Source organism: Methylobacterium sp. DB0501 (genome assembly GCF_011043735.1).
GTDB classification, from domain to species: domain Bacteria; phylum Pseudomonadota; class Alphaproteobacteria; order Rhizobiales; family Beijerinckiaceae; genus Methylobacterium; species Methylobacterium alsaeris.
Genome location: NZ_JAAKGV010000031.1, coordinates 1 through 55,832, shown reverse-complemented (window position 1 = coordinate 55,832; position 55,832 = coordinate 1). Strand labels below are relative to the sequence as shown.

Below are 55,832 nucleotides of genomic sequence, written 5' to 3'. Positions count from 1 at the left end.
CTTGCGCCTCGGCGGTCGGCCAGGGCTCCAGCAGGGCGCCGGGATCCGCATCGAGGCGATCCGGCTTGCCGAAGACCCGGACGGCCTCGACTTGCGAGAATCCTGCCAGCCGCGTCGCCTCCAGGTAGGCGCTGAGGCGGTCGGCGCGCTTGATCAGCCGCTGCATCGCGGCCGTCGGCGCCGGCGTGAGGCCGAAGCGCAGGCGGATCGCCGCGAGCAGCCGGTTCTCCACCGCCTTGTAGGAATGGCCGATCGCCGCCTTGAACGGCGAGATGATGTCGCCGATCACGTATTCGGGCGCGTCGTGCAGCAGCAATTCGAGCCGCCCGGCGCTGCCGAGGCCGGGCTCGAACGCGCCACCGATCGCCTCGACGAGCAGCGAATGCTGCGCCACCGAGAAGACGTGCGGGCCGGCGGTCTGGCCGTTCCAGCGCGCGACGCGGGCGAGCCCATGGGCGATGTCGACGATCTCGACGTCGAGCGGCGACGGGTCGAGGAGGTCGAGACGCCGCCCCGACAGCATCCGCTGCCAGGCCCGGGGCTGGCCGCTCATCGCGGCCCCCCGAGGCCGCCAGGCTCCCGCGGGGACGTGCAAGGCCCCGGCAGGGACGTGCAAGGCCCCGGCAGGGCGGCACACGCGTCGTGGCGGCAGCAGCCGACGAGGTGGTCGTTGATCATGCCGACCGCCTGCATGAAGGCGTAGACGATGGTCGGGCCGCAGAAGCCGAAGCCTTTCGCCTTCAACGCCTTCGACATCGCCCGCGAGGCCGCGCTCTCGGTCGGGATGTTGGCGCGGGTCTCCGCACGCGGCTGGAGCGGGCGCCCGTCGACGAAATCCCACAGGAAGGCCGAGAAGCCGGGTCCCTGCTCCTGGATGGCCAGCCAGGCGCGCGCGCTGCGGATCGTCGCCTCGATCTTGGCGCGGTTGCGGATGATGCCGGCATCCTGCATCAGCGCCTCGACCTCCGCCGGCCCGAACCGCGCGATCGCCTCGGGCGCGAAGCCCGCGAAGGCCCGCCGAAACCCCTCGCGCCGGCGCAGGATGGTGATCCAGGACAAGCCGGCCTGGAACCCGTCGAGGATCAGCTTCTCGTAGAGCGCGCGGTCGTCGTGCTCCGGCACGCCCCACTCGGTGTCGTGGTAGGCGACATAGAGCGGGTCGGTGCCCGGCCACCAGCAGCGCTGGCAACCGTCATCGTGCAGGATCAAGCCGGTGGACATCCGGTGTCGTGTAGCGAGGACCGCCCGGAACGCAACCTACTCGACGAACTCCGCCGCCGCGAAGCCCTGGAGATAGAGGAGCGCGGTCAGGTCGCCGTGGTCGATCCGGGCCTGCGCCGCTGCCGCAACCGCGGGCTTGGCGCGGAACGCGACCCCGAGACCCGCCTCCTCCAGCATCGCCAGGTCGTTGGCGCCGTCGCCGACCGCCAGGGTCTCGGCGGGGTCGAAGTTGAAGCGGGTGCGCAGCTCGATCAGCGCCGCGCGCTTGGCGTCGCGCCCGACGATCGGCTCGGCGACGGTGCCGGCGAGGGTGTCGCCCTCGATCTCGAGACGGTTCGAGCGGTGCTCGTCGAAGCCGATCCTCTCCGCCACGGGCCCGGTGAACAGCGTGAAGCCGCCCGAGACCAGGGCCGTGTAGGCGCCGTGGGCCTTGAGGGTGCGCACGAGCGTGCGCCCGCCCGGCATCAGGGTGATGCGCTCGGCGATCACGTCATCGACCGCTTTGACGGGCATGCCCTTGAGCAGGGCGACGCGCTCGCGCAGGGCCGGCTCGAAGGCGATCTCGCCCCGCATCGCCCGCTCGGTGATCGCCGCGACGTGATCCTTGAGGCCGACCTGGTCGGCGAGCTCGTCGATGCATTCCTGGCCGATCATGGTCGAATCCATGTCGGCGAGGAACAGGCGCTTGCGCCGATGAGGGCCCGCCACCTGGACCGCGACGTCGATCGGCTCATCCTGGAATGCGGTGCGCAGGCGCTCGGCGAGGGCCGAGGCGGAGGCCGGCGCGCCCTCGGCCAGGATCTCGGCCGCGACCTCGCCGTGCAGGATACGGGGCTGGTGCCGGGTCGCCAGCAGCGCCCTCGCCTCAGCCAGCACCGCGTCGGTGATGGCGGGGCGCTCCGGGTTTGCTATCAGGGTGGCGACCAGGGTCATCGGGGTTCTCGGGCTCGTCGTGACGCGGCGCGTCCCGCCCGCGCGCGTGGGAGGGGCAGGCATGGACGGGCGGGTTCGGGCAATCCTCATTGCAGGGCCGACCGCCTCGGGCAAGTCGGCGCTCGCGCTGGCCCTGGCCCGCCGGCATGGCGGCGTGGTGATCAACGCCGATTCGATGCAGGTCTACCGCGACCTGCATCGGCTGACGGCGCGGCCGAGCGCCGAGGAGGAACTGCTGGCCCCCCACCGTCTCTACGGGACGATCGACGGCGCGGTGAATTTCTCCGTCGGCCATTACCTGACGGAGGCCGGCGCCGCGTTGCGTGCGGCCTGGGCGGCGGACAGGCTGCCGATCGTCGTCGGAGGCACCGGGCTCTACTTCATGGGCCTGACCGAGGGCCTGTCGGAGATCCCGCCCGTGCCGGATGCGGTGCGGGCGGAGGTGCGGGCCCGGGCCGAGGGGAGCGAGACGCCGGACCTCCACGCCGCCCTCGCCGGCCGCGATCCGGACGGCGCCGCCCGCCTCGATCCCAACGACCGCCTGCGGGTACTGCGCGCCCTCGAAGTGCTGGAAGCGACGGGCCGGCCGATCGCCGCCTTCCAGGCTGCCCGCCGGCCGGGTCCGCTCACCGGCCGGTCCTGCGCGAAGCTGTTCCTCACGCCGGACCGGGAGGTTTTGCGGGCGCGGATCGATGCCCGCTTCCTCGCCATGATGGCGGCGGGTGCCCTCGACGAAGTGCGGGCGCTCGCCGCCCGCGACCTCGACCCGATGCTGCCGGTGATGCGCGCCCACGGCGTACCGGGGCTGATCGCGCATTTGCGCGGGGCGCTGTCGTACGACGAGGCGGTCGCGCGGGGTCAGGCGGATACGCGGCGCTACGCCAAGCGGCAGGTGACGTGGTTCCGGCACCAGGCAGGGGCGGACTGGACGTGGGTCGCACCGGACGCGGCAATGGCCGGAGTCGAGACCGGGATGTGGGACCGGACGGACTGACGGCGAAGCCGGCGGGGCGGACGGATGGACCACCCCCCGCGTCTCAAGAGCGGGCGGTCGAGGAAAGCGGGCATCCGCCCATCCGGGACCGCCGCGTGGCCGCGTCACGGGCCGTTTCCGAACTCCACGAGTTTTCTTCCGACGTTGCAGCGGGTTGGTGACGTTTCCTGATCGCCTCGTTCAAGCGATGGGAGCAAAGAGAGAAGCCGGCAATCAGCATGAGCGGAATACGGCAAGTCCTTGTCGACCCAGCCTGATCGTCCCTCACACCCGCCCGCGCCGCCCCTCCACCAGCCACATCGCCAGCACCGCCGCCGCGAGAGCCGCCAGCGCCGCGAGGCCGAGCCCCAGCGGGTAGACCGAGACGCCCCGCACCACGGCGCTGTCGCTGGGGCGGAAGCCGATCCAGTCGGAGCCGGAAAGCCGGCCGGAGCGGGCGATCTGCAGCCGCGGGATGGCGAGCCCGCCGCCGGCTTCGGCGAGGCGGCGCACCGAACCGCCGGTCGCCTCGGCGAGAGGGCGCAGGCGCTCGGTGTCGCTGAACACGTCGATCAGCTCGCGCGGGTTGGCCGGGCCGACGCTCACGAAGGCGACGAGGTTTCCGGCCCGCAGGGTGTGCAGCCCGAGCTCGTCGGCCTCGAAGGTGGCGGCGAACAGGCCCGGCTTGTCGGGATCGAGCACCACGGTGCGGGTCTTGCCGCTCGGTGCCGTCACGGTGACCGGCTCGGCGGTGTCGCCCATGGTCTGGCGCTCGATCCGGACCTCGCGACCGTGGCCGGTGGCGTTCGCCCGCAGCGCCTCCTCCTCGAGGGCCGGCTCCTTCATCAGCCAGTGTCCGAGGCGGCGCAGCAGGTCGAGATGCGGTCCGCCCTCCTGGTAGCCCCGGGCCCAGAGCCAGGCATGATCGGAGAGGAGGAGCGCCACCCGGCCCTTCTCCTCGCGGGACAACGCCAGCAGCGGCAGCGAATCGGCGCCCGCCATGATCGGGGTGACGCCGGGCCGGACCTCGGCACCGATCAGGCGCAGCCAGTCGCCCCAGGCCGGGGGTGAGGCCTCGGAGCCCGGCAGGTCGCGGGTAACCGGATGGCGCTGGCCGCTATTGGTCAGCGCCGCCTTGTAGGGCCGCTCGACGACCCGGCCGTTCGGCTCGCCCGGCAGGATCGCGGCGAGCCGCGTGCGGGCGAGGCTGGCAGCCGACGCGAATTCCGGCCCTGCGGCGATCAGGAGCGCCCCGCCCTCGCGCACGTAGCGGACGATGTTGTCGAAGTAGCTCGACGGCAGCACGCTCTGGTTGGCGTAGCGGTCGAAGATGATGAGGTCGAAGTCCTTGATCTTCTGCTGGAACAGCTCGCGGGTCGGGAAGGCGATCAGCGACAGCTCGGAGATCGGGGTGCCGTCCTGCTTCTCCGGCGGGCGCAGGATGGTGAAGTGGACGAGGTCGACATTGGCGTCGGATTTCAGCAGGTTGCGCCAGGTGCGCTCGCCGGCATGGGGCTCGCCGGAGACGAGCAATACCCTGAGCTTCTCGCGGATGCCCTCGATCGGCAGCACCGCACGGTTGTTGGCGGTGGTCAGCTCGCCGGGCAGCGCCTCGGCCTCGATCTCGACGACGTTGGGACCGCCGTGCTCGACCCGCAGCGTCAGGTTGAAGGGCTGGCCGGTGCGGACGGTCTGGCGCACCACCTCCTCGCCGTCGCGGCGCACGGTCACCACCGCCGAGCCGGTGCCGCCGCGCTCCATCACCTCGGCCCGGATGGTCTGGTCGCGCCCGACGATGCCGAAGCGCGGCGCCTCGATCAGGCGGATCTGGCGGTCGCGCTCGTCGGGCCGGCCGGTGACCAGCACGTGCAGCGGCGCCTTGAAGCTCAGGGAGGCGAGGTTCGCCGGGATGTCGTGGACGACGCCGTCGGTCAGCATCACCACGCCGGCGAGGCGGTCCGGCGGCACGTCGGCGAGCGCGCTCGACAGGGCGGTGAACAGCCGCGTGCCCTCGTCGCCGCCGGCCTCCGGCACCTCGACGAAGCGCGGCTCGATCTCGTTGAGCGTCCCGAGGCGCCGCTGCAGCTCGGCCCGCACCTTGTCGGTCATCGCCGGCCGGTCGCCGAGGCCCTGCGAGCCCGAGCGGTCGACCACGACGGCGACCACGTCCTTGACCGGCTCGCGCTCCTCCTGGACCAGCGAGGGGTTGGCGAGCGCCAGCAGCACCAGGGCGAGGACGAGGACGCGCAGCAGCGCCACCGGTCCGCGGGCGAGGAACGCGACGACGGCGAGAATCGCGGTGAGACCGCCCAAGGCCCAGAGGACAGGCACGGGGACGAGGGGGGCGAGGCTGAAGCTCAGCATGTCCGGTACCGTTGAATGATGCGACGCCTCACTGCCCCAACCGCTCCAGCAGGGCCGGCACGTGCACCTGATCGGCCTTGTAGTTGCCGGTGAGCGCGTACATCACGAGGTTGACGCCGCCGCGGAAGGCCATCTCGCGCTGGCGCGGATCGCCGCCGACGAGGGGATAGAGCGCCTCGCCGCGCCGGCCGATCGCCCAGGCCGAGGCGAGGTCGTTGCCCGTGATGACGATCGGCGAGACGCCGTCGCCGGCCCGGGCCGGACGGCGTTCGGCTCCATCGCTGGCCGGCGGCAGGGCCTCGACCCAGGTCTGGCCGGTGGCGTAGCGGCCGGGAAAGCCGTCGACGAGGTAGAACGCCTTCGTGAGCACGTGGTCGCGGGGCACCGGCTCGAGCTCCGGCACCTCGAGCGTCGCGAGCATGCGCTGGAGATAGAGCGCCTCGGGCGTCGGCGGGCCGCCCGGGCGGGCCGTCATCGCGTCGCGGGTGTCGAAGATCACCGTGCCGCCATTCTTCATGAAGGCGTCGATGCGCCGGATCGCGTCGGCGCTCGGCAGCGGCCGGCTCGGCACGATCGGCCAGTAGATCAGCGGATAGAAGGCGAGCTCGTCCCGGGCCGGGTCGATGCCGGCCGGCTCGCCGGGTTCGAGCGCCGTGCGGCTCGCCAGCATCTGGGTCAGGCCGGCGAGGCCCGCCCGGCTGGTCTCGTCGACGGTGGCATCCCCGGTGACCACGTAGGCGATGCGGGTGACGAGGGCCGATTCGATGCCGTTCGGCCGGTTGGCGGCGGGCTCGACGGCGCGCGCGGTCTCGGGCGCGGCCCCGAGCACCAGGAGGCCGAGGACCAGCGCCGCCGCCGCCGGCCGGCGGCGCAGGCGCGACGCCATCCGTCCGAGGAAGCCGCCGAGCCACAGGCTCGCCAGGGTGTCGAGGGCCAGCAGCAGCAGGGCGGCGAGGAAGAACGGCCCGCGCAGGTCGCGGGTGCGCGCCTCCTCCAGGCCGCCGAAGCGGGCGCCGGTGAGGCTTGAGAGGTCGAGGGGCGTCAGGCGGTCCTCCGCGGTGAGCGCGTTGACGGCGAGCCCGCCATCGGCCGGGCCGTAATAGCCCGGCGGGTGTTCGAGGGTCGCACGTTCGGTCCAGGTCGCCGGCACCGCCCGGGCGGTGGCCGGGGGCGTCTTGAGGGCGCCGAAGCCGTCGAGGGTCAGGCGCGGGGCGAGCACCGGCGGCGGGCTCCCGGCGCTGGCGCCGGTCGTCGGCGGGGTGGTGCCGGCGAGCGCCACGACCCGGCGCAGCATGGTCACGAACAGCCCCGAGAGCGGCAGGTTCGACCAGGTGGTGTCGGCGGTGACGTGAACCAGGACCACCATGCCCTCCCCGCGCTTCGCGGCCGTGACGATCGGCGTGCCGTCCTGAAGGGCGGCCCAGGTGCGCCGGGCGAGGTCGCCGTCCGGCTCGGCCAGGATCTGGCGCCGCACGCCGATATCGGCGGGCGGGGTCAGGCCCGCGAAGGGGCTCTCGGGCGCGAAGGGCGCCAGCGTGCGCGGGCTGTCCCACGACAGGGTGCCGCCGAGCGTCCGCCCGCCGCGGCGCAAGCGCACCGGCACGAGGTCGTCGCTGCCGGCGGCGAGCCGCGGCCCGGCGAAGCGCAGCAGCAGGCCGCCCTTCTCGACGAAGGCGGAGACCCGCTCCAGGGTCGCCGGATCGAGGGCGCCGACATCGGCGAGCACCAGGACGGAGACCTGGGAATCGAGCATCTGGCCGATCGATTCGGCGACCCCGCGCCCCGCCCGGGGCTCCTGCACGTCGGCGAAGGGGGTCAGGGCGCGGGAGAGGTAATAGGTCGGCGAGAGCAGCGGCTGGGCCTGGTCGCTGGTGCCGCCGAAAACGAGGCCGACCCGGCGGCGGCGGCCGCGCTCGTCGGCGAGCACCACCGCGCCCGCGGAATGCTCGCCCGCGATCTCGAACCGCGCGATGGCGTTGCGCAGCTCGACCGGCAGGTCGAAGCGGATCTCGGCCGCGTCGGCATTCGCCCCGAACGCGAAGTTCGTCTCGGCGAGCGGCAGGCCCTTGGCGTCGAGGGCGCGCACGGTGCCGGAATCGCGCCCGTTCGGAGCCGCCCGCACCACGCGGACGCCGAGCTGACCACCCGACGAATCCGGCCCGGCGAGCGCGAGGGCCGGCGGGCGCTCGGCCTTGAGCACGGTAATCGCGGCGCCGGTGCGGGCGGCGACCTGGGCCAGGCTCTTCGGAAAGGCGTCGCCGCCCGGCCCGGCCACGCCGTCGTGGATCCAGACCACGGCGCTGCCCGGGTTGCGATCCAGAAAGGCGGTCAGCGCCGGGGATTGCGCGGCGCGGTCGGCGAGATGCGGCAGCGGCTCGATGGCGCGCAGGCGCTCCAGGGCGGGGCCGGGGCCGGTCGCCTCCAGCCCTGCCGGGGCCGAGGCGGTCGCCAGCAGGGCGACCGGCCGTCCGGCGCGGGAGGCCGCCTCGACCTCGGCGGTGGCGACGCGGACCCGGTCGCGCCAGTCCTGCGCGGCGGTGACGCCGTTATCGAGGACGAGAACCAGGGGCGTACGCCCGTCGCCGCTCCCTTGCGGGGTCGGGTTCCAGACCGGCCCCGACACCGCCAGGATCAGGCAGGCGGCGGCCATCAGGCGCAGGGCCAGAAGCCAGGGCGGCGTGCGGGCCGGCGTCTCGCGCTCCGGCAACAGGTCGGCGAGGATGCGAAGCGGCGGGAAGTCGATGCGGCGCGGCCGCGGCGGCGTCACCCGCAGCAGGTACCAGAGCGCCGGCAGGGCGACGAGGGCCGCGAGGGCGGCGGGAGCGGCGAAGCTGAGGGGCAGTCCGAACATGAGGCGTCCTCAGCCCGCGCTGCGGGCGGCGGCGACCAGGGTGACGAGACGGAACGCCGCCTCGCTCGCCGGCCGGTCGGTGCGGTGCAGCGTGAAGGTCCAGCCCTGAGCCCGGGCGATCTCGGCCAATGCGTCGCGATGGGCGCGGATCCGCCGGCGATAGGCCTCGCCCCAGGCGGCCGCGTCGCCGACCCGCAGCGACAGGCCGGCCTCGAGGTCGTGCAATTCGGCCTGGCCGGAGAACGGGAACGTCTCCTCGACCGGATCGACCACCATCACCAGGTGGCCGCGGCTGCCGCCGGCCGCGATGGCCGAGACGGCCGCCCGGACCTGCTCGGGGAGCGAGAGGAAGTCGCCGACCAGCACCACCTCGTCGAAGCGGCCGACGGGCGCGCGCGGCGGCAAGTCCTCGTCGAGGCCGGACGGATCGGCGGCCAGCGTCTCAGCCATCCGTTCGACGACGGTGCGGGTGGCGAGCGGCCGCGACAGGCCGAGCAGCCCGACCCGCTCGCCGGCCTCCACGAAGGTGTCGCCGAGCGCCAAGGCCAGGACGAGCGCCCGCTCGATCTTCGGCGCCTGGGCGAGGTCGGAGCCGAAACCCATCGAGGCGGAGCGGTCGACCCAGATCCAGACGGTGTGAGCCGCCTCCCATTCGCGCTCGCGGACGTAGAGCCGGTCGTCCCGAGCCGAGCGGCGCCAGTCGATCCGGCTCGCCGCCTCGCCGGCGACGAAGGGGCGGAACTGCCAGAAGCTCTCGCCCGGTCCGGCCCGGCGGCGGCCGTGCAGGCCGTGCGCCAGGGTCGCGGCGACCCGGCGGGCCTCCAGGATCAGGCGCGGCATCCGCTCGGCGAGCGTGAGGGCGGTCTCGGTCTCCCGCCGGCCGGGCGCGCGGGCGGCCGCGTCGAGGACGCGCGTCGGGGCCACCGGGTCAGAGCCGCCCGACGAGGCGGCCGATCAGGCCGGGGATCGTCTCGCCGTCGGCGCGGGCCGGATAGGTGAGCGCCATGCGGTGCTTCAGCACCGGCTCGGCGAGCGCCGCGACGTCGTCGACGGAGGGCGCGACCCGGCCCTCGATCAGCGCACGGGCGCGCACCGCCAGCATCAGGGCCTGGCTGGCACGGGGGCCGGGCCCCCAGAGCAGCTTGTCGGCCACGGCCGCGTCGCCCCCGACCGGGCGGGCCGAGCGCACGAGGTCGAGGATCGCGTCGACGACGGCCTCGCCGACGGGAAGCCGCCGCACAAGGCGCTGGGCCGAGAGCAGCGCGTCGGTGTCCATCACCGCCTGCGGCCGGTGTTCCTCGGCGCCGGTGGTTTCGAGCAGGATGCGGCGCTCGGCGGCCCGGTCGGGATAGCCGACGTCGATCTCGAGCAGGAAGCGGTCGAGCTGGGCCTCGGGGAGCGGGTAGGTGCCCTCCTGCTCGATCGGGTTCTGGGTCGCCAGGACGTGGAAGGGCCGCGGCAGGTCGTGGCGTGCGCCGGCCACGGAGACGAAGTGCTCCTGCATCGCCTGCAGCAGGGCCGACTGGGTGCGGGGGCTGGCGCGGTTGATCTCGTCGGCCATCAGCAGCTGGGTGAAGATCGGCCCGCGCACGAAGCGGAACGAGCGGTGCCGGTCCTGGTCCTCGTCGAGGATCTCGCTGCCGAGGATGTCGGAGGGCATCAGGTCGGGGGTGAACTGCACCCGGCGCGCGTCGAGCCCGAGCACGGTGCCGAGGGTCTCGACGAGCTTGGTCTTGGCCAGGCCCGGCAGGCCGACGAGCAGCCCGTGGCCGCCCGCCAGGATCGTGACCAGCGCGAGGTCGACCACCTGCTCCTGACCGAAGATGACCCCGTGGATCGCCTCCCGGGCGCGCCCGACGCTGGCGAGGCAGGCCTCCGCCGCGGCGACGATGCCGTCATCCATCGGGGTCGCGGCGGCCGGCGCGCTGGCTTCCATCATGCGGTGTCCTCGTCATCGTCCGAGAGGGCTTCGAGGAGGGCTACGAGCCCCTGTCGGGATCCGCGAGTGTGGATCCCTTCCGCACCGCAAGGCAAGGTCGGCGCGACGCCGCAGGGCGGTGGGGCATGCGCCGAGTCCGAGCGGTTTGTGCGCTCATCCTCCGTCCTCGCGAGCATAAACCGGTCAGGAGCAAGAAGAGGCGTGGGTTTCTCCCCTCCCCGCGGGCGGTGAGAGGAGAAACCCACGCCGCCTCGTCGCGCAGGATTGATCGGCGGATCGACGCGCCTCACGGCGCCTTGCAGGAAAAACTCTCCGCCTCGTCCGCCTCGCCGCCCTGGTACCGCGCCTCCCGCGGGAAGGGGCAGAGCGGCCGGGTGCGGCCCGGGAAGGCGGTGCCGCGGGCGAGCATCCGGTCTGGCGCCCGGCCGCCTTCGACCCAGGCCTCGATGGCCGACAGGGGATCGAAATCGTCGAGCGCGGGGCCGCCGCCGCAATGGGTCATGCCCGGCACCAGGAACAGCCGCGCCCGCTCCGAAAACGCCGGCGCGCCGCCGTTGTGGCGGGCCAGCTCCTGCCAGTGCCCGACGAGGTCGCGCGCGGAGAAGACCGGGTCGGCGACGCCCTGGTAGACGAGGAGCCGGCCGCCGCGGGCGGTGAAGGTCGACAGGAAGGTGCCGGTCGGATCGTTGATCGTGGCGGTCTCGGCAATGCGCGGCGTGTCGCGGTCGAAGTCGAAGCGGAGCGCGTCGAAGCCCGGATCCGGCGGAGTGAGGAAGTAGTTCGCGATCGCGGCCGGCCCGAGCGTCGCGTTGCGGGCGTTCGGTACCGCAGTCTTCGAGGTGCCGAGCTTCCAGGCCCGCCAGCCCGGCGCTGCGAGGCCCGGATCCCACGGCCAGGAGGCGTAGACCGGACGTCCCTGCGAATCGTGGGCACCGCCGAAGCTCCGTCGCAGCGCTTCCACCTGCGGTCGGCTGAGGCAGGCCGCGCCCTTGTCGCCCGGGCAGGCGAGGCTCGCGGGGTCGAAGCGGCAGGAGGCGACCGCCTCCACCGCCCCGTCCATAAGACCGTCGGCGGCGTCGCAGGTCTTGAGCACCGCACCGGCGACGAGGGCGAGGTCGGCCTCGCTGAGCGCCTCGGCGAGAACCGGCCTGCCCTCCTGGTCCTTCGGGGCGGCGGAAAGGAAGGCCTGCGTGTCCCAGACCTGGCCGAGCGCCGCGCGGGTGAGCCGGAAGGCCGGGGCGCCGGCCACGATCCCGTCGAAGGCGGCGGGGAAGCGGGTCGCCGCCATCAGCGCGGAGCGGCCGCCGTTGGAGCAGCCCATGAAATAGGCATGCGCCGGGGCGCGGCCGTAGCGGGCGGCGATCAGGCCCTTCGCCTCCCGTGCGACGGTGCCGACCGCGCCGTAGGCGAAATCGATCCGCGCCTGCTGGTCGAGGCCGAACGAGGCGTCGGCATTGTCGCGGCCGCGATGGCCGGAATCGGTCGAGGCGACGGCGTAGCCTCGCAGCAGGGCCGGCGGCGCCGTCGCGCCCGAGACCGGGATCGCGCCGAGCGCCTCGCCGACCACGCCGTCGAGCCCGCCGCCGCCCTGGAACAGGAAGCGGCCGTTCCACGCCTCCGGCAGGCGGAGCTGGAAGCCGATGCCGTATTCGACGCCCCCTGCCCCGACGCGGGGGTCGATTATGCCCTCGACGAGGCAATGGGCCGGCAGGGCCGCCTTCGCCCGAGCGGCCCCGGTGAGCGCGGCGCGGCCCGGGTTGTCGGCCGGCAGGGTGCCGGCGGGGATCGCCTCGGCGCGGGTGATGCGCAGGTCCGGCCGGACGAGCCGCGCAAGGTCGCCGCAGGCGAGCGGGCCGCCCAAGGCCGGCGAGAGGAAAACCGGCGAGAAGAGAAGAGGCAGGGAGAGGCCGGTCAGGCCGAGGACGACCGGACGGAAGCGCCCCACCCTTCCCGTCCCGCTCCTCCGGGTCGCGCCGCGCAGCATGATCGCTCCTCCCCCAGGGTTTCGCCGCCACTCGGCCGCGGCCGGGGCGGCCCGTCAAGCGACCCCAGGGAATTCGACCTGAAAAACGCTGCGGCAGTGCGTCCGCTGCCCTGTCGCTGCTTCTCGCCCGAGCGCATGATCGCTCGACGACGACAGACAGGGAGGATCCCGATGGCCGACCGAGACGTTCCGCATCCCGACCGGCGCACCCTGCTCCTTGCCGGCGCCAGCCTCGCCGTGGCGGGGCCCGCTTTTGCGGCGGAGACCTCCGCTCCGCTCACCGACCGGCCTCTGGTGATGCCGAGGACGGAATTCGTCTACGAGGCCGTGGTCGAGATCGCTCCGCTGGTGCCGCTGGGCGATTCGCCGCTCGGCGAGCGCCGCATCGTCCCGATCACCGGCGGGCGCTTCCAGGGGCCGCGGCTCCGCGGCACGGTCCTGCCTGGCGGCGCCGACCGGCAACTCGTGCGCAAGGACGGCGTGCGGCGCCTCGATGCCCTCTACGAGATGAGGACAGAGGACGGCGCGATCCTGACCGTGCGCAACCAGGTGACGATCGATCCGGGCCGCGACGGCGCGCCGGATACTCGCTTCTCGACCATCGACGTCACGGCGCCCGAGGGGCCGCATGCCTGGCTCAACCGGCTGGTCCTGGTCGGCACGCTTGCCAGCCTGCGACCGGCGCAGGAGGCGGTGCTGGTCCGGGCGTTCCGGTTGGCGTGACCCATGGCCGGAGGCGGGCGGAGACAACGGGAGCGCCCGCCATGCGTGCCGCCGAGCCACGCGATGCTCCGACGGCTTCCTCTCTTTCCTCAAGGAAGGGCCGGAGGGAGAGTGCTGGAAACTGGACGACGGGGTGCCGCTGAAGACCCCGCGGCCGACGCGGCGGCACGACGGGATCCCGGCCACTTTCCTCGAGGTCCTGCGCCAGCACCGGGCCGGCACGCCAGCCCCTGGCGCCCGTCCGGCCCGAGCCGTGTGCCGGTCCCGGGCGCGGATCGTCGCGCCCGACGTCATCGTGGCGATTCGACGATGGACGGGATGGATGGCCTTTGCATCACGTCCGCGCCGCTGGTGGTGGTCGAGGTGCTGTCGCCGAGCGACAGGTCCCGGCGCCGGGCCTCCGGCTCGCGACCTACGCCGCCGATCCGTCGAGCGTGGGCGTCGTGCTGGTGGGGCAGGATCGGCGTTCGGTGACGAGGCATCGCCGCGATCCGGAAGGCGGCCTTTCGCCCAGCATCCGCGCCGACGCCGTCGATCTGCCGGAGATCGGCGGGACGCCGAGTCTCAAGACGATCTACGACGACTTGCCGCTCACCCGAGCTGTTTTCACCCCAGCTCCGCCGACAGAAACTCCCTTACCGCTCCCGCGTCGATCCCCGGGGCGATGAAGCTCTGGCCGATCCCCCGCGCCAGGATGAAGGTGAGCGCGCCGTCGCGGACCTTCTTGTCCTGGCGCATCGCGTCGAGGAGCTGGTCGGCGTCGCCGCAGCCGCCCGGGACCTGGGCGAGCGTGGTCGGCAGCCCGGCGAGCGCCAGGTGGTTGGCGACGCGGCCGGCATCCTGGCCCGGGCACAAGCCCAGCCGGGCCGAGAAGCGGAAGGCGAGGCAGAGCCCGATCGCCACCGCCTCGCCGTGGACGAGGCGGGCGGAATCGTAGGCCGTCAGGCGCTCGAGCGCATGCGCGAAGGTGTGGCCGAGATTGAGCAGCGCCCGCTCGCCGTCCTCGCGCTCGTCGCGAACCACCACCCCGGCCTTGGCGCGGCAGCAGGACGCCACCGCTTCCTCGCGGGCCGGGCCGCCGGCGAAGATCTCGGCGAGGTTCGCCTCGCACCAGGCGAAGAAGGCGGGATCGTCGATCAGCCCGTACTTCGCCACCTCGGCATAGCCCGCGCGCATCTCGCGCATCGACAGGGTGTCGAGGGAGGCGGTGTCGGCCAGCACCAGGCTCGGCTGGTGGAAGGCGCCGACGAGGTTCTTGCCGTGGGGCGAGTTGATCCCGGTCTTGCCGCCGACCGAGGAATCGACTTGCGCGAGCAGCGTGGTCGGCGCCTGGACGAAGCGCACGCCCCGGCGGAGCGACGCGGCGGCAAAGCCCGCCAGATCCCCGACGACGCCGCCGCCGAGCGCGAGCACGAGGTCGCCCCGCTCGATCCGGTGGGCGATCAGCCCGTCGCAGACCTGGGCGAAGCCGGCATAGCTCTTCGAGCCCTCGCCCGGCACCACCGCGATCAGGGCGGTGCGCTGGCCGGCTTCCGCCAGCGAGGCGGTGACGGCCTCCCCGTAAAGCCCCGCCACGGTCTCGTCGCTCACCACCGCGACGGCGCGGGCCTTCAGCGCCGCGACGCGGGGGCCGATCTCGGCGAGGAGCCCCCGCCCGACCAGGATGTCGTAGGCCCGGCCGCCGTCGAGGGGCACGTGAACGGTCTGGCTTTGCACGGGTCTCACATCCGGTCGTCGGGGTCGTTCGGGGCGAAGGCGGCTATTGCGCGGCGAGGGCCTGGCCGGCGGGTTCCGGCTGGCCGGCGGATTCCGCACCGTCGGCATCCGACCGGTCTCCCGGCACCTCGCCCGGCAGGGCTCCCGCCGCATCGCCCGCGATGTAGGCGTCGAGGGCTTCGAGCACGTCCTGCACCACCCGGTCGTGCGAGACGTCGCGCGACAGCACCATCACGTCGGCCCCGCCATAGACGGGGTAGCGGATGTCCATCAGGCGGCGCATCGTGCCCTCGGGATCCTCGTTCTGCAGCAGCGGCCGGCCGGGACGCTTGCGCACCCGGCGCATCAGCACGTCGAGATCCGCCTTGAGCCAGACCGAGACGCCGGCCTCGGCGATGCGGGCCTGGGTCTCGGGCCGCATGAAGGCGCCGCCCCCCGTGGCGAGCACCATCGGGCCCTCGCGCAGCAGGCGGGTGATCACCCGCTCCTCGCCGTCGCGAAAGCTCGGCTCGCCGTAGATGGCGAAGATGTCCGGGATGGTCAGGCCGGCCGCCGCCTCGATCTCGTGGTCGGCATCCTTGAAGATCAGGCCGAGGCGCCCCGCCAGGCGCTTGCCGACGGTGCTCTTGCCCGCGCCCATGAGCCCGACCAGCACGATCGAGCGCAGGCCGAGGCCCCGGCGCACGCGCGACTCGATCGACTGCTCATGGAGGGGACGCTGGTTCATGCGGCGTTCTTTAGCCTGTTTTTCGCGCAGGGCGAAACGGCGGAAACGGAAAATCCCGCCTCTGGATGCCGGCCCGCCGGCCCGGCCGCGGAGGCGCCCGCGCAACAGCCGCCGGCATTCCGCCGGAGGGGGCGCCGGCGACCTTGCCTCCGGGGGCCGCGCGTGGTCGAACCGACGGCCAAGGCGGCCGGCGCGGGGCGTCCGCGCCGCTCGTTGTCACGCGTAGCTCCGGGGACCCCTCCGACGTGCCGACTCTCTTCCGCTTCCTGGCCGTGGTGGCGATCCTGGCCGGGCTCGCCTTCGCGGCGATGTTCGCGCTCGCCACCTTCGTCGAGCCGACGCCGCGCGAGATCACCGTCACCATTCCCAACGCGAAGCTGCAGCCGAAATGAGCGCCCCGGCCCCCCAGGGCCTGATGCACGCCTATCTCGACATGCTGGCCGCCGAACGGGGTGCGGCCGCCAACACCCTCGCGGCCTACCGGCGCGACCTCGACGACTACCTCGCCCATCTCCAGGGCAAGCGCCTCGCGCCGGGCGAGGTCGAGGCGTCGGGAATCCGCGCCTACCTCGCCGAGCTGGAGGCGCGGGGCCTCAAGAGCACCTCGGCGGCGCGCCGGCTCTCCTGCGTGCGCGGCTTCCACCGCTTCCTCTACGCGGAGGGGCTGACGGAGAGCGACCCCACCGCACCGGTCTCCGGGCCGAAGCGCGGCCGCGGCCTGCCCAAGGTGCTCTCGGTCGCCGAGGTCGACCGGCTGCTCACCGTCGCCCAGGAGGCGATTGAGCGGGCACCCACGCCCGGTGAAGCGGCCCGGGCCGGGCGGATGCACTGCCTGATCGAGCTCCTCTACGCCACGGGCCTGCGCGTCTCGGAACTGGTCGCCCTGCCCCGCGCCGCCGGCGCCACCAAGGAGCGGTTCCTGGTGGTGCGCGGCAAGGGCGGGCGCGAGCGGCTGGTGCCGCTGACCGACATCGCCCGCAAGGCCATGGCGGCCCATCTCGCGACCCTGGCCGCGCCGGGCCCGTGGCTGTTTCCCGCCGACAGCGAGGCCGGCCACCTGACCCGCCAGGCCTTCGCCCGCGACCTGAAGGCCGTGGCCGCCGCCGCCGGCATCCGCACCGACCGGATCAGCCCGCACGTCCTGCGCCACGCCTTCGCCAGCCACCTGCTGCAGAACGGTGCCGACCTGCGGGTGGTGCAGGAACTCCTCGGCCATGCCGACATCTCGACGACGCAGATCTACACCCACGTCCTCGACGAGCGGCTGAAGCAGATGGTGCGCGACCTCCATCCCCTGGCGAGCGCCTGACGGCCGGGTGGCGCCGGGCGAGGCGCCGACCTATCTCGCTCCCCGGAGGCGGCGCCAGGCCGCCGCGGGGAAAGCAGCGTGCCGGTCTCGACTCTGTCCATCGTCGCGCAGGCCCTGGCCGCGCTCCTCATCGTCGCAACGCTGCTGCCGTTCTGGCGCAGCCGCGCCGGCCTGGTGCGCACCTTCGACTTCCCGCGCTTCCAGGTTGCGACCGCGATCCTGCCGGTCCTGCTCCTCCTGGTGGTGGCCGGGCACGATCCTGTGTCGCTCGCCCTCGGGATCGGGCTGCTCGCGGCGCTCGGACTGCAATTGCGGCACATCCTGCCCTTCACCCGCCTGACCCGCCCGACGGCCGCGGCGGCGCCGGCCGATGCGGATCCGGGAACGTGCGTGTCGATCCTGATCGTCAACGTGCTGCAGTCGAACCGGGCCTACGACCGCCTGCTGCGGCTGGTGGAGCGACGCGATCCGGACATGATCCTGGCGCTCGAGACCGATGCGGGCTGGCGCGACGCGCTCCGCCCCTTGCGGGCGCGCTATCCCCACGGGGTCGACCAGGCGCAGGGCAACACCTACGGGCTGATGCTCTATTCGCGCCTGCCGCTCGACGACCTGCAGGTGCGCTTCCTCGTCGAGGACGACGTTCCGTCGGTGCGCGCCCGCGTCACACTTCCCTCCGGCGAGCGCTTCACCTTCCACGGCGTGCATCCGCGCCCGCCGCATCCGGGCAACAGCAGCGCGACGCGGGACGGCGAGCTGGTGCTGGTCGCCCGGGAGGTCGAGCGGGAGGGCGGTCCCACGATCGTCGCGGGCGACCTCAACGACGTCGCGTGGTCGCGCACGACGCGCCTGTTCCAGGCGATCGGCGGCCTCCTCGACCCACGGGTCGGGCGCGGCGCCTATCCGACCTTCCACGCCCGCTGGCCGATGCTGCGCTGGCCGCTCGACCACGTCTTCTTCTCCGAGCACTTCCTGGTCGCCCGGCTGGAGCGGCTGGAGACCGTCGGCTCCGACCATTTCCCGATCCTGATCCGGTTGTGCCGCCACCATGCCGCCGAGACGGCGCAGGAACCGCCGGCAGCCGATGCCGAGGACCGGCGGGAAGGCGCCGAGGCGGTGGCGGAGGCGCGGGAAGCGGCCCAGTCCTGATCGTGCAGCGACCGTAGAAGCCAACCGGCAAAAGTCAGACAGTATGACTATTCAGCGGGGCGGCGGCGTGGTGTAAGGGTCCGGCCGGCGCCGCGGGGCGCCTCGTCCCGGCGGATTCCCAGCACCGATGCGCGCACCCCTCGCTCCATCCCACGCCCGGGCAGCGGCCGGCCTCGTGGTGATCCCGTCGGGGCGGACGCGGTCGAACCACGCCGAGGTGGCGCGCAGCCTCGGCACCGCGATCATCGCCGGCCGCTACGCGGCGGGTGCCAAGCTGCCGGGGGACGGCGAGTTGCTGGCGGCCTTCCGGGTGTCGCGGCCGGTCCTGCGCGAGAGCGTCAAGACGCTGGTGGCCAAGGGGCTCCTTACCACCAAGGCCCGGGTCGGCACGGTGGTGCGCGACCGCGCGGCCTGGAACATGTTCGATGCCGACGTGCTCGCCTGGCATCTCGAGGCCGGGATCGACCGGTCCTTCCTGCGCGACCTGGCCGAGATCCGCCTCGCCGTCGAGCCGGCGGCGGCGGCGCTGGCGGCCGAGCGCCGGACCGCCGACGACCTCGCCGCCCTGGAGGCGGGCCTGGCGCGGATGCGGGCCGAGCCGTCCGATTCCGACGGATTCGCCGAGGGCGACCTCGCGCTCCACGTCGCGATCGCGGTCGCTTCCGGCAATCCGTTCATGCGCTCGATCGGCGGGGTGATCGAGGTGGCCTTGCGGGCCTCGTTCCAGCTCAGCGCCCCGGTCGCGACCGCCGAGCGCGAGACGACGCTGGCGGCGCATGCCGCCATCGTGGCGGCCATCGCGGCGCGCGACCCGGCGGGCGCGGCCGAGGCCGTCCGCCACGTCATCCACAACGGCCTGCGCCGCCACGGCGCCGCGGCTTGACCTACGGAGGACCAGCCATGATCACCGACACGAGGGCGACGGCGCCCCGCCCCTATCGCGGCGTCTTCCCGGTCGCCCCCACGGTGTTTCACGAGGACGGCACCCTCGACCTCGACGGCCAGCGCCGGGCGATCGACTTCATGATCGAGGCCGGCTCGCACGGCCTGTGCATCCTCGCCAACTTCTCCGAGCAGTTCGTCCTCACCGATGCCGAGCGCGAGGAGGTGATGACGGCCGTATTGGAGCACGTCGCCGGCCGCGTGCCGGTGATCGTCACCACGACCCACTTCGCCACCCATATCTGCGCCGCGCGCTCGCGCCGGGCGCAGGACCTGGGCGCCGCCATGGTGATGATCATGCCGCCCTATCACGGGGCGACGATCCGGGTGACCGAGGCCGGCATCGAGCGGTTCTTCCAACAGGTCTCCGACGCGATCTCGATCCCGATCATGATCCAGGACGCCCCGGTCTCCGGCACCTCCCTCTCGGCGTCCTTCCTGGCGCGGCTCGCCCGCGAGGTCGAGAACGTGTCGTATTTCAAGATCGAGACCGCGCAGGCGGCAGCCAAGCTGCGCACGCTGCTGGAACTCGGCGGCGAGGCGATCGAGGGCCCGTGGGACGGCGAGGAGGCGATCACCCTGCTCGCCGATCTCGATGCCGGCGCCACCGGTGCCATGACCGGCGGCGGCTACCCGGACGGCATCCGCCAGATCCTCGACCCCTATGTCGGCGGGCGGCGCGACGAGGCGGTGCAGGCCTATGGCCGCTGGCTGCCGCTGATCAACTACGAGAACCGCCAGACCGGGCTCGCCGCAGCCAAGATCCTGATGAAGGAGGGCGGAATCATCCGCTCGGATGCCGTTCGCGCACCGCTGGAGTTGCCGCATCCGGCGACCCGGGCCGGGCTGATCGAGATCGCCCGGAGCCTGGATGCCGCCGTGTTGCGCTGGGGGCGGTGAACACTCTCCGCCCTCCCGGAATCCAAGGTTCCGGCCCCCGGGAGGGCGGGATGCGGTGAGGTCGAGCATTTTCCGACGTAGCGGATACCGATTCGTCGCAGAAAATGCAGCAAAATCAAAAACCAGGAGAGCTGCCCGATTGCAGCGCGATCGGGCGGTGCTCTAGAGCCGCGCCCTCACCTCATCCACCACCCGCTCCGGCGTGAAGCCGAAATGGCGTGCGAGGTCGGCCTCCGCTCCCGAGGCGCCGAAGCCGCTCATACCAACGAAGCCGCCCGCCTCGCCGAGGTAGCGGTCCCAGCCGAGACGCACCGCTGCCTCGATCCCGACCCGGACGGTGCCGGGCCCCAGGATCTCGCGGCGATAGGCGGCCTCCTGGCGCTCGAACAGCTCCCAGGACGGCATCGAGACCACCGCCGTCGGGATGCCCTCCTCCTCGAGCCGGCGACGCGCCTCGACGGCGAGCGCCACCTCGGAGCCGGTGGCGAGCAGCGTGACCCGGCGAGGACCCGAGGCCTCTTCGAGCACGTAGGCGCCGCGGGCGGACAGATTCTCGCCCGCGCCGTCGCGGCGCAGGGCCGGCAGCGCCTGCCGGGCGAAGATCAGCGAGGACGGGCCGGTGCGGTTCTGAAGCGCGATCTCCCAGCATTCCGCCGCCTCGACCGCGTCGGCCGGGCGCAGGACCAGCATGTTGGGGATGGCGCGCAGGGACACCAGGATTTCGACCGGCTGGTGGGTCGGCCCGTTGCGGCCGATGCCGATCGAATCGTGGCTGAACACGAACGGCACCGGCAGGCCCATCATGGCGGCGAGGCGCAAGACCGGGCGCAGGTAGTCGGAGAAGACCAGGTAGGTCACGCCGACCGGCACCACGCCGCCATGGGCGGCCATGCCGTTCATCATCGCCCCCATCGCGTGCTCGCGGATGCCGTAATGGACGTAGCGCCCGCCCTGATCCTCGGCGGTGAAGGCTCTCAGGCCGCGCTTGTGCTGGGTCGCGCCCTCCAGGTCCGGCGCGCCGGAGAGGAGTTCGGGGATCGCCTCGGCGAGGCGGTCGACCAGTTCGCCCGAGAGCGCAATGCCGGATTGCGCCTTGCCCGACCGGGCGGCCTCGTATCGGAACGCACGCAGCGGCGCCTCCCAGCCCTGCGGCAGCTTGCCCTCACGCAGGCGGTCGAGGAGGCGGCGGCGCTCCGGCGGCAGCGTGGCGACGCGGCGGGTCCAGGCCTCGAAGGCCGGAGCGTTGCGCTCACCCGCCGCGCGCCAGGCGGCGCGGATCTCGTTCGGGATCTCGAAGGCGGGGTGCGGCCAGTTCAGGGCCTTGCGGGCGGCCTCGCTCAAGGATGCCGGGATGCGGGCGGAGTGGGCTGCCCGGGTGCCCTCGACGCCGGGCAGGCCGCGGCCGATCACCGTGGTGCAGCGGATCATCGAGGGGCGCGGATCGGCCTTGGCGAGGAGGAGTGCCGCCGAGACCGCCTCGCTATCGTGACCGTCGACCTCCTGGACGTGCCAATGGCTCAAGCGGAATCGCGCCGCCATGTCGTCGCTCAGCGCGAGGTCGATCGCACCGTCATCGGTCATCCGGTTGTCGTCCCAGAGGAAGGTGAGCTTGCCGAGGCCCAGGTGGCCGGCGAGCGAGATCACCTCCTGGCCGACCCCCTCCTGCAGGCAGCCGTCGCCGACGAGGGCGTAAGTGCGGTGGTCGATGATGTCCGGCCCGAGCCAGCGGTTCAGGTAGGCTTCCGCCAGCGCCATGCCGGCGGCGTTGGCGATGCCCTGGCCGAGCGGCCCGGTGGTGGTCTCGATGCCGTGGGCCGGTGCGTATTCCGGATGGCCCTCGCAGGGCGAGCCGAGCTCGCGGAAGCGCTTGATGTCGTCGAGCCCGATCGCCTCGTAGCCCGAGAGATGCAGCAGCGCATAGAGCAGCATCGAGCCGTGGCCGTTCGACGCGACGAAGCGGTCGCGGTCGAACCACAGCGGCTCGCGGGCTAGGAACTTCAGGTGGCGGGTGAAGAGCGCCGTCACCGTGTCGGCGGCGCCGAGCGGCGTGCCCGGATGTCCCTCGCCCACCCGCTCGATGGCGTCGATGGACAGGAAGCGGATCGCATCCGCGAGCGCGCGCGGCTCGGTGCCGGTCATCGGGGTTCCTCCCGGGGATTGTCGGGTGCTCTTGAGGCGCGATCACCCAACAATCGCCCGGGGCGGAACTCAAACGAGTTTTATCCGCGCCGAGATGAGCGGGATTCATCTCCCGCCCGGTCGTGCCTCAAGCGGCGATCAGCCCGCCCATCCGGGCGACCCGACCGAGATGGTGGTCGGCATCGCCGAACAGCTGGTCGATCATCGTGACCCGCTTGAAGTAGTGGCCGACGCTGTACTCCATGGTGACGCCGACGCCGCCATGGAGCTGCACCGCGCCCTGGCCGACGATGCGGCCGGAGCGGCCGATCTGCACCTTGGCCCCGGCGATGGCGCGGGCGCGCTCTTGCGGGTCGTCCTCGCCCGCCATCATGGTGGCGAGGAAGGCCATCGAGCGGGCCTGCTCCAGGGCGATGAACATCTCGGCGGCCCGGTGCTGGAGCACCTGGAACGACCCGATCGTCACCCCGAACTGCTTGCGGGTCTTGAGGTACTCGACCGTCAGCGTGTGCATCCGGTCCATGGCGCCGACCGCCTCGGCGCAGAGCGCGGCGATCGCCTCGTCGGTGACCCGCTCGATCACCGGGAGCGCGCCAGTGGGATCGCCGATCACCGCATCGGCCCCGACCCGGACCGAGGACAGCGAGACTTCCGCGGCCCGCATCCCGTCCTGGGTCGGGTAGCCGCGGCGCGAGACGCCCTCGGCATTGGCCTCGACCAGGAACAGGCCGATGCCGTCGCGGTCGCGGCGCGACCCGCCGGTGCGGGCCGAGACGATCAGCCGGTCGGCGCTGTCGCCGTGCAGGACCAGCGACTTCTCCCCCTCCAGCACCCAGCCGTCGCCGTCGCGGCGCGCGGTGACGCCGACGTCGTTGAGATCGTAGCGGGCCTGGCGCTCGGAATGGGCGAAGGCGTAGCGGGTCTCGCCGGCGATGAGGCCGGGGAGCCATTCGGCGCGCTGCTCGGGGCTCGCGGCGTGGCGCAGCACGCCGCCGGCAAGCACCACCGTGGCGAGGTAGGGCTCGAGCGCCAGCGCGCCGCCGAACGCCTCCATGACGATCATGGTCTCGACCGGCCCGCCGCCGATGCCGCCATCCTCCTCGGAGAACGGCACCGCGAGCAGGCCCTGCTCGGCGTAAGCCGCCCACATCGCCTTGGAGAAGCCCTCGGGCTCGCGGCCGTGGCGCCTGCGTGCCTCGAAATCGTAGCGGTCGGCGAGGAGCCGCTCCACGCTGTCCTTGAGGAGGCGCTGCTCCTCGCTCAGATCGAAATCCATCGGGTCGTATCCGTTCGCCGGTGCCGAGAAGCGGCTTAGTTCGTTCGTCCCGCCCTCGACCTCGTCCTGTGAGGTCGAGGGCGGGCAGTCAGAGCCCCAGGATCGCTTTCGCGATGATGTTCTTCTGGATCTCGTTCGACCCGCCGTAGATCGAGATCTTGCGCCAGTTGAAGTAGGTGGGCGCGGCGGGGCCCGCCCAGTCGGGCCCGACCGGCGGCTCGTTGCTCAGATGCTCGTCGCCCTCGTCTTCCGGCACGTAGGGCAGGGCGTAGGGGCCGACCACTTCCAGCAGCAATTCGGTCGTGGCCTGCTGGATCTCCGAGCCCTTGATCTTGAGGATCGAGGAGGCCGGGTCGGGCTTGCCCTTCTCGCGGGTACGCTCGGCGGCGACGACGCGCAGCTGGGTCATCTCCAGCGCCTTCAGCTCGATCTCGAGCGCCGCCAGCTTCTCGCGGAAGCGCGGGTTCTCCAGAATCGGCGTGTCGCCGACCCGCTCCAGCGCCGCCAGTTCCTTCAGGCGCCGGATGCGCTGCTTCGAGACGCCGACGCGGGCGATGTTGGTGCGCTCGTTGCCGAGCAGGAACTTGGCATAGTCCCAGCCCTTGTTCTCCTGGCCGACGAGGTTCTCGACCGGCACCTTGACGTCGTCGAAGAAGACCTCGTTGACCTCGTGCCCGCCGTCGATGGTCTGGATCGGCCGCACGGTGATGCCCGGCGTCTTCATGTCGATGAGGAGGAAGCTGATGCCCTCCTGCTTCTTCACGGTGGCGTCGGTGCGCACCAGGCAGAAGATCCAGTCGGCGTGCTGGCCGAGCGTCGTCCAGGTCTTCTGGCCGTTCACCACGTAGTGGTCGCCCTCGCGCACGGCCTTGGTCTTGAGCGAGGCGAGGTCGGAGCCGGAGCCGGGCTCGGAGAAGCCCTGGCACCACCAGTCGTCGATGTTGGCGATGCGGGGCAGGAAGTGCTTCTTCTGCTCCTCGTTGCCGAACTGCGCGATCACCGGACCGACCATGTAGACGCCGAATTGCAGCGGCGACGGCGCCGGGAAGCTCTGGAGCTCATCGAGGAAGATGTACTGGCGCACCGGATCCCAGCCGGTGCCGCCCCATTCGACGGGCCAGTTCGGCACCGCCCAGCCCTTCTTGTTGAGGATCTTCTGCCAGGTGACGATGTCGTCCTTCGATGGATGACGGCCGTCGATCAGCTTCTGGCGGATCTCCTGCGGGAGGTTCTCTTGGAAGAACGTACGGACTTCCTGACGGAAGGCGCGCTCCTCGGGGGTGAAGCGAAGGTCCATGGGTGCCTCCTCGGGAGGTGAATTGTTCTCGATATTGGCTGAACGCCCAACCCTCCCCCCTCTGCGGGGGAGGGTTCACCTGCGTCGCGCCTTACAGGTCCTTGAAGCCCTTGCCCTCGGCGGCAAGCCGCTCCAGCAAAGCCGACGGCTTGAACGCGTCGCCGTACTCGGCCTGATAGGCACGCAGGCGCTCCAGCACCTTGGGCAGCCCGATCGTGTCGGCCCAGAACATCGGCCCGCCGCGATAGACCGGCCAGCCGTAGCCGTTGATCCACACGATATCGATGTCCGAGGCCCGGATCGCCTTGCCCTCTTCGAGGATCTTCGCGCCCTCGTTGACCATCGGGTAGAGGCAGCGTTCCAGGATCTCCTGGTCGGTCGCGTCCTTCCGCTTCACGCCCTGGCGCTCGGCGACCTTCGCGATGATCTCCTCGGTGACCTTGGAGGGCGTGGCCTTGCGCCTGGCGTCGTAGTCGTAGAAGCCGGCGCCTGTCTTCTGGCCGCGGCGGTCCTGCTCGCAGAGCAGGTCGCGCACGCTCTCCGACTTGTTGGTCTCCCGGCTCCAGCCGATGTCGAGACCCGCGAGGTCGCTCATCGTGAACGGGCCCATCGGCAGGCCGAAATCGTAGATCACCCGGTCGACGTCCCAGGGGGTGACGCCCTCCAGGATCAGGCGGTTGGCCTCGCGCTGGCGCTCGGCCAGCATGCGGTTGCCGACGAAGCCGTGGCAGACCCCGACCAGCACCGGGATCTTGCCGACCTTCCGGCCGATCTGCATCGCGGTGGCGATCACGTCCTTGGCGGTCTTCTCGCCGCGCACGACTTCCAGCAGGCGCATGACGTTGGCCGGCGAGAAGAAGTGCATGCCGATCACGTCGGCCGGCCGGCTGGTCATCGCGGCGATCGCGTCGATGTCGAGATAGGAGGTGTTCGAGGCGAGGATCGCGCCGGGCTTGGCGATCTTATCGAGCTTGGAGAAGATCTCCTTCTTGATGCCCATGTCCTCGAACACGGCCTCGATGATGAGGTCGCACTCGGCGAGCTTTTCCAGCTCCAGGGTGTCGGAGAGGAGCCCCATCCGGGTCTCGACATCCTCCGGCTTCAGCCGGCCCTTCTTGGCGGTGTTCTCGTAATTGGTGCGAATGGTCTTGAGGCCGCGGTCGAGCGCCTCGCGCTTCGTCTCGACGATCGTCACCGGGATGCCGGCGTTGAGGAAGTTCATCGAGATGCCGCCGCCCATCGTGCCGGCGCCGATCACGCCGACGCGGGCGATGGGCCTCGCGGGCGTGTCGTCCGGCACGTCCGGGATCTTGGCGGTCTGGCGCTCGGCGAAGAACACGTGGCGCTGCGCCGCCGACTGGGTGCCGGAGACGAGTTTCTGGAATTCCGCGCGCTCGAAGGCCAGCCCCTCGTCGAAGGGCAGCCGGCAGGCGGCCTCGATGCAGGCGATGCAGGCCTCGGGCGCCTCGAAGCCGCGGGTCTTGCGGGCATTCTCCTCGCGGAACGCCGCGAACAGGCCCGGATTCTCGCGCCCCTCGGCGATCTTGTCGTCGCGGTCGCGGATCTTGAGGAGCGGCCGGCCTTCCGCCACCACCCGCTCCGCGAAGGCGACCGCGTGGGCGCGAAGACCGTCCTCCGGGGCCAGCTCGTCGATCAGTCCCATCGCGGCGGCCGCCTTGGCGCCGATCGGCGAACCGCCGACGATCACCTCGAGGGCCTTTCGGGGTCCCACCACCCTCGGCAGCCGCTGCGTGCCGCCGGCGCCCGGCAGGATGCCGAGCTTGACCTCCGGCAGGCCGACCTTGGCCGACGGCACCGCCACCCGGTAGTGGCAGGCGAGCGCCGTCTCGAGCCCGCCGCCCAGCGCGTTGCCGTGAATCGCCGCGACGACGGGCTTCGAGGCCGCCTCGATGCGGTTGAGGAGGTCCGGCAAACTGACCCCGCTCTGCGGCTTGCCGAACTCGGTGATGTCGGCCCCGGCCGAGAACATCCGGCCGCCGCCGATCAGCACGATCGCCGTGACGGCGGAATCGGCCTCCGCGGCCTCGACCGCCGCCAGGACGCCCTGGCGGAGCGCGGTGCCGAGCGCGTTGACCGGGCCGGATTGCAGCGTCAGCACCGCCACCGCACCGTCGCGGGCGGTCGCGACCACGTTGTCGTTGGTCGGCGTACCTTGGGCGTTAGTATCGTGCGCCATATCCCAAACAATCCCTCTGCCGGCGTCCTCCGGGCGCCTCTTGCCGGGCGCCGTCACGAGCCGGGATGGTGGCAGGTTCAGTAGATCTCGAACAGGCCCGCGGCCCCCATGCCGCCGCCGACGCACATCGTCACCACGCCGTACCTGGCGCCGCGGCGCCGGCCTTCCAGCAGGATGTGGCCGGTCATGCGCGCGCCCGACATGCCGTAGGGGTGGCCGATCGAGATCGCGCCGCCATTGACGTTCAGGCGCTCGTCCGGGATGCCGAGCCGGTCGCGGCAATAGAGAACCTGGCTGGCGAAGGCCTCGTTCAGCTCCCACAGGTCGATGTCCTCGACCGTGAGCCCGTGCTGCTTGAGGAGCTTGGGCACCGCGAAGACCGGGCCGATCCCCATCTCGTCCGGGTTGCAGCCGGCCACCGCCATGCCGCGATAGGCGCCCAGCGGCTTCAGGCCCCGGCGCTCCGCCTCCCGCGCCTCCATCAGCACCACGGCCGCCGCCCCGTCCGAGAGCTGGCTGGCATTGCCGGCGGTGACGAACCGCCCGTCCTTGACGCGCTGGCCGTCCTTGAACACGGGCTTGAGGCCCTGCAGGTCCTCGAGCCTGGTCTGGGGCCGGTTGCCCTCGTCCTGCGCGAGGGTGATGTCCTTGTGCGAGACGGCGCCGGTCGCCTTGTCGACGACGGCCATGCGGGCGGCCATCGGCACGATCTCGTCGGCGAACAGGTTGTCGGCCTGCGCCTTCGCGGTCCTCTGCTGCGACCGCAGGGCGTAGGCGTCCTGGGCCTCGCGGCTGATCTTGTAGCGTTCCGCCACGTTCTCGGCGGTCTCGATCATCGTCATGTAGATCGCCGGCACATGCTCGACGAGCCACGGATCCTGGCCCCGGAAGCGATTGATCTTGTCGTTCTGGACGAGCGAGATCGACTCGAGGCCGCCCCCCACCGCGACGTCGAGCCCGTCGGTGACGATCTCCTTCGCCGCCGTGGCGATGGCCATCAGGCCCGAGGCGCATTGCCGGTCGAGGCTCATGCCGGCGACCGTCTCCGGGAGACCGGCGCGGAGCGCCGCCTGACGGGCGATGTTGCTGCCGGTCGAGCCCTGCTGGAGGGCGGCGCCCATCACCACGTCGCCGATCTCGGCCGGGTCGATGCCGGCGCGCTGCACGGCATGGGCGATGGCGTGCCCGCCGAGCGCCTGGGCTTGCGTGTCGTTGAAGGCGCCCCGGTAGGCCTTGCCGATGGGGGTGCGCGCAGTGGCGACGATGACGGCTTCCCGCATCACGGTTTCCTCCGACCGCCCCGTCCGCCGCTCTGACGGCGGGGCGGGGTTCTGCCTCATTATCGGGGATTGGGTATGGAGTCGCAAGGGCTCCAAACTCGGGCTCGGGCCAGCGGCGCGGCCCTCGTTCCGTCCTCCCCACGGCCGCGTTTTCGAAAACACGGCTTGCTTAATTGTCATACAGGGCTAAGGTCGCGTCAAAAGCAAGGCCTGTTTTGGCAGCGCCGACAGGGAGGATGCCGCATGCAGACGCCGCTCTTCGACCTCACCGGCCGCGTCGCGATCGTCACCGGCTCGTCGCGCGGCATCGGCCGCGCCATCGCCGAGCGCCTGGCCGAGCACGGGGCGAAGGTCGTCATCTCCTCGCGCAAGGCGGAGGCCTGCGCGCCCGTCGCCGAGGCGATCAACGCCCGCCACGGCGAGGAGCGGGCCGTGGTGATCCCGGCCAGCATCTCGTCGAAGAGCGACCTGGAGCGCCTGGCGAAGGGCACCGGGGACCGTTTCGGCCGCATCGACACCGTGGTCTGCAACGCCGCCTCGAACCCCTATTACGGGCCGATGAGCGGCATCTCGGACGACCAGTTCCGCAAGATCCTCGACAACAACGTGATCGCCAGCCATTGGCTGATCGGGTTCTGCGCGCCGGGCATGATCGCCCGCAAGGACGGGTCGATCATCCTGGTCTCGTCGGTCGGGGGCCTGAAGGGCTCGGGCGTGATCGGCGCCTACAACGTGTCGAAGGCGGCGGACTTCCAGCTCGCCCGCAACCTCGCGGTCGAGCTCGGCCCCCACAACGTCCGGGTCAACTGCATCGCCCCGGGCCTGATCCAGACCGACTTCGCCCGCGCCCTGTGGGAGGATCAGAAGTCCCGCGCCGCCTACACGGCCCGCACGCCGCTCGCCCGGATCGGGCAGCCCGACGAGATCGCCGGCGCGGCGGTGTTCCTGGCGAGCCCGGCCGGCGCCTTCATGACCGGCCAGAGCATCGTGATCGACGGCGGCCAGACCATCACCTGACCGGATGCACGGCCCGCCCCCTCGTCGCCAGCACCTCGGGATGATGTCGCGGGCGGGATAAACCATCCTCTCTCGAGAGAACCAGGCTCTCCGCGAGCCGCCAGTCACGAGTCTGCCGATGACCGAGCCGTTGACCGAGCCGTTGACCGAGCCGTCTTGGCCCGCCCTCTCCCTCGCCGAGGCGACCGCGCGCCTGACCGCGCCGGGGGCGCCCTTCGCCATCGCGGAAATCCCGATCCGCGGCGTGCCGACCCGGATCTGGGCCGGCGCGCCGCTCACCCTGCGCGACATCTTCGTGGCCGGGCGGGCGCATGGGAGCAAGACGTTCCTGGTCTACGAGGACGAGCGGGCGAGCTTCGAGGCGTTCAGCCGCGCCGCCCTGGCGCTGGCCGAGAACCTGATCCGGGGCGGCGTCCGCCCGGGCGACCGGGTGGCGATCGCGATGCGCAACCTGCCGGAATGGCCGGTGGCGTTCTTCGCCGCGATCCTGGCCGGCGCCATCGCGACGCCGCTCAACGCCTGGTGGACCGGCCCCGAGCTCGATCACGGCTTCACCGATTCCGGCGCCGCCGTCGCCATCGTCGACGAGGAGCGCTGGGCCCGCATCGCCGAGCGCCGCGCCGGCTACCCGGCCTTGGAGCGGGTGCTGATCGCCCGCGCGCCGGCGGCCCCCGGCACCGAGAGCCTGACCGACATCGTCGGCCCGGTCGCGTCCTGGGGCGGCCTGCCGGAGGGGAGCCTGCCGGAGGTCGCGATCGGCCCGGAGGACGTCGCCACCCTGTTCTACACCTCCGGCACGACCGGCCGCTCGAAGGGCGCGATCGGCACCCAGCGCGCCGGCGCCAGCAACGTGATGGCCCACCCGTTCTCGGCCGCCCGCGCCTTCCTGCGCCGGGGCGAACCGGTGCCGGCGCCGGACCCGTCCGCGCCCCAGAAGGTGGCCCTGCTCTCGATCCCGCTGTTCCACGTCACCGGCTGCTTCGCGACCCTGGTGACCAATCTCTTTCGCGGCGGGCGCCTGGTGATGATGCGCCGCTGGGACCTCGCCCGCGCCATGGATCTGATCGAGCGCGAGCGCTGCACCAGCGCCGGCGGCGTGCCGACGATCGCGTTCCAGCTCCTCGACGGCATGGCGGCCGGCACGCACGACCTGTCGTCGCTGGAGACCATCAGCTACGGCGGCGCCCCGGCCCCGGCCGAGCTGGTGCGCCGCCTGCGCGCCGCCTTCCCGAAGGCGCAAGCGGCCACCGGCTGGGGCATGACCGAGACCACCGCCACCTTCACCCACCACCAGGCCGAGGATTACGTCCACCGCCCCGACAGCTGCGGCCCGCCGCTGCCGGTCTGCGAGGCGAAGGCGGTCGATCCCGAGGGCAACGCCCTGCCGGCCGGCGAGGTCGGGGAATTGTGGGTCAAGGGCCCGGTCGTGGTGGCGGGCTACTGGAACCGGCCCGACGCCGATGCCGAGGTGTTTCGCGACGGCTGGCTGCGCACCGGCGACCTGGCGCGGATCGACGCCGAGGGCTTCGTCACCATCGTCGACCGGGCCAAGGACATGCTCATCCGCGGCGGCGAGAACATCTACTGCGCCGAGGTCGAAGCAGTCCTCCACGAGCACCCGGCGGTGGTCGACGCCGCCGTGGTCGGCATCCCGCATCCGACGCTCGGCGAGGAGCCCGGCGCCGTGGTGGCGATCGCCCGCGGCGCGGAAGCCAGCGAGGAGGAGCTGCGCGCCTTCGTGGCCGGGCGCCTCGCCGCGTTCAAGGTGCCGGTGCGCATCCTGCTCCACGACGAGATTCTGCCGCGCAACCCGAACGGCAAGATCCTGAAGAGCGAATTGAAGACGCTGTTCTGAGGGCTGTCCGGCTCATCCGGCGAAACCGGGCCCCTCCCGATCTTTCCGGGTCCGCGAGAGCGCAAGCCCGGGATCACCGTGTCGGGCGGAAACCGGGGCGCCCGGCCTCAGGCGAGGTAGGCCCCCGCCCCCTCGAACGTCACCCCGGCGAAATCGCCCCGGCGCCAGCGCAGGCGGACCGCGACCGTGCGCAGGTCGTCGCCGACGATGACCAGGGAGAAGGCCTCCGGCAGCGCGATGCGGGCCGGGACCCGCAGGCGCGCGCCCGCCACCGAGAGGTCCGCGACCTCGCAGGCGACGAGGCGGTCGGGGCCGAGGACGAGCCGCCCCTGCTGGAATACGCGCCGGCGCCGGCTGGCCCGCGGGATGGGGTCGGTCGTCCGGCCATCCGCCTTCTCGCCCTGCGCATCCTCGACGGCGCCGCTGTCCCGCAGGTCGGTCATGGATTCCCCGCACCGGGCCCCGGCGCCCGTCCGGCGACGCTTACGCCATTTCCGAGCGCCGCGGAAACCCGGCTCGCGCCGGTCCGGCCTCCCCGCTCCGTCATGTCGTTAACTCGTCGTCAAGCATGTTCCCTCACTGCTCATTAGCCATCAACGTCACGATCGAATCCCGGCCATGCCCAAAGCCCCGGCCACCTCCAAGCGTCCCTCCCTCCCCCCGGAGAGCCCGGTCGCCGGCCTGATCGCGCGCCGCCGGGCCCGCGAGGCGGCCGCGGAGCGGAGCGTGTTCGGAGGCATCATCCTGCTGGCGCTCACGGCCACGGGCTTTGCCGGCTACACCCTGTCCCAGCCGGCCCGCCCCTACGACGTGCAGGCAGTGCTGCCGGCGTCGTTCGGGCCCTTCGCCTGGAAGCGGACCGCTGCGGAAACCCGCGCCCCGGAGCCCGATCTCGATCCCCTGATCACCGGCGCGCTGCCCGACGCCCCGGCGGCGCCCGCCGCGCCGGCCGAGGCGAGGCCGGCGCTCAGCGTGCCGCCGCCCTCGGACTATGCCCTGCGCCGCGCCTCGGCCGGCCAAGCGGTGGTGGAAGGGCGCGACGGGATTCACCAGGTTGCCGTCGGCTCCATCCTGCCGGGCGCCGGCCGGGTGCTGTCGATCCGCAACACCGGCGCCGGCTGGATCGTGATCACCACCCAGACGATCATCGGACCGACCGCGCTGTGAGCAAGCCGCAGCAAGCCACGAGCGAGCCGCTGCAAGCCACAAGCAAGCGTGGCCGCCTAGGAACGGGGTCAGATCGGGGCCTCGCGCCGCCGCGGCCGACCGCAGCGGAGGGACGAGCCGGAGACCTGACGCCGTGACCACCCTGACGAGCTACATGCTCCTGTCGCGCAATCTCGCGACCTCGCTGCAGCGCAAGGGCGCCGAGCCGATCGTCGCGCGCGATACCGCCTATTACCAGGCCAATATCGGCAAGGTGAAGTCTGTCGACGACTTCATGGCCGACACGCGGCTCTATAATTACGCCGTCAAGGCCTACGGCCTCGAGGATATGGGCTACGCCAAGGCGTTCATGCGCAAGGTCCTGACCGAGGGCACGACCGATCCCGCCGCCTTCGCCAACCGGCTGGCCGACGACCGCTACGTCGCCTTCGCGCGGGCCTTCGACTTCACCCCCGGGCCCAGCGCCGCCGGCACCGACGCGGTGCTGAGCTCGACGGACCAGGTTCCGGCGGGCAGCGCACGCCTCTCGCTCCCCTTCGCGCTCGCCTCGACCTCCGACTTCTCCGGCACCAACGAGGCGCGCTTCACCCTGTCGTCGCAGGTCGACGCCTCCACGACGAAGACCGTGACCATCGTCCTCAACCAGGCGAGCCTCGCCGGCAAGGTCGCGGATCTCACCAAGGTCACTTCGGTCGAGATCGGCCGGGCGATCAGCAACCAGATCGACGCCTCGGGCCGGGACGGGCTGATGGGCAAGGTCCAGGTCGGCCTCGGCGTCAACGGCAGCCTGTTCTTCGAGAGCACGGGCTACACCGATCTCGGCCAGGACGGCGCCGCGGGCGGCATCGGCGCGGATGCCGACACCGTCTACCTCGCCGGCGGGAAGGTCCGTACCCTGAGCGTGACCAACGCCGCCCTGTCCGCGCCCGGCCAGACGGCGGTCGACATCGGCAACGGCATCGACGTCCCGCCCGACGCCAACGTCCAGACGGTGGTCGACGCCTACCTGCAGCAGAGCCTGGAGGCGGATGCCGGCGCTGAGGATACCGGCGTGCGCCTCGCCCTCTACTTCGCCCGCAAGGCGGCGACGCTCAACAGCGGCTACGACATCCTGGGCGACGCCGCCCTGACCCAGGTGGTCAACACGGTGATCGGCCTCCCGGCGACGAGCAGCGCCACCACCAGCGAGGCCCTGGCGGCGCGCGCCAGCCTGATCTCCTCGAAGGTCGACTTTTCGAGCTTCCAGGATCCGGCCAAGGTCGAGGCCTTCGCCCGGCGCTTCGCGGCGATCTGGGACGCGCAGAACAACACCGCCGTGGACCCGATCCTGGCGCTGTTCAGCAACAACGCGGCGTGAGGCGACGATGCAGAACAGCCTCTACGTCAACCTCTCGGCCCAGATCGCCCTCGACAAGCGGGTGACCGCCACCGCCAACAACGTCGCCAACATGGCGACGGCGGGCTTCCGCGCCGAGGAGACGAAGTTCTCCACCCTGCTCGCCCAGGCGACCAAGGGCGCGGTGGCCTTCGTCGGCACCGGCGACACCTACCTGTCGCGGGCCTCCGGCCAGATTACCAAGACCGATTCCCCCCTCGACGTCGCCATCCAGGGCGACGCCTGGCTCGGCGTGGGCGGTGCCTCCGGCCCCGTCTATACCCGCGACGGGCGCCTGACGATGGATGCGACGGGCCAGCTGCGCACCCTCACCGGGCAGCCGGTGCTCGATCCGGGTGGTTCGCCGCTGCTCCTCGACCCGCAAGCCGGACCGCCGACGATCGGGCGCGACGGCAGCATCTATCAGGGGACCAACCAAGTCGGCGCGCTCGGCCTCTACATCCTCGACAAGAAGGGCACGCTCAGCCGCGCGCCCGGCAATGCCGTGACTTCCAGCCTGCCGGTCCGGCCGGTCCAGGACTTCACCGGGATCGGGATCGTCCAGGGCTACACCGAGGGCTCGAACGTCAATCCGATCATGGAGATGACCAAGCTCATCACCATCCAGCGCGCCTTCGAGAGCGCCGCCACCGCGACCTCCGAGGCCGAGTCCTCGCTCCAGAGCGCCGTGAAGTCGCTCTCGCCGCAGGGCAGCTGACATGACGGCCGACCTGCTGCGGACGGATCCCCTCGCACGTCTCGCCGAGGCGATGACGGAGGCGCGCCGCGACGGCGCCCTGGTGCGGGTCGGCGGGCCGATCCGCGAGGTGACGGCCAGCGCCTGCCGAATCGGCGGCGTCGCGCCCTTCGTGCGCCTGGGCGACCGGATGGGCTTCTCCGTCGGCGGGCGGGCGCAGGTCGGCGAGATCGTGCGGATCGATGCCGAGGGCGCCACGCTGAAGGCCTACGAGAGCCGGATCGAGGCCGGGATCGGCACCCTCGCCCACCGCCTCGGACCGGCGGAGCTGCGGCCCGACCCGAGCTGGAAGGGCCGGGTCATCGACGCCCTCGGGCGGCCGATCGACGGTGCCGGGCCGCTCGCGTCCGGCGCGGCCGCCGCCGCCCTCGACGCCGATCCGCCGGCGGCGCTCGGCCGCGCCCGGGTGCGCGCGCCCCTGCGCACCGGCGTCCGTGCCCTCGACCTCTTTACCCCGCTCTGCGCCGGCCAGCGCATCGGCATCTTCGCCGGGTCCGGCGTCGGCAAGTCGACGCTGCTCGCCATGCTGGCGGGCGCCGAGGGCTTCGACAGCGTCGTCGTCGCCCTGGTGGGCGAGCGCGGGCGCGAGGTGCGCGAGTTCCTCGAAGGCCCTCTGGCGCCGAGCCGCGCGCGCGCCGTCGTGGTGGTCTCGACCGGCGACGAGAGCCCGATGATGCGCCGCCAGGCGCCCAAGGTGGCGCTCGCGGTGGCCGAGGCGTTTCGCGATCGCGGCGAATCGGTGCTGCTGATCGTCGATTCGGTGACCCGCTACGCCCATGCCGCCCGCGACGTGGCGCTGGCGGCCGGCGAGCCGGCGGTGGCCCGCGGCTACCCGCCGAGCGTGTTCTCCGACCTGCCGCGCCTGCTCGAGCGGGCCGGCCCGGGCCTCGAGGGGCGCGGCACCATCACGGGCGTGTTCTCGGTCCTGGTCGACGGCGACGACCACAACGACCCGGTCGCCGACAGCATCCGCGGCACCCTCGACGGCCACGTCGTCCTCGACCGCGCCATCGCCGAGCAGGGCCGCTACCCGGCGGTCGACCTCCTCGGCTCGATCTCGCGGCTCGCCACCGAGGTCTGGACGCCCGAGCAGCGCGACCTGATCCGCAAGCTGCGGTCGATGATGGCCCGGTTCGAGGAGACCCGGGACCTGCGCCTGATGGGCGGCTACCGGTCCGGGACCGATGCCGAACTCGACCAGGCCATCGCCCTGGTGCCGCGGATCTACGACTCCCTGCGCCAGGATCCGAGCCAACCGCCGAGCCAGGACGCGTTCCTGGAACTCGCCCAGAGCCTCCGGGGCTGACGCGATGACCCGTTCTCCACAGCCGCCGATCTCATCCTCCGAGATCACTGCTTCCAAGCTCCGCGCAAGCCTGAGCGGGTCTAGTCCGCCCTTGAGCCAGCCTGTCTCGGGCTGAGGATCCGTCCCGGGTCCCCCCTTCCTGCCTGCGCCCACCCAGAACCACTTTCGACGAACGAGGTCCCGCAATGAGTCTCATCGGCGTGCTCCGCTCCGGTGTCTCGGGCATGAACGCCCAGTCGAACCGCATCTCGACGGTGGCGGAGAACATCCAGAATTCCAGCACGACGGGCTACAAGCGCGCCTCGACGGAGTTCTCCTCCCTGCTGATCGCCGATACCGGGACCGGCAACTACAATTCGGGCTCGGTCGAGACGACGGTGCGGCACGCGGTGTCGGAGGGCGGCACGATCAACGCCACGACCTCGAAATCCGATCTCGCGATCGACGGCAATGGCTTCTTCGTGGTCAAGGACCCGACCGGCGCCCCCGCCCTGACCCGCGCCGGCAACTTCAAGGTCGACGCCACCACCAACACCTTCACCAACGCGGCCGGCATGACCCTGATGGGCTACAGCCTGCTCGACACCGGCAAGCCCACCACGACGCTCAACGGCGTCGCCGACATGGTGCCGATCAGCCTCGCCTCGGTCAGCAGCCGGGCGACGCCGACCACCACCGGCAGCCTGTCGGGTAAGCTCCCGGTCGATGCGGCCACGGTGCCGGACGGTCAGTACTCGAAGAAGTACTCGATCGTGACCTACGACAACGTCGGCAAGTCCAAGACCGTCGACGTCTACCTGGCGAAGAAGTCCGACAGCACTTGGTCGGTCTCGCTCTACGACGCCGCCGCCACCCCGACCCCGACGGGCTCGACGCCGGCCCTGCCGTCCGGCACGCCGCTGGCCACCACCACGATCGGCTTCAACGCCCAGGGCAAGTTCACCGGCACGCAGAAAGCCGGCCCGCCGGTGACCTATGATGGCGAGGGATCCATGACCCTGACCGTCCCGGGCGGCCAGAGCACGACCGTCGACCTCTCCGGCCTGACCCAGCTCGCCGGCGACTACGCCGTGACCGGCACGGCCAACGGCAAGGCGCCGGCAGCGGTGACCGGCACGTCGTTCGACACCGACGGTACCGTCTACGCCACCTTCGACGACGGGACGCGGCTGGCCGCCTTCAAGATCCCGGTCGCCGTCGTGCCGAGCGCCGACAACCTCGAGCCGCGCTCCGGCAACATCTACCGGCCGACGACCGAATCCGGCGGCATCCAGGTCGGCTTCGCCAACGAGGGCGGCCGCGGCAAGATCCTGTCGGGCTCCCTCGAGCAGTCGAACGTCGACGTCAGCAGCGAGCTCACGGCGATGATCGAGTCGCAGTCGACCTACACCGCCAACTCGAAGGTGTTCACGACCGGCAACGAGATGCTCGACACCCTGATGAGCCTCAAGCGGTGACGCGCGACGGCCGCCACCTCAAGGCCACCGGGAACTGACAGATGGGCCTCTCGCTCGCGCTCAACACCGCACGCTCGGCGCTCCTCGCGACGTCGAGCCAGATCGCCACCTCCGCCCGCAACACGGCGGGGGCGAACGACCCCGGCTATTCGCGCAAGGTCGTCAGCCTGGTGAGCGGTGCGGGCGGGACCACCATGGTGGTCACCCGCGCGAGCGACGCGGCCCTGTTCGGGCGCAAGCTCGCGGCGACCTCGTCGTCGGCGGAGAGCCAGGCCCTGCTCGACGGCCTCACCGCCTTGTCGCGGACGGTGGGCGACACCAGCGACGCCGGCTCGCCGGCGGCGCGGCTCGGCGCCTTCAACGCGGCGCTCCAGGCCGCCGCCAACCGCCCGGACAGCGGCGACCTCGCCCGGGCCGCGGTCGAGAGCGCCCGCGACCTCGCCACCAGCCTGAACGACGCCGCCGCGACGGTGCACGACGTGCGCGCGCAGGCCGACCAGGGCATGGCGGACTCGGTCGCGACGATCAACGACCTGCTCGGTCAATTCGACCGCGCCAACAAGGCGGTGATGCGCGGCACCGCCTCGGGCCAGGACGTCAGCGACGCCCTCGACGACCGCGACCGGATCCTGACCCAGCTCTCGGCCGAGATCGGCATTTCCGTCACCGACCGTGCCGGCGGCGACATGACGATCGCGACCGACAGCGGCGTCGTCCTCTACGACCGAGGCGCCCGGACGGTCGCCTTCACCCCGACGAGCAGCTTCCAGGCCGGGACGCAAGGGGGCCCCGTGACGGTCGACGGCGTGCCGGTGACCGGAGGCGGCTCGCCGATGCGGCTCGCGAGCGGGCGGCTCGCCGGCCTCGCCACCCTGCGGGACGAGACCGCGGTCGCCTACGAGAACCAGCTCGACGCGATGGCCGGAGCGGTCATCGACACGTTCAAGGAGACCAGCTACCGCGACGTCTCCGACCCGCTCTACACCGTTCCGCGGGCCGGCCTGTTCTGGTCGGGCAGGAACAACATCCTGCCGGGCGCGAACACCGGGCTCGCCACCAGCATCGTGCTCAACAGTGGGGTCGATCCGCGGTCCGGCGGCAACGTCGCGCTTCTGCGCGACGGCGGCATGAACGGTGCCGACTACCGGTCGAACCCGACGAACGACGCGGCCTACTCCTCTCGCCTGCGCGAACTGGCGGACGGGCTCGCCGCAACGCGCCGCTTCACCCCGGGCCCGCCGCTGAACGAGACCGCGACGCTTGCCGGCTTCGCCGCCGATTCCGCCGGCTGGCTCGAAGCGACCCGCAAGGCCGCCTCGACCGATGCCGACTACCAGAAGACGCTGCTCGGCCGGGCGACCGACGCCCTGTCGAACGTCGCCGGCGTCAACGGCGACGACGAGGTCGCCCTGACCCTGCAGCTCCAGCGCTCCTACGCCGCCTCGGCCAAGTTGCTGACCATGGTGGACGACATGCTGAAGACGCTCCTGGACGCGGTCCGGTGAGCGGTCGCGGCGTCGATCCCTGAGACGGAGGCTCACACCCGATGATGACCACGAGCTACATCTCCAGCCTCAGCCTGCTGAACGCGCCCCGCAGCGCGGCCATGCGGCTCCAGGGCGAGATCGACCGGGCGACTCAGGAGATCGTCAGCCAGCGCTACGCCGATATCGGCCTCGCCCTCGGCGATGGGGTCGGGCGCAGCTTCGGCCTGCGCCAGAATGCGGCGGAGGTCGCCTCCCTCAAGGACGGCAACGGCGTCACGGCGCTCCGCCTGAGCGCGAGCCAGACCGCGCTGCAGCAGATGCAGAAGGCGGCCGACGCGCAACTGAGCAGCCTGACCGGCCTGACGGCGGACAAGCGCGTCGCCGCCATGGCGACCTCGTCGGCCGACCTGCTGACCTCGCTCACCGGCCTGCTCAACAGCTCGGCGAACGGGCAGGCGCTGTTTTCCGGCACCAACACCGACGTCCTGCCGGTCCGCGCCGACGCGGCGGCGACGGCCAAGGCGGCGGCGCTCAAGGCCTTCGAGGACACCTTCGCCTTCCCGCCGAGCGATCCCCGGGCCGCGAGCCTGACGGCGGACCAGATCAAGACGTTCCTCGAAAACACGGTGGCGGCGCAGTTCTCCGATTCGAACTGGGCCACCACCTGGTCGCAGGCGTCCAACACCGCCATCACCAGCCGCATCTCGCTGAGCGAGTCCGCAACCACCTCGGTCACGGCGAACGAGACGGCGTTCCGCCAGCTCGCCCAGGCGGCGGTCGTCGCCGGGCTCGGCCTCACCGGCCTGTCGGCCGACGCGCAAGGAGCCGTCTCCGACCGGGTGATGGGCCTGCTCAGCAAGAGCGGCGCCGGCCTCGTCTCGCTCCAGGCTGATCTCGGCCGCACCCAGTCGCGGCTCACCGACGCCAACACCCGGCTCGATGCGCAATCCACCCTGATGACCCAGGAGATCTCCCGCCTCGAATCGGTCGACACCGTCGAGGCCAAGACCCGGCTCGACGCCGCGACGAAGCAGCTCAACATCTCGTACGCGCTCACCGCGCAGCTTCAGGGGCTGTCGCTCCTGAAATACGTCGCGTAAGCGCGACGCCCGTCCCCGACCGCGCACGACACCAGACCGACGAGGCATCGGCCCGATGTACCGCTTTTCCTATTCCGAGATCCTGGAGGACGCCCCGGAGGTCGGCCGCGAGCGCGAGCGCGCCGCCTTCGACCGGGCGCTCACCCTCCTGCGCGACGTCGAGATCCGTGGCCTCGCCGGCCCCGAGCGGACGGCCGCGGTCGGCTTCGTGCAGGACCTCTGGAACGTCCTGATCTCGGACCTGCTGGCGCCCGAGAACGGCTTGCCGGAGGCTTTGCGCGACGACCTGATGTCGATTGGCGCCTGGACCATGCAGGAGGCGGGCGAGGTGTTGCGCTCGCCCGAGCGCAGCCTCGCCGCCCTGATCGAGGTGAATTCCTCGATCCGCGACGGGCTGCGGTGAGCGGCGCCATGCGTCTGTCGCTGCGCGCCGGGGAGCGGATCTACATCAACGGCGCCGTGCTGCGGGTCGACCGGAAGGTGGCGATCGAGCTCCTGAACGACGCCACCTTCCTGCTCGAGAGCCACGTCCTGCAGGTGGAGGAAGCGACGACGCCGTTGCGCCAGCTCTACTTCGCGGCCCAGACCATGCTGATCGACCCGGCCCGGACCGAGGCGGCGTGGTCGCTCTACGACGGCATCCGGGACGGCCTCCTGGCGACGATCCGTGATCCGGCCCTGCGCGACGGGCTCGAGGCCGCCCACGGGCTCATCGAGGCCGGCCGCCTCTACGAGGCGCTCAAGCAGCTCCGTGGGCTCTACCCCGCCGAAGCCGCGCTCCTGAGCCCGGGCGACATGCCCGTGGCGCCGGTCCCGGTGCTCGGCGCCCTCGCCCGCCGCAGCCGCGGGCCCGAACGCCCCCGGGAGCGCCCCCCTTCGGGAGCGGACATCCGGCGGCCCCCGGCCGCGCGAGGCCGCCCCGCTCCCCAGACCCTGCCCGCCCTCGACCCGGAGGCCTGACATGTCCGTTTCCAGCACGTCCAGCGCCACCGCCGGCGGCTCCACCCCGGCGACCTCGACCGCGGCGGCCGCCGCCAAGGCCGGCAGCTCCGTCGCCGCCTCGATGAACTCGGATACCTTCCTGACGCTGCTGATGGCGCAGCTGAAGAACCAGGACCCGACCAAGCCGATGGACTCGACGCAGTATGTCGGCGAGCTCGCCACCTTCTCGCAGGTCGAGCAGGCGACGAAGACCAACCAGAAGCTCGATTCGCTGCTCGCCTCGAGCTTCCTCGACCAGGCCGATACCGTGATCGGCCGCACCCTCACCTCGGCCGACGGCACCACGACCGGCACCGTCCAGTCGGTGCGGGTGACGAGCGACGGGGCACTGGCGCGCCTGACCAACGGCACCGACGTGCTGCTGACCTCCGGCGTCGTGATACAGTAGGGAGCGGCGGATAGGAGACCATCATGAACGAGGTCGACGCCCTCGAACTCGTCCGCTCGGCGATCTGGACGGTGCTCGTCGCCGCCGGCCCCGCGGTCGGCGCCGCGATGCTGGTCGGCGTCGCAGTGGGGCTCCTGCAGGCGCTCACCCAGATCCAGGAGGTCACCCTGACCTTCGTGCCGAAGATCGTGGTGATCCTGCTGGTGCTCCTCGTCACCGGCACCTTCGTCGGCGGGCAGATCCACGCCTTCGCGGAGGCCGCCTACGGGCGGATCGCCACGGGGTTCTGAGCGTTCGGGGGCCGTGCCGCCGACCCGGTCGTCGCGGGCCGGGGCGGGACCGGCTTCCGGGGGCCGCGCCGGCTCCCCTTCCCCCAACCCCCGCACAAGCCAGCGATGGCACATCCTCTCGCTCAAGCGGTCGCGGAGGATGGAGACGTCATGGCGGTGGGCGCGGCGCCGGCAATCGAGCGCAAGTCGCGGCGGGATTTCGGCTTCGCGGCCGGCATCGTGGCGATCCTGGCGGTGCTGTTCCTGCCGGTGCCGGCAGTGCTCATCGATGTCGGGCTCGCCTTCTCGATCGCCCTGTCGGTGCTGATCCTGATGGTGGCGCTCTGGATCCAGAAGCCGCTCGAATTCTCGTCCTTCCCGACCGTGCTGCTGATCGCCACGCTCCTGCGCCTGGCGCTCGGCATCGCGACGACCCGGCTGATCCTGGCCAACGGCCAGAAGGGCGTGGACGCCGCCGGCCACGTCATCCAGGGCTTCTCGCAGTTCGTGATGAGCGGCGACTTCGTGATCGGGATCGTGGTGTTCCTGATCCTGATCACCGTCAACTTCCTGGTCATCACCAAGGGCGCGACCCGCATCGCCGAGGTCGGCGCCCGCTTCACCCTCGACGCGATCCCCGGCAAGCAGATGGCGATCGACGCCGATCTCAATGCCGGGCTGATCGACGACAAGGAGGCACAGCGCCGGCGCCGGGAGCTGGAGGAGGAGAGCGCCTTCTTCGGTTCGATGGACGGCGCCTCGAAATTCGTCCGCGGCGAGGCGGTGGCCTCGCTCATCATCATCGCGGTCAACGTCTTCGGCGGCATCATCATCGGGACGACGCGGCACGGCCTGCCGCTCGGCACCGCCGCCGACATCTTCACCAAGCTCTCGGTCGGCGACGGCCTGGTCTCGCAGATCCCGGCGCTCATCGTCTCCCTCGCCGCCGGCCTCCTGGTCTCGAAGGGCGGCACGCGGGGCACCGCCGAGCAGGCGGTGATCGGGCAGCTCGGCGCCTATCCGCGCGCGCTCCTGGTCGCGGCGGCGATGATGGGCGTGTTCGCCCTGGTGCCGGGCCTGCCCTTCCTGCCCTTCGTGGCGTTGAGCGGCCTCCTGTTCTTCGTCGCCCGCACGATCCCCCGCCGCCTCCAGGCCCAGGCCGACGCGGCGGAGGCGAAGGCCAGGGCCGAGGAAGCGGTGAAGCAGGCGGAGGCCAAGGAGAAGGATTCGGTCAAGGAGTCGCTCAAGACCCCGGAGATCGAGCTGTGCCTCGGCCGCCAGGCCGCCTCGCAGATCCAGGCCTCGTCGGAGCTCGGCCACCGGGTCGCCAAGATGCGGCGCAAGTTCGCCCGCCAGTACGGCTTCGTGGTGCCGGACATCAAGGTCTCGGACAACCTCGCCCTGCCGGCGAAGGGCTATCAGATCCTGATCCACGGCACCGTGGCGGCCGCCCATGAGATCCGGCCGGGGGAGATGCTGGTGGTGATCGGCGACGGGCCGAAGCCCGACGTGCCGAGCGACGAGGTGCGCGAGCCCGCCTTCGGCCTGAAGGCGCTCTGGGTGATGGATTCCTATGCCGGCGAGGTGCGCCGCGGCGGCTTCGAGCCGATCGACGGCGCCTCGGTGCTGCTGACCCACCTCTCCGAGGTGATCCGCAACAACCTGCCGCAATTCCTGTCCTACAAGGACATGCGCGGCCTGCTCGACCGCCTCGACCCCGAATACAAGCGCCTGCTCGACGAGATCTGTCCGTCGCAGATCTCCTATTCCGGCCTCCAGGCGGTGTTGAAGCTCCTGCTCGCCGAGCGGGTCTCGATCCGCAACCTGCACCTGATCCTCGAGGCGATCGCCGAGATCACCCCGCATGCGCGCCGGGCCGAGCAGATCGCCGAGCACGTGCGGATGCGCATGGCGCAGCAGATCTGCGGCGACCTCGCCGAGAACGGCGTGCTCAACGTGCTGCGGCTGGGTGCCAGCTGGGACCTGTCGTTCCACCAGAGCCTGAAGCGCGACGCCAAGGGCGAGGTGGTGGAGTTCGACATCGACCCGCGCCTCGTCGAGCAGTTCGGCACCGAGGCCTCGGAGGCGATCCGCTCGCGGATGAAGGAGGCGCACGGCTTCGCCCTCGTCACCGCGCCGGATGCCCGGCCCTACGTGCGGATGATCATCGAGCGGATCTTCCCGACCCTGCCGGTGCTGTCGCATCTCGAGATCGCCCGCGGCATCGAGATCAAGTCGCTGGGCACGGTATCGTGACGAAGATCGGGCCGGACAGCTTCCTTGCCGTCTTCCTGATCTTCTGCCGGGTCGGCGGCTGCCTCCTCGTCGTCCCGGGCTTCTCCAGCCCGCGGGTGCCGCAGCAGGTGCGGCTCCTCATCGCCGGCGCCGTCTCGCTCGCCATCGCGCCGCTGATCGTGCCGCAATTCGAGCCGCGGCTCGCCGGGCAAGCGCCGACCGAGACCCTTGCCTGGATCGTCAGCGAGACCCTGACCGGGCTGATGATCGGCTTCCTCGGCCGGATCTTCATCCTGGTGCTGGAGACGGTGATGAACGCGACCTCGACGATGGTGGGGTTCGGCGGCATGCCGGGCTCGCCGGTCGAGGGCACCGACCCGGTGCCGGCGGTGGAGGGGCTGATCGTGCTCACTGCGACCGCGCTCCTGTTCGCCGCCGACCTGCACTGGGAGCTGTTTCGCGGTCTCGTCGAATCCTACGCCCGCATCCCGCCCGGCGAGGGGGTCGGCAGCCAGGTGATGCTGACCCGGATCGTCGACCAGGTCGCCGCCGCCTTCATGTTGGGCCTGCGCATCACCGCGCCGTTCATCATCTACGCGATCCTGGTCAACCTGGCGGCGGGCTTCGTCAACAAGCTCACGCCGACGATCCCGGTCTACTTCATTGCTACGCCGTTCGTGATGTTCGGCGGTCTCCTGATGCTCTACTATCTCGCGGGCGAGTTCATGATGCAGTTCCTCCTCGGCTACGCGTCCTGGCTGCAGCGCGGCTGATGGCGGGCGGCACGGGAGACCGGCTGAAGCGCGCCCAGCGCCTCGTCACCGTGCAGGAGCAGATGCGCCGCGCGGCCGAGATCGCGCTCGCCGCGACCCGCGAGCGCGCCGCCGGGATCGAGGCCGACCGGGCGCGGCTGCTCGCGGCGCTCGCCTCCTCCGACCACGGCCCGATGCTCCTGGAGGCCACGGCCAGGCGCTTGCGCAACCTCGCGGCGGAGGCCACCGCCCTCGAGGCGGAGGCCGCCGCGCAGGCCGATGCCGTGCGCGAGCGCGGTCTCGCCCGCAAGCGGGCCGAGGCGCTCACCGAGCGCCGGGCCGAGGATCACCGCCGCGAGGTGGACAAGCGCGACGACCTGGAGCGCCTCGACGGCCTCGCCGCCCGCCTCGGCCGCCCCGGCGCAAGCCTCCCGTAAGCCAGCGGGCTTACAGCTTCCGTTCACCACGAGACTTCCGGATCTGCCGATGAGCATCACCCCGCCCTCCGACATCGTGCTCGACGTCGCCCGGGCCGCCGATCCGGCGCGCTACCAGGACGCCGTCGCCAAGCTGTCGCAGCCCGGCAGCGCGGGCGCCACCGCCTTCGCCGATGCCGCACGGGATGTCGGCCTCTCGACCCACATGCCGCTCGATGCCCGCGGCACCCTCACCGGCCTGCAGAACCAGACCAGCCTCTCGGGCGCCGGCAGCGACCCGTACAAGAAGTTCGAGGGATTGGTTCTCCAGCAATTCGTCGAGGCGATGATGCCGGAGAAGTCCGAGACCGTGTACGGCAAGGGCAATGCCGGCGGCATCTGGAAGTCGATGCTGGCCGAGCAGATCGGCACCCAGATCGCCAAGGCCGGCGGCATCGGCATCGCCAAGATGCTCAACGCCGCCCACCCGGCCGCTCCGGCCGTCGCTCCGGCGGACGCCGCCAATCCCGCGGCCAAGGTCTGACCGCCATGCTGCTCGCCTGCGTCAAGCGACTGGAAGCCGTGATCGAGGAGGAGACCGAGGCGCTGGAGAGCCGGGCCCCGGTCGACCTCGACGCCCTCAATCACCGCAAGAGCCAGGGGCTCCTGGAACTCACCCGCCTCACCCGCGGCCTCGACGTCGCCGCCCTCGACGCCACGGTGGCGATCCACCTCGCGCGCCTGCGCGACAAGCTCGCCCGCAACCAGCAGGTCGTCGCTCTGCACCTGCGGGCGGTGGAGGAGATCGGCGACACCCTGGCCCAGGTGGCGCTCGCCGCCGAGTCGGACGGCACCTACAGCGCGCGAGCGCTCCGCTCATGAAGATCCTGATCACCGGCCTGTGGATCTGCGCCGTCACCATCGCGTCGTGCTACGGCGCGGTGACCTTCGGCGGCGGCCTGTTCAGCAAGAAGACCGAGCCGTACCTGGAGGGCCTCCAGTACCAGAAGCTCGCGCCGATCAACATTCCGATGATCGCCGACGGCAGGGTGCAGGGCTACGTCATCGCGGTCCTGGTCTTCACGGCCGACGCCAAGCTGATGCACACCCTGCCGGTGCCGCCCAACGCCTTCGTGGTCGACGAGGCCTTCCGCCAGATCTATTCCGACCCGACCCTCGATTTCCGCCGCCTGGCGAAATACGACATCACCCGGCGGCTCGCCGAGGTGCGGGCGAAGGTGAACGAGCGGCTCGGCGGGGACGTGGTCAAGGACGTGCTGGTCGACGAGATCAATTTCGTCGCGAAGCGGGAGGTGCGGTCGTAGGTCTGTCGCCGCTCTCCCCAAGAAGGCGCGTCGGGCCCTTTCCCGGCCCCCCTGGCAAGCAGATCCGGGAAAGGGGGGAAGGCGGAGCGGTGAAAGCCCCTACCCCCCGAACACCGAGGTCAGCTGCTGACCGCCCCGGTTGATCGTCACCTCCCACATCGCGGCGGGCGCGCGGGTCATGCGCTCCAGGTCCTTGGTCGAGGCGACCGGGGCGCCGTTCACCGCCACCACGACGTCGCCCTTCTGCAGGCCGACCCGGTTGGCGACGGTGCCGCCCTCGACCTCGGCGATGATGACGCCGTCGCCCTGGCCCTGCGCCGACACGTCGAGCTGCATCTCCTCCGCCACCGCCGGCGACAGGTTGACCGCCGTGGCGCCGAGGAAGGGCGAGCGGGTCTTCACCTTCAGGGTGTCGCGGGGCCGCGTCTCCGGCGCCGGCCCCAGGCGCACCGGCACCATGGTGCGGGTGGCGCCGCGCAGGACCGTGAGCTTGGTTTCGCCCTTGATGCCCTTCAGCGCGAAGCGGTAGCCGAAGGCCTCCGGGTCGTCGACGGTCTGGCCGTCCACCGCCAGGATCACGTCGCCGCGCTTCAAGCCGGCCTCCTCGGCCGGGCTCTTGGGCTGCATCGAGGCCACCAGAACGCCGGTCGGGTGATCGAGGCCGACGCTGTCGGCGATGTCCGGCGTCACGTGCTGGAGCCGGGCACCGAGCCAGGGCCGGCGCACCGTGCGGGAGCCGCCCTTGGCGGTCTCCACCACCGCCCTGACCATGCTGGCGGGAATCGCGAAGCCGATGCCGTGGCTGCCGCCCGATTGGGAGTAGATCGCCGTGTTGATGCCGACGAGGCCGCCGTTGAGGTCGACCAGCGCGCCGCCCGAATTGCCCGGGTTGATCGCCGCGTCGGTCTGGATGAAGAACTGGTAGTCGGCGGAGCCGACCTGGGTGCGGGCGAGCGCCGAGACGATGCCCTGCGTCACCGTCTGGCCGACGCCGAACGGGTTGCCGATCGCGATCACGAAATCGCCGACCTGAAGCCCTTCCGAATCGCCGATCTCCATCGGCGTGAGGCCGCCGGTCGGGCTCTTGATCTTGAGGATGGCGAGGTCGGTGCGGGGGTCGCGCAGCAGGATCTGCGCCTCGAACTCGCGCCGGTCGTTCAGCGCCACCTTCACCTCGTTCATGTTCTCGATGACGTGGTTGTTGGTGACGATCAGCCCCGAGGCGTCGACGATGACCCCCGAGCCGAGGGAGCGTTGCGCCCGCTCCTGCGGCAGGTTCGGGCCGGCATCGCCGAAGAACCGGCGCAGGAACTCGTCCATGGCGCCGCGGTTGGCGGCACGCTTCTCGACATGGGTACCGTAGACGTTGACCACGGACGGAGCGGCGCGCTTGACCAGCGGCGCGAAGGAGAGCTGCACCTGCGCCTTGGATTCGGGCACGGCCCGGTTGTCCGTGAGGGCGCGGAACGGTGGCACCGACTCGGCCTGCGCGGCCGCCGGATGGGCGACCCCGAGGAGGAGCGCGGCGAGCAGCAAGGAGGTCGTCGGGCGGCGCATCGGCATTCGGCTCCGGAAGAGGTCGGGCAACTGGTCGGGCCAGAGATCGGATTCGCGGTCTGGGTGCTCTCTCACATGACAGCACTGCGCTGAAAAGATGGCGCCTCGGCCGCACCGGTCATCCCGGCATAGAGGTCGCACAGGGCGGCGGCATGCGCGGCCAGCGTCATCGGGGCGGACCAGTAGCGGGCATGGGCGGCCTCGCCGAGGCGGCGCACCAGGGCGTCGTCCCTCAACCGGCCGAGAGCCTCGGCCAGCGCCGCGAGGTCCGGGGCGGTGACGAAGCCGGTCACCCCGTCCCGGATCTTCTCGGCTGCGCCGGCCCGGTCGGAGGCGACGGCCGGGATGCCGGCGGCGAGCGCCTCGTAGATCGTCAGCGGGCCGGTTTCGAGCCAGCGCGCCGGCGCCGCCACGGCGCGGGCCCGGCGGCGCAGCAGCGCCTCGACCTCGTCCGGCGCGCGCCAGCCGACCACCTCGGCCCCCGGCACGGCGCCCAACGTGTCGGCGAGCGGCCCGTCGCCGATAAACAGCGAGGGCAGCCCCGCCCGATGGGCCGCCTGCGCGACGAGATCCGCCCCCTTCTCGCGGGTGAAGCGGCCGACGAAGGCGACCGCATCGCCGGAGGCCGGATCGGCCGGGGCAGCGCGCGCGATCCGGACCGGGTTGTCGATGCGGTGGTGGCGGACGGGGGCACCTTGCATCATCGTCTCGATCCGCGTCCGGCTGCCGTCGGAGACGTGGACGAGGTCGAGCCGACGCGACGGGAAGCCGCGCAGGATCGCCGCCAGCTGCGCCACCGCGCGGGCCACCCGCACCGCCTTGTGGACCCGCGACTGGGGATCGCACGGGGCTGCGAGGCAGCCGGGCGAGAACGGGCGCACGGTGCAGGGCTCGGCCCGGTCGAAGCGGTAATAGACGCCGTTCGGGCAGACCAGGAAGTAATCGTGCAGCGTGATCGCGACGGGCAGGCCGGTGCGCGCCAGCACCGGAAAGATCGCCGGCGAGAGCGAGCGGGTCCATTGGTGCAGGTGCAGCACGTCGGGCTTCGCCGGCAGGGCCGCGAGCGCCGCGTCCAGACGCCGCGCCGCCTCGCGGTTCCAGATCCCCTCGATCGCGCCGCGCCAGGCCGGCCGTTCCCACACGTCGGTGAGGCTCAGGCCGACCCGCCGGATGCCGGGGTGGTCGAGCATCGGGTCGGCCGGCCCGTCGACCCCGTGGATCAGCGTGACGGCGACGCCGCGCTCGGCGAGACCGCGGGCGGATTCGATCGCGACCTTCTCGGCGCCCCCCTTCGGCGTGGCGAAGTTCGTCAGGATGGCGGCGTGCATGGCGGAATCCCTCGCGTCGGCGAAGCCTAGCCGGCGAGGCGCCACCGTCCCGTTAACCACCGCCCGCACGCAACAGGCTCGGACCCTGCGCGTTAGCCGGGCAGACCGTCCCCGGACCGAGGGACGCCGCGACAGGAGAGTTCGCGATGAGCGAGTCCAAGACCCCGAACCAGGACCAGCCCGGTCTCCGCCGCGACAGCGCCTCGCCGGACGACAAGGCGCGGCCGGAGAACCAGCAGAGCAAGCTGAACGAGCGCCTCGACGAGGGCCTGGAAGAGACCTTCCCGTCGAGCGACCCGGTCTCGGTGAAGATCACCAAGTAGCGCCTGCCCCGTCGCACGCGACGATCGACCGGAACGAGGAAGGGCGCCGCGGTTGGACCCGCGGCGCCCTTCCTGCTTCGAGCGCTTCATACACTGTCCGGCTGCGTGCTTCGCCACGCGGAAAGCGGCTTCGCTCAAGCGCGGCGCGGGCTCGTGAGGCGACCTCCGGAAGAAGCATCCGGAGGTCGTCTCAGTTCGCGCGGAGGGTCACTGCACCTCGAGCAGGCGCCGGGCAATGACCTGGGCCTGGATCTCGGCCGCGCCCTCGAAGATCGACAGGATGCGGGCGTCGCAGAGCAGGCGGCTCACCGGGTATTCGAGGGCGAAGCCGTTGCCGCCGTGGATCTGCAGGGCGTTGTCGGCCGCCGCCCAGGCGACGCGGGCGCCGAGCAGCTTCGCCATGCCGGCCTCGAGGTCGCAGCGCTTGCCCTCGTCCTTCTGGTGGGCGGCGAAATAGGTGAGCTGGCGGGCGATGTTGATCTCGACCGCCATCATGGCGAGCTTGTCGGCGACCCGCGGGAACGAGACCAGCGGCTTGCCGAACTGCACCCGCTCCTCGGCGTAGCGCAGGCCGACATCGAGGGCCGATTGCGCCACGCCGACGGCGCGGGCCGCGGTCTGGATACGGGCCGATTCGAAGGTCTGCATCAGCTGGGCGAAGCCCTTGCCCTCGACGCCGCCGAGGAGGTTGCCCTCCGGCACCTTGAACCCGTCGAAGGCGAGCTCGTACTCCTTCATGCCGCGATAGCCGAGCACTTCGATCTCGCCGCCCGACAGGCCCTCGACCGGGAAGGGGTCCGCGTCGGTGCCGCGGGGCTTCTCGCCGAGCAGCAGCGACAGGCCCTTGTGGCCCGGCTCCTCGGGCTTGGTGCGCACCAGCACGGTCATCAGGTCAGCCCGGACGGGGTGGGTGATCCAGGTCTTGTTGCCGCTGATCCGCCAGGTATCCCCGTCCTTGACCGCCTTGGTGCGCAGCGAGGCGAGGTCCGAGCCGGTATTGGGCTCGGTGAAGACCGCGGTCGGCAGGATCTCGCCCGAGGCGATCTTCGGCAGGAAGCGGCTCTTCTGCTCCTCGGTGCCGCCGCACAGGATCAGCTCGGCGGCGATCTCCGAGCGGGTGCCGAGCGAGCCGACACCGATATAGGCCCGCGACAATTCCTCAGAGACCACGCACATCGAGATCTTCGGCAGGCCCATCCCGCCGTATTCCTCGGGGATGGTCAGGCCGAACACGCCGAGCTCGGCCATCTGGCCGATGATCTCGAGCGGGATGTAGGCGTTCTTCCGGTGCCACTCATGGGCGTGGGGGGCGACCTCGGCCTGGCCGAAGCGGCGCATCTCGGCGCGGATCGCCTCCATGTCCTCGTCGAGGCCGCTATCGCCGACCGTCGCGGCGCCGGCGCCCTCGCGGATCAGCCGTACCAGGGCGGCGCGGTTCTGGGCGGTGTTGCCCTCCGCGATCAGGGTCTCGACGGCGTCCGAGCGGTGGCGCGCGACCTCTTGCGCCTTCAGGCCCAGCGACGAGGTCGGGCGCACCATCTCGCCCTGGCTCATCGGGATGCCGCCGAAGAGCTGCTCCAGGTACTCGCCCAGGCCGATGCGCACGAGCAGCGTCTCGGTCTCGCCAAGGCGGCTCTCGGCCGACAGGCGGGCGGCGTAGGCGCCGAGCTGGCTGATCGCCTCGGCATAGGTGGTGAGCCAGGCGAGGCCGTGGGCGGCGTGCTGCTCGGCCTCGATCCGCTCGGGCGAGAGCCGGCCGTCGGGCCCGAGCAGGCCGGCGCGGACCCGGCGGGCGGCGTCGGCGGCGAGCGCCTTGGCGGCGAGGCCGGCCTCCTGCGCCAGGGTGACGAGATCGGTCGGGGCGGGGGCGGCCTGGGCGGACATCGGTCAGGTCTCCGGTGGATTTGCTGCGGCGCATACAAATAGCGGCGAATCGCCGGCCTGTAGAGGGCCTGAGATGCCGCTGGGACCCGACTTTATGGGGAGCGGCAATTTATTGTGCCGTGACGCCGCCGTCGATCACCATCTCGGCCCCGGTGACGAATCCGGCCTCGTCCGAGGCGAGATAGGCGGCCAGGGCCGCGATCTCGTCCGCCGCGGCGTTGCGCCCGACCGGCACCGAGGCGCGCAGGCGCTCGGAGAGTTCGCCGGGCGTGTAGCGGCTGCCGCTGGCCAGATCGCGCAGCATGTCGGTCTCGGTGAAGCCCGGATGGATCGAGTTGCAGCGCACGCCGTATTTCTGGCGGGCGCAGTGCAGGGCGACCGACTTGGTGAGCAGCCGCACCGCCCCCTTCGAGGCGTTGTAGGCGGCGAGGTTGTGCCCGCCGACGATGCCGGAGACCGACGAGAGATTGATGATCGCACCCCCGCGCCCGGCCGGCGGCTTCATCGCCCGGACGGCATGGCGGCAGCCCAGGAAGGTGCCGTCGACGTTGATGTCCTGGACCCGGCGCCAGTCCTCGAGCGTCACCGACTCGATCGTGCCGACCACCGCGATCCCGGCATTGTTGACCAGCACGTCGAGCCCGCCGTGGCGGGACACCGTGCGGTCGACGGCTCTGGTCCAGTCCTCGTCCTTCGTCACGTCGAGGGCGCAGGGATGGAAAGCCGGGTTCTCCGGCGCCACGCGCTCGGCTTCCCCCTCGTCGATGTCGGCGAGGATCACCGCCGCCGCCCCCTCGCGGGCGAAGCGCCGCGCGATCGCAAGCCCGATCCCCCGCGCGCCGCCCGTGACCAGGGCGACCTTGCCGGCCAGACGCTGCATCCGGATTTCCTTCCCTCGCGTCCCGCCTCTTGCATCGGGCGGTCCGCCAGGGTGACGCGGCCGGCCTGCGGCCGCAAGCGCCGGATTCTAGAACTTCACCGCGGCGCCGCCGCGCACGGTGTTCAGGTTCATCTTGTGGCCGTCGAAATCGTTGAACAGGACGTACTGGTACTCGGCGCGCAGCAGCAGGTTCGGCGTGATGGCGTATTCGATACCGGCCCCGGCCGCGATGCCGCCGACGATCTTCTCCTTGCTGCGCGTCAGGACGACCGGCGGGGCGATGATGCTGGAACTCGGATCGTTCTGGTTGAAGTAAGAATAGCCGACGTTGAACACGTTGACCGCTTTCGACTTGTCGGCAAGCGCCTGGTTGGCGCGATAGGTCGCCTGATCGAACTCGTAGTGCTCGATCGCCGCGGTGTCGGCGATCTGCGCGCGGCCGATGGCGAAGCCGCCGGTCACGTAGGGCATGACGTCGCCGAGCGTGTAGCCGAACCGCGCCCGGATCGTCGCGTAGTCGTTGATCCGCGTCGAGGCATCGCCGTCGAGACCGATGGCACGGAAGAAGCCGTTGCTGCTGACGGTGCTGCGCCCGATCGAGTCGTGCGGGGCCCGGCCGGTGACGCCGAAATGCGTGTAGTCGAGCTCGACGCCGATGACGGTGTCGTCGAACTGGTAGTTGACGCCGGCATAGGCGCCGAAGCTCACGCCGTCGCGGCGGGTCGATCCGGCATGCAGCAGCGTCGAGGCCTGCATCTCGTTCTCGATCGCGGTCGCCCGCAGGGCGTTGGCGACGATGGGCTGGTACACCGATCCGAAGCCGAAGCTCGCGCTCGTCCAGCCGGCATGGCCGCCGACATAGATGCCCTCCCAGGTCGAGAAGGAGGGCGCCGCGGCCGGCTCGTAGCTGCCGCCCCGCAGGGCCCCGAAATCGAGATCCGCGGCCTGCGCCGCCACGGGCGCGCCCAGACCCAAGCCGACAAGAAATCCGAAAGTCGAGAAACGCATCTGGGCCGCCTCCGGCACGATGATCGGCAAAATTTGCCGTGCCGCAGCCATTACAATGCCTTGGTAACCTTAAAGACGCGTTACGGCCACGGGAGAACGGTCAGGAACCGGACACGCGAAAACGCCCGATGCGACGGGCGCACCGGGCGTTTCGCTCATTCGAGCGGTGAGGATCAGTAGGTCAGGCCGCCCAGGCGCGGCAGGGCGAGGCCGTTGCCGAAGGCCCAGCGCAGGCCGACCCGGAACTCGTTGGCGGCGATGTCCTTGATCCGGGTGTTCTGGTTGTAGATGTCGAAGCCGGTGCGCGCCTTGCCGACCTCGAGGTAGCGGTAGCTCGCGTCGATGCTGACGCCGGCGCCGATCTCGTAGGAGATGCCCGCCATGGCCGCCCAGGCGAGGCCGACCGCCGTGTGGTTGGCGCGGGCATCGAACCCTTGCGCGCCGAGCTGGTAGGTCCCGTCGACGCCGCTGCCGCAGGCGGTGGTGAAGCAGGTGGTGCCGGTCCACGCATCGTGGAAACGCTTGCTCGCCATGCCGACGCCGGCGCCGACATAGGGTGTGAAGCCCCACCAGGTGCCGAGATCGACGTAGACGTTGAACAGGCCGGTCAGCACGTCGAGCTTGCCGGCCTCGGTGTTGAAGCCCTCGACGAAGTTGGTGCGCGAAGAATAATCGCGGAAGCGGCTGCGGGTGCGCCCGTCGACCGTGACGTCGGCCCGCAGGAAGCTGTTGAAGCGGTAGCCGATGCCGCCGCCATAGCCGTCGGTGTTGCCGAGGCGGAAGCCGACGAGCTTCGCGCCGTCGGTGCCCGGCAGGGTGTCGTCCTTCGGGTGGCGGAAGTCGCTCGCCGTGTAGTCGCCGCGCAGGTACCAGCCCGAGCCGACCTCCACCGGAGCGGGGAGCGGTGGGGGCGGCGGAGGCGGGGGCGGCAGCAGGTCGGCGGCGAGCGCCGGCGCGCCGAGCAGGCCGAGCCCGAGGAGTGCGACCGGGAAGCAATGACCGAACCGTGCCATGGGGCGCCCTTTCCTGCCCTTCGACTCCTCGGCCGGGGCGAAATACGCGAAACTCGTGGTGGGCCTGTTCGCCCGATCAGTAACGTAGCGTCAGAAGGTTAGCGGCCGTTTAACCCTAATCGCCCCCTCACGGGGCCCCGGCGCCCGGAGGGCGCCGGAGGGCTCGTCGTCTCAGTACTTGCGAACCAGAGGTGCCATCGGCATCGGCGGCGGAGGCGGCTCGTAGGCGACAGCGGCGACGGCCGGCGCGCCGAACATCCAACGCATGCCGAGCTTGATGTCCTGGGACTCGAGCTCCGTGGCGCGGTACACCGTCTTCAGGTTGCAGGCCGGCACGCAGGTCACCACGCCGGTCTGGGCTTCGCCCATGTTCAGGTAGCGGTAGGCGAGTTCGAGCTTCAGGTTGGGCGTGACGGCGTAGCTGACACCGGCATGCGCGGCCCAGGCGAAGTTCGTCTTGTCGTAGGACTTTCCGTAACCGAGGCCGCCGACATAGGTGCCCAGGCCCTGGTCGGTCACCGACCCGAACATGTGGTGCGCAAAGCCCACGCCGGCGCCGACGAACGGGGTGAACCCGTACCAGTTGCCGAGGTCGATATAGGCATTCGCCAGGCCGACGACGGACGAGAACTTGCCCGTCGTGAGATCGTAGCCGCCGCGGGTGCCGTAGGAAAGATCCTCGGCCACGAAGCGCCAATCCGTCTTCGAGCGATACTCGCCGGTCAGATCGAAGCGCAGCCAGGGATTGAACTGGTAGCCGACGCCGACGCCGACGAAAGCCTGGTCGCCGAGTTGATCCTCGATCGTCCTGTACTTGTAGGGGACCCGCGGGGTCGAGACGTCCTCGACGACCGTCTTGCGCAGATCGAGAACGCCGATGCCGACATCGCCGCGCAGGTACCAGTTGCCGCCGACATCCACCGGCGGGGGCGGCAGCGGCAGCGGCGGTGGGGGCAGGAGGTCGGCGGCGTGGACGAGCCCCGGCGCGGCCACGCTCGCAGCGAGCGTGAACATGCGTGCCAGCGCGAGTGGCTTGCTGCGGCCCATGACGGTTCCTTGTTCTGATGGGCCGCTGCAGACTTCGGGCGGCCGATCCGGAAGACGTCACGACTCTCGCCGCGTTCGGTAAACCCGTGCTTAACGTTAAGCGTTAGGGCTGAGAAAGCGTTGCATTTGATCGATCCGGGGCGAGAAAGACACGAATCACCCCTGTGCAAGTCGTGCGGACGGTCTCGCCGAATTTTCTCGCGCAGGTTGCGGGGCGGAGGGAGCGGGACACGAGGTCCGCTCCCGCCGCCCGGACTTCACGCGAATCCCGGTTCAGGCCGCGACCTTGCGCAACGCCTCGACCACGTCATCGACCACCCGCACCACCAGATCGCGGTCGTCGCCCTCGGCCATCACGCGGATCACCGGCTCGGTGCCGGACGGCCGGATGACCAGGCGGCCGCCCTCGCCGAGGCGCTGGCGCGCGCCCTCGATCGCCGTGACGACGCTGTCCTGGCGCAACGGCTCGCCGCCGGTGGCGTAGCGCACGTTCTTCAGCACCTGCGGCAGCGGGTCGAAGCAGTGGCACACCTCGCTCACCGGGCGCTGCTGGCGCTGCACCACCGAGAGCAGCTGCAGCGCCGCCACCAGCCCGTCGCCCGTGGTGGCGTAGTCCGACATGATGATGTGGCCGGACTGCTCGCCGCCGAGGTTGTAGCCGTGCTCGCGCATGTGCTCGAGCACGTAGCGGTCGCCCACCGCCGTGCGCACCATCCCGAGGCCGAGCCCCCCGAGATAGCGCTCGAGGCCGAGATTCGACATGATGGTGGCCACGATGCCGTTCTTCGACAGGCGGGCATCCTCCTGCCACGAGCGGGCGACCACCGCCATCAGCTGGTCGCCGTCGACCTGCCGGCCCTTCTCGTCGACCACCAGCACCCGGTCGGCGTCGCCGTCGAGGGCGATGCCGATATCGGCGCGCAGCTCGCGCACCTTGCCGATCAGGGCCTCGGGCGCGGTCGAG

General features: G+C 71.5%; 50 protein-coding genes and 3 pseudogenes (1 of these 53 running past the window's edge). 28 read left to right on the top strand and 25 right to left on the bottom strand.

From position 1 onward, the window contains the following. The 3 genes in view from G4G93_RS31700 to serB are tightly spaced (at most 36 nt apart) and all read right to left on the bottom strand, a layout consistent with a single transcriptional unit that may run on beyond the window. On the bottom strand, positions 1–553 hold the 5' portion of the coding sequence (locus G4G93_RS31700; protein ID WP_165091101.1) for an HD family hydrolase. The gene continues 62 nt to the left of window position 1, outside the view; only the first 553 of its 615 coding nucleotides appear in the window; its start codon is at positions 551–553; its stop codon lies beyond the left edge, outside the window. After that, positions 550–1,221 carry a DNA-3-methyladenine glycosylase I gene (locus G4G93_RS31695; RefSeq protein ID WP_165091098.1) on the bottom strand — a complete coding sequence of 224 codons (672 nt, stop codon included), beginning with the start codon at positions 1,219–1,221 and terminating at the stop codon, positions 550–552. The genes G4G93_RS31700 and G4G93_RS31695 overlap by 4 nt, the downstream gene beginning before the upstream one ends. 36 nt (positions 1,222–1,257) lie before the next feature. Beyond that, entirely contained in the window at positions 1,258–2,154 is an 897-nt protein-coding gene (gene serB, locus G4G93_RS31690; RefSeq protein ID WP_165091096.1) for a phosphoserine phosphatase SerB, read from the bottom strand. 46 nt (positions 2,155–2,200) lie between these two features. On the opposite strand from serB, the gene miaA reads away from it, so the two are divergent. Beyond that, complete coding sequence (gene miaA, locus G4G93_RS31685) at positions 2,201–3,148, top strand: tRNA (adenosine(37)-N6)-dimethylallyltransferase MiaA (protein ID WP_165091119.1); 948 nt, start codon at positions 2,201–2,203, stop codon at positions 3,146–3,148. Between the two features lie 264 nt (positions 3,149–3,412). Here the strand turns inward: miaA and G4G93_RS31680 are convergent, their stop codons facing one another. The 5 genes from G4G93_RS31680 to G4G93_RS31660 all read right to left on the bottom strand — a co-directional run bounded on the left by G4G93_RS31680 (position 3,413) and on the right by G4G93_RS31660 (position 12,226). After that, positions 3,413–5,491 carry a hypothetical protein gene (locus G4G93_RS31680; protein ID WP_165091093.1) on the bottom strand — a complete coding sequence of 693 codons (2,079 nt, stop codon included), beginning with the start codon at positions 5,489–5,491 and terminating at the stop codon, positions 3,413–3,415. 28 nt (positions 5,492–5,519) lie between these two features. Then, positions 5,520–8,342 carry a DUF4159 domain-containing protein gene (locus G4G93_RS31675; protein ID WP_165091091.1) on the bottom strand — a complete coding sequence of 941 codons (2,823 nt, stop codon included), beginning with the start codon at positions 8,340–8,342 and terminating at the stop codon, positions 5,520–5,522. A 9-nt stretch (positions 8,343–8,351) separates the two neighbouring features. Next, a complete protein-coding gene (locus G4G93_RS31670) occupies positions 8,352–9,266 on the bottom strand; it encodes a DUF58 domain-containing protein (RefSeq protein WP_165091088.1) in 915 nt (304 codons plus the stop codon). Positions 9,267–9,270: 4 nt separating this feature from the next. Next, entirely contained in the window at positions 9,271–10,281 is a 1,011-nt protein-coding gene (locus G4G93_RS31665; RefSeq protein WP_165091085.1) for a MoxR family ATPase, read from the bottom strand. Between the two features lie 286 nt (positions 10,282–10,567). Beyond that, positions 10,568–12,226: a tannase/feruloyl esterase family alpha/beta hydrolase gene (locus tag G4G93_RS31660; protein ID WP_206290133.1), complete on the bottom strand. Its 1,659-nt coding sequence runs from the start codon at positions 12,224–12,226 to the stop codon at positions 10,568–10,570. 210 nt (positions 12,227–12,436) lie between these two features. Between G4G93_RS31660 and G4G93_RS31655 the strand changes: the two genes are divergently transcribed. After that, the gene (locus G4G93_RS31655; protein WP_206290132.1) at positions 12,437–12,988 is read left to right on the top strand and encodes a DUF3237 domain-containing protein; all 552 of its coding nucleotides are present in this window, start codon (positions 12,437–12,439) and stop codon (positions 12,986–12,988) included. A 290-nt stretch (positions 12,989–13,278) separates the two neighbouring features. Here G4G93_RS31655 and G4G93_RS31650 read toward each other — a convergent pair whose 3' ends face one another. The 3 genes from G4G93_RS31650 to G4G93_RS31640 all read right to left on the bottom strand — a co-directional run bounded on the left by G4G93_RS31650 (position 13,279) and on the right by G4G93_RS31640 (position 15,431). Beyond that, a complete protein-coding gene (locus G4G93_RS31650) occupies positions 13,279–13,470 on the bottom strand; it encodes a hypothetical protein (RefSeq protein ID WP_165091078.1) in 192 nt (63 codons plus the stop codon). Positions 13,471–13,594: 124 nt separating this feature from the next. Then, positions 13,595–14,704 carry a 3-dehydroquinate synthase gene (aroB, locus tag G4G93_RS31645; protein WP_312892309.1) on the bottom strand — a complete coding sequence of 370 codons (1,110 nt, stop codon included), beginning with the start codon at positions 14,702–14,704 and terminating at the stop codon, positions 13,595–13,597. Positions 14,705–14,747: 43 nt separating this feature from the next. Next, positions 14,748–15,431, bottom strand: a complete 684-nt coding sequence (locus G4G93_RS31640) for a shikimate kinase (protein WP_165091073.1) — start codon at positions 15,429–15,431, stop codon at positions 14,748–14,750. 245 nt (positions 15,432–15,676) lie between these two features. On the opposite strand from G4G93_RS31640, the gene G4G93_RS31635 reads away from it, so the two are divergent. The 5 genes from G4G93_RS31635 to G4G93_RS31615 all read left to right on the top strand — a co-directional run bounded on the left by G4G93_RS31635 (position 15,677) and on the right by G4G93_RS31615 (position 19,731). Beyond that, entirely contained in the window at positions 15,677–15,823 is a 147-nt protein-coding gene (locus G4G93_RS31635; RefSeq protein ID WP_165091070.1) for a histidine kinase, read from the top strand. Beyond that, positions 15,820–16,740 carry a site-specific tyrosine recombinase XerD gene (locus tag G4G93_RS31630; protein ID WP_165091067.1) on the top strand — a complete coding sequence of 307 codons (921 nt, stop codon included), beginning with the start codon at positions 15,820–15,822 and terminating at the stop codon, positions 16,738–16,740. The genes G4G93_RS31635 and G4G93_RS31630 overlap by 4 nt, the downstream gene beginning before the upstream one ends. Positions 16,741–16,818: 78 nt before the next feature. Then, positions 16,819–17,889: an endonuclease/exonuclease/phosphatase family protein gene (locus G4G93_RS31625; protein ID WP_165091065.1), complete on the top strand. Its 1,071-nt coding sequence runs from the start codon at positions 16,819–16,821 to the stop codon at positions 17,887–17,889. 127 nt (positions 17,890–18,016) lie between these two features. Continuing rightward, a complete protein-coding gene (locus G4G93_RS31620; RefSeq protein ID WP_165091062.1) occupies positions 18,017–18,772 on the top strand; it encodes a FadR/GntR family transcriptional regulator in 756 nt (251 codons plus the stop codon). Between the two features lie 17 nt (positions 18,773–18,789). Further along, on the top strand, positions 18,790–19,731 hold the full coding sequence (locus tag G4G93_RS31615; RefSeq protein WP_165091060.1) for a dihydrodipicolinate synthase family protein: 942 nt from the start codon (positions 18,790–18,792) through the stop codon (positions 19,729–19,731). Between the two features lie 162 nt (positions 19,732–19,893). On the opposite strand, the gene G4G93_RS31610 is transcribed toward G4G93_RS31615, so the two are convergent. From G4G93_RS31610 to G4G93_RS31590, 5 genes are all read right to left on the bottom strand, one after another. Then, positions 19,894–21,870, bottom strand: a complete 1,977-nt coding sequence (locus G4G93_RS31610; protein WP_165091057.1) for a transketolase — start codon at positions 21,868–21,870, stop codon at positions 19,894–19,896. Positions 21,871–21,997: 127 nt separating this feature from the next. Continuing rightward, entirely contained in the window at positions 21,998–23,146 is a 1,149-nt protein-coding gene (locus tag G4G93_RS31605; RefSeq protein WP_165091055.1) for an acyl-CoA dehydrogenase family protein, read from the bottom strand. A gap of 88 nt (positions 23,147–23,234) precedes the next feature. Beyond that, on the bottom strand, positions 23,235–24,443 hold the full coding sequence (gene pimC / locus G4G93_RS31600) for a pimeloyl-CoA dehydrogenase large subunit (RefSeq protein ID WP_165091052.1): 1,209 nt from the start codon (positions 24,441–24,443) through the stop codon (positions 23,235–23,237). 91 nt (positions 24,444–24,534) lie between these two features. After that, complete coding sequence (locus G4G93_RS31595; protein ID WP_165091050.1) at positions 24,535–26,640, bottom strand: 3-hydroxyacyl-CoA dehydrogenase NAD-binding domain-containing protein; 2,106 nt, start codon at positions 26,638–26,640, stop codon at positions 24,535–24,537. Between the two features lie 77 nt (positions 26,641–26,717). Then, complete coding sequence (locus G4G93_RS31590) at positions 26,718–27,920, bottom strand: acetyl-CoA C-acyltransferase (RefSeq protein WP_165091047.1); 1,203 nt, start codon at positions 27,918–27,920, stop codon at positions 26,718–26,720. A gap of 243 nt (positions 27,921–28,163) precedes the next feature. Between G4G93_RS31590 and G4G93_RS31585 the strand changes: the two genes are divergently transcribed. Together G4G93_RS31585 and G4G93_RS31580 are read left to right on the top strand one after the other, a co-directional pair. Further along, on the top strand, positions 28,164–28,937 hold the full coding sequence (locus G4G93_RS31585; RefSeq protein ID WP_165091045.1) for an SDR family oxidoreductase: 774 nt from the start codon (positions 28,164–28,166) through the stop codon (positions 28,935–28,937). A 118-nt stretch (positions 28,938–29,055) separates the two neighbouring features. After that, the gene (locus tag G4G93_RS31580; protein WP_165091042.1) at positions 29,056–30,792 is read left to right on the top strand and encodes a class I adenylate-forming enzyme family protein; all 1,737 of its coding nucleotides are present in this window, start codon (positions 29,056–29,058) and stop codon (positions 30,790–30,792) included. 107 nt (positions 30,793–30,899) lie between these two features. Here G4G93_RS31580 and G4G93_RS31575 read toward each other — a convergent pair whose 3' ends face one another. Next, the gene (locus G4G93_RS31575) at positions 30,900–31,235 is read right to left on the bottom strand and encodes a PilZ domain-containing protein (protein ID WP_165091040.1); all 336 of its coding nucleotides are present in this window, start codon (positions 31,233–31,235) and stop codon (positions 30,900–30,902) included. Between the two features lie 175 nt (positions 31,236–31,410). On the opposite strand from G4G93_RS31575, the gene G4G93_RS31570 reads away from it, so the two are divergent. From G4G93_RS31570 to G4G93_RS31490, 18 genes and pseudogenes are all read left to right on the top strand, one after another. Further along, positions 31,411–31,959 (top strand): hypothetical protein, encoded by a 549-nt coding sequence (locus tag G4G93_RS31570; RefSeq protein WP_246737146.1) that lies wholly within the window; start codon positions 31,411–31,413, stop codon positions 31,957–31,959. A 154-nt stretch (positions 31,960–32,113) separates the two neighbouring features. Beyond that, positions 32,114–32,440, top strand: a pseudogene (locus tag G4G93_RS36840) (DUF1217 domain-containing protein); the annotation flags it as partial. Between the two features lie 267 nt (positions 32,441–32,707). Next, entirely contained in the window at positions 32,708–33,316 is a 609-nt protein-coding gene (locus G4G93_RS36835; RefSeq protein WP_409513832.1) for a DUF1217 domain-containing protein, read from the top strand. 7 nt (positions 33,317–33,323) lie between these two features. Beyond that, positions 33,324–34,052 (top strand): flagellar basal-body rod protein FlgF, encoded by a 729-nt coding sequence (flgF, locus tag G4G93_RS31560; RefSeq protein ID WP_165091037.1) that lies wholly within the window; start codon positions 33,324–33,326, stop codon positions 34,050–34,052. A gap of 1 nt (position 34,053) precedes the next feature. Further along, positions 34,054–35,397, top strand: coding sequence for a flagellar protein export ATPase FliI (fliI, locus tag G4G93_RS31555; protein WP_165091035.1), 1,344 nt, complete (start codon positions 34,054–34,056; stop codon positions 35,395–35,397). A 185-nt stretch (positions 35,398–35,582) separates the two neighbouring features. Further along, complete coding sequence (locus G4G93_RS31550) at positions 35,583–36,854, top strand: flagellar hook protein FlgE (RefSeq protein WP_165091032.1); 1,272 nt, start codon at positions 35,583–35,585, stop codon at positions 36,852–36,854. 41 nt (positions 36,855–36,895) lie between these two features. Further along, positions 36,896–38,359: a flagellar hook-associated protein FlgK gene (gene flgK / locus G4G93_RS31545; RefSeq protein ID WP_165091030.1), complete on the top strand. Its 1,464-nt coding sequence runs from the start codon at positions 36,896–36,898 to the stop codon at positions 38,357–38,359. A 41-nt stretch (positions 38,360–38,400) separates the two neighbouring features. Beyond that, positions 38,401–39,441 carry a flagellar hook-associated family protein gene (locus G4G93_RS31540; protein ID WP_165091028.1) on the top strand — a complete coding sequence of 347 codons (1,041 nt, stop codon included), beginning with the start codon at positions 38,401–38,403 and terminating at the stop codon, positions 39,439–39,441. Between the two features lie 55 nt (positions 39,442–39,496). After that, entirely contained in the window at positions 39,497–39,844 is a 348-nt protein-coding gene (gene flaF, locus G4G93_RS31535; protein ID WP_165091025.1) for a flagellar biosynthesis regulator FlaF, read from the top strand. A gap of 8 nt (positions 39,845–39,852) precedes the next feature. Beyond that, positions 39,853–40,275 (top strand): annotated as a pseudogene (flbT, locus tag G4G93_RS31530) (flagellar biosynthesis repressor FlbT); the annotation flags it as partial. Between the two features lie 127 nt (positions 40,276–40,402). Continuing rightward, entirely contained in the window at positions 40,403–40,831 is a 429-nt protein-coding gene (flgD, locus tag G4G93_RS31525) for a flagellar hook assembly protein FlgD (protein ID WP_165091020.1), read from the top strand. A 23-nt stretch (positions 40,832–40,854) separates the two neighbouring features. Continuing rightward, the gene (gene fliQ / locus G4G93_RS31520) at positions 40,855–41,121 is read left to right on the top strand and encodes a flagellar biosynthesis protein FliQ (RefSeq protein WP_165091017.1); all 267 of its coding nucleotides are present in this window, start codon (positions 40,855–40,857) and stop codon (positions 41,119–41,121) included. 150 nt (positions 41,122–41,271) lie between these two features. Further along, complete coding sequence (gene flhA, locus G4G93_RS31515) at positions 41,272–43,356, top strand: flagellar biosynthesis protein FlhA (protein WP_165091112.1); 2,085 nt, start codon at positions 41,272–41,274, stop codon at positions 43,354–43,356. Next, the gene (gene fliR, locus G4G93_RS31510; protein WP_312892308.1) at positions 43,353–44,108 is read left to right on the top strand and encodes a flagellar biosynthesis protein FliR; all 756 of its coding nucleotides are present in this window, start codon (positions 43,353–43,355) and stop codon (positions 44,106–44,108) included. The genes flhA and fliR overlap by 4 nt, the downstream gene beginning before the upstream one ends. Continuing rightward, positions 44,108–44,524, top strand: a complete 417-nt coding sequence (locus G4G93_RS31505; RefSeq protein WP_165091014.1) for a hypothetical protein — start codon at positions 44,108–44,110, stop codon at positions 44,522–44,524. Before fliR ends, G4G93_RS31505 begins: the two co-directional genes overlap by 1 nt. 49 nt (positions 44,525–44,573) lie before the next feature. After that, positions 44,574–45,047 (top strand): rod-binding protein, encoded by a 474-nt coding sequence (locus tag G4G93_RS31500; protein WP_165091010.1) that lies wholly within the window; start codon positions 44,574–44,576, stop codon positions 45,045–45,047. Between the two features lie 5 nt (positions 45,048–45,052). After that, positions 45,053–45,385: a flagellar protein FlgN gene (locus G4G93_RS31495; RefSeq protein WP_165091007.1), complete on the top strand. Its 333-nt coding sequence runs from the start codon at positions 45,053–45,055 to the stop codon at positions 45,383–45,385. Continuing rightward, the gene (locus tag G4G93_RS31490; RefSeq protein WP_165091004.1) at positions 45,382–45,828 is read left to right on the top strand and encodes a hypothetical protein; all 447 of its coding nucleotides are present in this window, start codon (positions 45,382–45,384) and stop codon (positions 45,826–45,828) included. The genes G4G93_RS31495 and G4G93_RS31490 overlap by 4 nt, the downstream gene beginning before the upstream one ends. A gap of 99 nt (positions 45,829–45,927) precedes the next feature. Here the strand turns inward: G4G93_RS31490 and G4G93_RS31485 are convergent, their stop codons facing one another. Both G4G93_RS31485 and G4G93_RS31480 read right to left on the bottom strand, forming a co-directional pair. Next, complete coding sequence (locus G4G93_RS31485) at positions 45,928–47,391, bottom strand: DegQ family serine endoprotease (RefSeq protein WP_395412034.1); 1,464 nt, start codon at positions 47,389–47,391, stop codon at positions 45,928–45,930. A gap of 65 nt (positions 47,392–47,456) precedes the next feature. After that, positions 47,457–48,713, bottom strand: coding sequence for a glycosyltransferase (locus G4G93_RS31480; protein WP_165090999.1), 1,257 nt, complete (start codon positions 48,711–48,713; stop codon positions 47,457–47,459). 146 nt (positions 48,714–48,859) lie between these two features. On the opposite strand from G4G93_RS31480, the gene G4G93_RS31475 reads away from it, so the two are divergent. Beyond that, positions 48,860–49,036, top strand: a complete 177-nt coding sequence (locus G4G93_RS31475) for a hypothetical protein (RefSeq protein ID WP_165090996.1) — start codon at positions 48,860–48,862, stop codon at positions 49,034–49,036. Between the two features lie 207 nt (positions 49,037–49,243). On the opposite strand, the gene G4G93_RS31470 is transcribed toward G4G93_RS31475, so the two are convergent. The 6 genes and pseudogenes from G4G93_RS31470 to glmM all read right to left on the bottom strand — a co-directional run. Then, complete coding sequence (locus G4G93_RS31470; RefSeq protein ID WP_165090993.1) at positions 49,244–50,920, bottom strand: acyl-CoA dehydrogenase family protein; 1,677 nt, start codon at positions 50,918–50,920, stop codon at positions 49,244–49,246. Positions 50,921–51,029: 109 nt separating this feature from the next. After that, a complete protein-coding gene (locus tag G4G93_RS31465; protein ID WP_165090990.1) occupies positions 51,030–51,800 on the bottom strand; it encodes a glucose 1-dehydrogenase in 771 nt (256 codons plus the stop codon). Between the two features lie 87 nt (positions 51,801–51,887). After that, on the bottom strand, positions 51,888–52,808 hold the full coding sequence (locus G4G93_RS31460) for an outer membrane protein (RefSeq protein ID WP_165090987.1): 921 nt from the start codon (positions 52,806–52,808) through the stop codon (positions 51,888–51,890). A gap of 173 nt (positions 52,809–52,981) precedes the next feature. After that, positions 52,982–53,821, bottom strand: a complete 840-nt coding sequence (locus G4G93_RS31455; protein WP_165090984.1) for an outer membrane protein — start codon at positions 53,819–53,821, stop codon at positions 52,982–52,984. 171 nt (positions 53,822–53,992) lie between these two features. Beyond that, positions 53,993–54,868, bottom strand: coding sequence for an outer membrane protein (locus tag G4G93_RS31450; protein WP_165090982.1), 876 nt, complete (start codon positions 54,866–54,868; stop codon positions 53,993–53,995). Positions 54,869–55,141: 273 nt separating this feature from the next. Next, positions 55,142–55,832: pseudogene (glmM, locus tag G4G93_RS31445) on the bottom strand (phosphoglucosamine mutase); the annotation flags it as partial.

What these genes read in the sequence shown, in the direction of transcription:
- G4G93_RS31695 (WP_165091098.1), bottom strand. Translation starts at nt 1,221, where the DNA reads ATGTCCACCGGCTTGATCCTGCACGATGACGGTTGCCAGCGCTGCTGG.
- serB (WP_165091096.1), bottom strand. Translation starts at nt 2,154, where the DNA reads ATGACCCTGGTCGCCACCCTGATAGCAAACCCGGAGCGCCCCGCCATC.
- G4G93_RS31680 (WP_165091093.1), bottom strand. Translation starts at nt 5,491, where the DNA reads ATGCTGAGCTTCAGCCTCGCCCCCCTCGTCCCCGTGCCTGTCCTCTGG.
- G4G93_RS31675 (WP_165091091.1), bottom strand. Translation starts at nt 8,342, where the DNA reads ATGTTCGGACTGCCCCTCAGCTTCGCCGCTCCCGCCGCCCTCGCGGCC.
- G4G93_RS31665 (WP_165091085.1), bottom strand. Translation starts at nt 10,281, where the DNA reads ATGATGGAAGCCAGCGCGCCGGCCGCCGCGACCCCGATGGATGACGGC.
- G4G93_RS31655 (WP_206290132.1), top strand. Translation starts at nt 12,437, where the DNA reads ATGGCCGACCGAGACGTTCCGCATCCCGACCGGCGCACCCTGCTCCTT.
- G4G93_RS31650 (WP_165091078.1), bottom strand. Translation starts at nt 13,470, where the DNA reads ATGCCTCGTCACCGAACGCCGATCCTGCCCCACCAGCACGACGCCCAC.
- G4G93_RS31640 (WP_165091073.1), bottom strand. Translation starts at nt 15,431, where the DNA reads ATGAACCAGCGTCCCCTCCATGAGCAGTCGATCGAGTCGCGCGTGCGC.
- G4G93_RS31630 (WP_165091067.1), top strand. Translation starts at nt 15,820, where the DNA reads ATGAGCGCCCCGGCCCCCCAGGGCCTGATGCACGCCTATCTCGACATG.
- G4G93_RS31620 (WP_165091062.1), top strand. Translation starts at nt 18,017, where the DNA reads ATGCGCGCACCCCTCGCTCCATCCCACGCCCGGGCAGCGGCCGGCCTC.
- G4G93_RS31615 (WP_165091060.1), top strand. Translation starts at nt 18,790, where the DNA reads ATGATCACCGACACGAGGGCGACGGCGCCCCGCCCCTATCGCGGCGTC.
- G4G93_RS31610 (WP_165091057.1), bottom strand. Translation starts at nt 21,870, where the DNA reads ATGACCGGCACCGAGCCGCGCGCGCTCGCGGATGCGATCCGCTTCCTG.
- G4G93_RS31605 (WP_165091055.1), bottom strand. Translation starts at nt 23,146, where the DNA reads ATGGATTTCGATCTGAGCGAGGAGCAGCGCCTCCTCAAGGACAGCGTG.
- pimC (WP_165091052.1), bottom strand. Translation starts at nt 24,443, where the DNA reads ATGGACCTTCGCTTCACCCCCGAGGAGCGCGCCTTCCGTCAGGAAGTC.
- G4G93_RS31595 (WP_165091050.1), bottom strand. Translation starts at nt 26,640, where the DNA reads ATGGCGCACGATACTAACGCCCAAGGTACGCCGACCAACGACAACGTG.
- G4G93_RS31590 (WP_165091047.1), bottom strand. Translation starts at nt 27,920, where the DNA reads ATGCGGGAAGCCGTCATCGTCGCCACTGCGCGCACCCCCATCGGCAAG.
- G4G93_RS31585 (WP_165091045.1), top strand. Translation starts at nt 28,164, where the DNA reads ATGCAGACGCCGCTCTTCGACCTCACCGGCCGCGTCGCGATCGTCACC.
- G4G93_RS31580 (WP_165091042.1), top strand. Translation starts at nt 29,056, where the DNA reads ATGACCGAGCCGTTGACCGAGCCGTTGACCGAGCCGTCTTGGCCCGCC.
- G4G93_RS31575 (WP_165091040.1), bottom strand. Translation starts at nt 31,235, where the DNA reads ATGACCGACCTGCGGGACAGCGGCGCCGTCGAGGATGCGCAGGGCGAG.
- G4G93_RS31570 (WP_246737146.1), top strand. Translation starts at nt 31,411, where the DNA reads ATGCCCAAAGCCCCGGCCACCTCCAAGCGTCCCTCCCTCCCCCCGGAG.
- G4G93_RS36835 (WP_409513832.1), top strand. Translation starts at nt 32,708, where the DNA reads ATGGGCAAGGTCCAGGTCGGCCTCGGCGTCAACGGCAGCCTGTTCTTC.
- flgF (WP_165091037.1), top strand. Translation starts at nt 33,324, where the DNA reads ATGCAGAACAGCCTCTACGTCAACCTCTCGGCCCAGATCGCCCTCGAC.
- fliI (WP_165091035.1), top strand. Translation starts at nt 34,054, where the DNA reads ATGACGGCCGACCTGCTGCGGACGGATCCCCTCGCACGTCTCGCCGAG.
- G4G93_RS31550 (WP_165091032.1), top strand. Translation starts at nt 35,583, where the DNA reads ATGAGTCTCATCGGCGTGCTCCGCTCCGGTGTCTCGGGCATGAACGCC.
- flgK (WP_165091030.1), top strand. Translation starts at nt 36,896, where the DNA reads ATGGGCCTCTCGCTCGCGCTCAACACCGCACGCTCGGCGCTCCTCGCG.
- G4G93_RS31540 (WP_165091028.1), top strand. Translation starts at nt 38,401, where the DNA reads ATGATGACCACGAGCTACATCTCCAGCCTCAGCCTGCTGAACGCGCCC.
- flaF (WP_165091025.1), top strand. Translation starts at nt 39,497, where the DNA reads ATGTACCGCTTTTCCTATTCCGAGATCCTGGAGGACGCCCCGGAGGTC.
- flgD (WP_165091020.1), top strand. Translation starts at nt 40,403, where the DNA reads ATGTCCGTTTCCAGCACGTCCAGCGCCACCGCCGGCGGCTCCACCCCG.
- fliQ (WP_165091017.1), top strand. Translation starts at nt 40,855, where the DNA reads ATGAACGAGGTCGACGCCCTCGAACTCGTCCGCTCGGCGATCTGGACG.
- flhA (WP_165091112.1), top strand. Translation starts at nt 41,272, where the DNA reads ATGGCGGTGGGCGCGGCGCCGGCAATCGAGCGCAAGTCGCGGCGGGAT.
- G4G93_RS31505 (WP_165091014.1), top strand. Translation starts at nt 44,108, where the DNA reads ATGGCGGGCGGCACGGGAGACCGGCTGAAGCGCGCCCAGCGCCTCGTC.
- G4G93_RS31500 (WP_165091010.1), top strand. Translation starts at nt 44,574, where the DNA reads ATGAGCATCACCCCGCCCTCCGACATCGTGCTCGACGTCGCCCGGGCC.
- G4G93_RS31495 (WP_165091007.1), top strand. Translation starts at nt 45,053, where the DNA reads ATGCTGCTCGCCTGCGTCAAGCGACTGGAAGCCGTGATCGAGGAGGAG.
- G4G93_RS31490 (WP_165091004.1), top strand. Translation starts at nt 45,382, where the DNA reads ATGAAGATCCTGATCACCGGCCTGTGGATCTGCGCCGTCACCATCGCG.
- G4G93_RS31485 (WP_395412034.1), bottom strand. Translation starts at nt 47,391, where the DNA reads ATGCCGATGCGCCGCCCGACGACCTCCTTGCTGCTCGCCGCGCTCCTC.
- G4G93_RS31480 (WP_165090999.1), bottom strand. Translation starts at nt 48,713, where the DNA reads ATGCACGCCGCCATCCTGACGAACTTCGCCACGCCGAAGGGGGGCGCC.
- G4G93_RS31475 (WP_165090996.1), top strand. Translation starts at nt 48,860, where the DNA reads ATGAGCGAGTCCAAGACCCCGAACCAGGACCAGCCCGGTCTCCGCCGC.
- G4G93_RS31470 (WP_165090993.1), bottom strand. Translation starts at nt 50,920, where the DNA reads ATGTCCGCCCAGGCCGCCCCCGCCCCGACCGATCTCGTCACCCTGGCG.
- G4G93_RS31465 (WP_165090990.1), bottom strand. Translation starts at nt 51,800, where the DNA reads ATGCAGCGTCTGGCCGGCAAGGTCGCCCTGGTCACGGGCGGCGCGCGG.
- G4G93_RS31460 (WP_165090987.1), bottom strand. Translation starts at nt 52,808, where the DNA reads ATGCGTTTCTCGACTTTCGGATTTCTTGTCGGCTTGGGTCTGGGCGCG.
- G4G93_RS31455 (WP_165090984.1), bottom strand. Translation starts at nt 53,821, where the DNA reads ATGGCACGGTTCGGTCATTGCTTCCCGGTCGCACTCCTCGGGCTCGGC.
- G4G93_RS31450 (WP_165090982.1), bottom strand. Translation starts at nt 54,868, where the DNA reads ATGGGCCGCAGCAAGCCACTCGCGCTGGCACGCATGTTCACGCTCGCT.